This window comes from Acidobacteriota bacterium, from assembly GCA_012729555.1.
Classification (GTDB): domain Bacteria; phylum Acidobacteriota; class UBA6911; order UBA6911; family UBA6911; genus UBA6911.
The window spans coordinates 1-56,486 of the sequence record JAAYCX010000089.1 but is presented as its reverse complement, the minus strand read 5'-3'; the positions used below and the strand labels follow the sequence as shown (position 1 = coordinate 56,486).

The window sequence follows — 56,486 nt, the reverse complement described above, 5'->3', positions numbered from 1 at the left end:
GAGCCCGTCCACCAGGCAGGCGTAGTCCTCCAGGCAGCCGTCGAAGCGCGCGCGGCCGTCCTTGTAGCTGCGCCGCACCCCTCCGGGCCCGCACAGGGCGGAGAGGAGGAAGCGCGCGTTCTGCACCGCGACCCGCCCGTAATCCTCTCGGCCGAGGGCGCTCGAAGCCTCCGCGAAGGTCCCGAGCATCAGCCCGTTCCAGGCGGTGAGGACCTTCTCGTCCCGCCCCGGCTTCACCCGCTCCTCCCGCGCGGCCGCGAGCAGCCGCCGTCCGGCGCCGACCGCCTCCTCCAGCCGCGCCTCCGGGACCCCGGCGGCCCGGGCCGCCTCCGCCGCGGGCCGGGGGACATGGAGGATGTTCTTCCCTTCGAAATTGCCCCCCGGCGTGACCCCGTAATAGAGGCCCAAAAGCCGGGCGTCCTCCGCCCCGAGCAGCGACCGGATCTCCTCCTCCGTCCAGGTGAAGAAGGCCCCCTCCTCCCCTTCGCTGTCGGCGTCCTGGGAGGAGCAGAACCCCCCCTCCGGCGCCGTCATTTCCCGGACGACGTAGTCGAGGGTCTCCTCGCAGATTTCGCGGAAGAAGGGATCGCCCGTGAGGAGGTGCGCCTCGAGATAGGCCCGGCCGAGCAGGGCGTTGTCGTACAGCATCTTCTCGAAGTGGGGGACCAGCCAGCGGGCGTCCACCGAGTAGCGGTGGAACCCGCCCCCCAGCTGGTCGTAGATGCCGCCCGAGGCCATGCGCCGGAGGGTGTGCGCGACGATGTCCATGTACCGGCGGTCGCGCTCCCTGACCGCCGCGCGCATGAGGAAGCGGAGGCTCATGGATGGGGGGAACTTGGGGGCCCCGCCGAATCCCCCGTCGACCGGATCATGGCCGGCGGCGATCGCCCCGGCCGCCCGCCCGAGGAGCGCGGCGTCGAGAGCGGGAGCGCCCCCCCCCTCCCCGCCGGCCCCCTGGAGCGAGGCGGCCAGCGCCTCGGTGACGGCGTCCGCGTCCCTCAGGATCTTGTGCCGCTTCTCCTCGTAGGCGCTGGCGACGCCGGCCAGCACCCGGCGGAAACCGGGGAGGCCGTGCCGGTCCTCCTTCGGGAAATAGGTGCCGCAGAAAAAGGGCTTCTGGGCCGGCGTCAGGAATACCGTCATGGGCCAGCCGCCACGCCCCGTCATCAGCTGAACCGCCGTCATGTAGATGGCGTCCAGGTCCGGCCGCTCCTCCCGGTCGACCTTGATGTTGACGAAGCAGGCGTTCATCACCCTGGCGGTCTCCTCGTCCTCGAAGGACTCCCGCTCCATCACGTGGCACCAGTGGCAGGCGGAGTAGCCGATGCTCAGGAGAATGGGCTTGTCCTCTTCCCTGGCCCTCCGGAGGGCCTCCGGCCCCCACGGATACCAGTCCACGGGGTTGTGGGCGTGCTGGAGAAGGTATGGGCTGGTCTCGTGAATCAGGGCGTTGGCGTGTCGGGGCTCGCTCATGAATCCAGAGTATGCCGCCCCGCCGCGCCCGTCAACGCTTTTGCCCGGAGCGGTCCCCGGCCTCCCCCCCTGCCCCGTTTCGCGAGGGGTGGTAGAGCGGTTCGCCGTATTGCCCGACGCCGAAGCGGGCGATCACGCGCTGCCCCTCATCCCCGGTGAGAAACTCGTAGAAGGCTTCGGCCAGCCCCCGGTTGTAGGAGAGGTGGGGGTGTTTCTCCGCGCTCACCAGGCAGATCTCGTAGCGGTTGGGCGGGCCCAGGACGAAGAGCCTGAGGTTTTTCGTCTCCGCCTTGTGCGTGGCCCAGGTCGAGGAATCGAGCATGTGGTATTGCCCGCGCGCGTCGGCATCGTGGAGCGAATCGAGCATGAACCGGCGGCTGGTCGCGTACCAGCCGGTTCCGGCGGGGTCCAGGCCCAGCGATTCCCAGGTCTTCCGTTCCAGGAGGTGCATGCCGCCGCCGTCCCCCCGGGACAGGTAGGGGGCCCCGGCGCGGAAGATCCTCCGGTGCGCCTCCCCGAGATCCCGGACTCCGTCGATCCCAGCCGGGTCGCCGCGCGGCCCGACGATGACGGTGTAGTTGTGCATCAGGTCGGTCCTGCGGGCCGCGTGTCCCTCGGCGGCGAAGCGGGCCGTGGCCTCCCTCTCGTGGCCGATCGTGATATGGGCCAGCCCGTTCCGGCCCAGGTCGAGACCCGGTCCGGTCGGGGTCTTGATGCAGCGGACCGCCCCCCCGTGCCCGGCCGTAAAAGCCCGGGCGAGTTCGTCGACCAGCCCCAGTTCGTAGGGGCTTCCCGTGGCCACCACGATCTGCCCGTACTCCGGCGCCGGCGCTGCCGCTCGCTCGTGGGCCGGGAGCGCCTCCCCCCAGGCGAGGAGCGGGTAGGGCCGGGGCTCGCCGAAGAGGCGTTCGAGGGAGAGGGCGGGGAAACGGAGGATCATCCCCTTGATATAACCATGGAGCACCTCCCATTCGGCGGGGGTGAGCGTGCCGTCGGACTGCTTCTTCTTGTAGGCGAAGAAATCCTCCGGGTAATGCTCCGGCTTCATCCGGACGTCCACCGCCGTCCGGGTCGATTTCCGGATGAAGGTGAAGGCGATCAGGTCCCGGTCCCGCGCCATCCCCTCCGGGGGGCGCGTCGGGGTTTTCCGCCCCTCGCCCGTCATGAGAAGGTCGAGGAGATCGAACCCTCCGGCCAGCGGGGCCCGGGTCAGGACCTGGAGGTCCCTCCGGTCCGGGACCTCTTCCCCGAACAGCAGCCGGATGCCGTACTGCGCCGCCCGGAAGGTGAGGGTCAGCCCGGGGCAGGAGTGGCCGTGGAACCTGTAGGCCTCCCCGAGGGTGATGCTCCGGACCCCCTCGTCCGTCCGGATCCGGATCGGATCGAGATCGGCCACCCGCTCCTGTACGCCGCGGGCCTGGTGGCAGGAGACGCATTCAGCCCCCCACCCTCCCCGGACCGGCAAAAACGCGAGCAGCAGCGCCAGAACCATCCCGGCAGGCATCTGTCCCTTCATCGCTCCCCCTCCAGGCGATAGTCGAGGAAATCCCCTACGAAAACGATGTGCTCGAGCGGCAGGTCCCTGTCCGCCATCAGCGGCACGATGGTCTCGAGGGTGCCCCGCACCACCGACTCCCGACCTTCGTACCCGGCATAGAACACCACGGCGACCGGGGTCGCCGCCGGATACCGGGTCGTGAGCTTGCGCATCATCTCCGGGAATTCCGTTTTGTGGGTGAACAGGACCAGGCTGCAGCGGTGCGCGGCCAGTTCCTCCAGCCTGTCTCCGCTCCGCGCCCGGTCGGTGGTCAGGATGATGGTGTGGGTTTCGGGGGACCAGGTGGGGTCGCGCCGCAGGGCGGCAAGCCCCGCGTTGAAGGAGCTCACGCCCGGCACGACCTCCATGCCGGAGTCCCCGAACTCCCCGAGGAGCCACACCCAGGGGCCGTAGATCAGCGGGTCGCCGCTGTCGACGAAAACGATCTTCTTCCCCTCGCCCAGGGCGCGTTTCACCTCGCGGACGAGACCCCCGCGGGTCTTTTCCCCCGCGGTCGGCGCCGATGCCTTCCCGGCGAGGGCATCGCCGCTGTCGGAGCGGGCGTGATGCCGGGTGACGCCCGAACCTGAAAGGTTCCGAACCTCTTTCCCCTCGAATTCCGCCTCGAAGCGCTCCAGGAGATCGGGGCTCAGGGTATAGACGATATCGGCTTCCCGCACCCGTCCCAGGGCCCTGACGGTGGCCAGGTCGGGATCTCCCGGCCCCATCCCCACCAGCGACAGCCGCCCCTCGCCGCCGAAAACGGGCCCGGGACAGATCCAGGCCGTAAACAGAAAGACCAGGGCCCCTTTCCGGACCGCCCATCGACACATACCCCCTCCTCCCGAAAAGGGGCATTATGTCATTTTTTATCCTTTGATGTAATATCCCGTAACCTTTTTCGGTCTCTCCGGGCTCCCCGGGGCGGGCCCTACTTCCTTCTCAGCCTCGAGGCCGGGACGGGGGCGTCGGCGGGGTAGACGGGGTTGGCCAGGGTCCACCAGCCGGGAACGGGGTCGGCGACGAACTCGATCCGGCGGACATACTTGATGCTCTTGTAGCCTAGATCGGGGGGGGCAACCAGGCGCAGCGGGGCGCCGTGATCGTGCGGCAGCGGTTTGCCGCTGATGGCCAGGGCGAGCAGGCATTCCCGCGCCGGGTCGACGAGGGCCGCTACCGGGAGGCATTCGATGTAGTGGCGCTGCCCCCGGGGGGCGCTCGAGGTCTCGCCGAGGGAGTGAAACACGGCGTACCGGGCCCCGGGGAGCGGGCGCGCGATCCGGACGATTTCGGCGAAGCGGAACCCCTCCCAGACGATGTCCTTCACCGACCACCCTTCGACGCAGTGGAAATCGGAGGTCTGGGAAATCCGGGGGAGGGCGAGCAGTTCCCCGTAGGCCAGGTCCCTGGAGTTCCCCACCATCCCCCCGATGGACAGGCGGAAGGGCTCGCTCCGTTTTTCCTCTTTCCAGAACAGGGAACCGGAGGCGGGATCGAAGAGGAACGTCTCCTTCTCGACCGTCCGGACGGGGAGGCTCCGGACGAAATAGGCCCGCAGGGCGGACGGGAGGGAGGCCAGCAGAGCGGCGACGCCCAGGGCCTTGAGCGCGAGCCGGCGCCCGAAATTCCGGGAGAAGGCAACAACCGGACCGGTCGATTGCGGGATTTGCGTTTTCATCGGCGCCTCGATCCTGCCGGGGGATTCCCGGTCTCTCCATTATACCCGGGCGGCGGAGGATGGTATACTCCTGCCGCCATCGGCGTCGTCGTGCATTCTTTCCCTGCGAGGGCCCTGTGAACGCGTTGGAATCATGGATCGAGGCGGCCAGCGGCATGATCTGGGGCTGGCCCCTGCTCCTGCTGCTGGTCGGGACCGGCGCCTGGCTCACGATCCTGCTCCGGGGACTCCAGTTCCGCCGGCTCGGCCGCTCCCTTCACCTGGCCCTGATCCAGCGGCGGGAAGAGGGCGCCCGGGGGGATATCTCCCACTTCCAGGCACTGATGACGGCCCTGGCGGCCACGGTCGGGACCGGCAACATCGCGGGGGTGGCGACCGCGATCGCGGTGGGGGGGCCGGGGGCCCTCTTCTGGATGTGGATCACGGGGCTCGCGGGAATGGCGACCAAATACGCCGAGGCGCTCCTCGGCGTGCGCTACCGCTTCGCAGACCGGCGCGGCGAGATGAACGGCGGGCCGCAGTGCTACCTGTCCCGGGGGATCGGCGGCCGCCGCGGCCGGTTTCTGGGGGGCGCCTTCGCCTTCTGCGCGGCGGGGGCCGCCTTCGGCATCGGCAACATGGTGCAGTCCAACTCCGTCGCGGACGCCCTGCGCAGCTCCTTCCGCGTCGACCCCTTCTGGACCGGCGTCGTCATCGCGGCGCTGGCGGGGGCCGTGATCCTGGGCGGCATCCGCTCCATCGGGCGGTTCACCGGGTTTTTCGTGCCGCTGATGATCCTGTTCTACATGGCGGGGGCGCTGGTCGTGCTGGCCGTCAACTGGCGCGGGATCCCGGAAATATTCCTGTATGTCGTCGGCGACGCCTTCCGCCCGGCCGCGCCGGTCGGGGGGTTCGCGGGGGCTACGCTGGCGGCCGCGATCCGGATGGGGGTGGCCCGGGGGGTGTTTTCCAACGAATCGGGACTGGGCACGGGCGGCATCGCGGCCGCGGCGGCCCGGACCCGCGAGCCGGTGACCCAGGCCCTGGTGTCGATGACCCAGACCTTCATCGACACCATCGTCGTCTGCTCCCTGACGGGATTCGTCATCATCGCCACGGGAGCCTGGACACGCTCCGATCCCGCCACCGGGCAGGGGTGGACCGGGGCCCCCCTCACCATCGAGGCGTTCAGCACCGGGCTCCCGGGCGCGTGGGGGGGGATGATCGTGGCGGCCGGGCTGGCGCTCTTCGCCTTCTCGACCATCCTGGGATGGGCCTACTACGGGGAGCGCAACATCGAATACCTCCTCGGTCCGAAGGCCGTCTTCCCCTACCGGGTGGCCTTCATCGCGGCCTCTTTCGTGGGCGCATGGGTATTGACGCTCCCGGACATCCGGGGGTTCCAGCTGGTCTGGAATTTCGCCGACCTGATGAACGGGCTGATGGCGCTCCCGAACCTCCTCGGCCTCCTGCTCCTTTCGGGCGTGGTGGCCGCGGAGACGCGCCGGTATTTCGGCGGGGAAGATCCACGAAGGTAAAGGTTTTTTTCTGGACATTCACGGCCCGGCGTCCGATACGTCTCCAGGGAGGTTTCATGAAAAAACTGGTAGTGACGCTCGTACTCGTCCTGTCGGCCGCCCCGCTTCTGACGGCGGGCGAAGCCATATTCTACGGGGGGGCCCAGAAGCCGGGCAAGCTCACCTTCGACGCCGCCGCCGAGGCCCCGGAAGACTTGCTGGAGGGGGACTTCGGAGCCACCATGGGGGCCCGGTTCTCAGCGGGGCGCGTCCTCGGCTTCGAACAGAACATCAGCTTCAGTCCCAGGTTCGCCAAGGAGGGGGTCAAGGCGTTCCAGATGGACACCAACCTGGTCCTGCAAGCCCCGGGGAGGGTCGTCCCCTACGCGACGGCCGGCATCGGGTTCATCCGCACCTGGGGCCCCGATTCCGATCCGGACATGGGCCTCGAAGACCTGGCGGCCGCGGCCTTCGGCTTCGGCACCCGCTTCACGGTCAACTACGGTGGGGGGATCAAGCTGCGGCGCCTCCTGGGGCCCCTGGGCCTGAACATCGACGTGCGCGGCTACCAGGTCCCGGACGCGCAGGACGGCTCCCTCCATTTCATCCAGACCACGGCGGGCGCCGTCATCAGCTGGTAGGCCCCTCTCCCGCCACTCAAGCCTCCGGGCGGGTGTAGCGGGCCTCGATGCGGCTCTGGATCCCGCCCCGGGGGGTGAACTCCCCACGGATTCTCATGGAAACGGGGCGGCACGCCCCGACCAGGTCCCGGAGCATGCGGTTGATGGCGTTTTCGTAGAAGATGCCGAGGTTCCGGTAGGCCGTGACGTATTCCTTGAGCGATTTCAGCTCCAGGCACCACTCGTCGGGAACATAATGTACGGTCACGGTCCCGAAGTCGGGGAGCCCGGTCTTGGGACAGATCGCCGTGTACTCGGGGAGGACGATTTCTATCTCGTAGTCCGGGTACTGGTTCTCCCAGCACTCGATCCCCGGCAGGGGCGCGTCGATCCCCGATTTGGCGTGGTCTTCCGTATAGAGTCTCATGAACACAACCTAACATAAAGCGGCGGTGGATTCGAGCCCCCGCCCGGGCGTTTCAGCCCCGCAGGTCCCGGGCCCGGCGGATCCATTCCCGGTTCCGTTTCCGGACGCCGCGCGGGCCCGAGCACGCCTGGTCGGCGATAAAGTCCAGGTGGAACGTCATCCGCCCCGCGTCCCCCGCCTCCCGCGCCGCCCGCGCCAGCCAGTAATGCGCCTCGAGATCGTCGTTGCTCCCGAGAAGACGGGCCTCGAGGCACTCGATCGCCCCGTCCACCCTCCCCAGGTGGAGGCGCGCCTTGCCCGCTTCCCGCCACGCGGCGCCCTGCCCGTAGCCCGGGTCGAGCCTCAGGACCTCTTCGTACCGGCCGAGGGCCCCTTCCCAGTCCCGCTCTCCCTCCAGGACCCGGCCGAGCAGGTAGTGGGGGCGTGCGTCCTCCGGGGCCAGCGCGACGGCCCGGCCGAAATAACCGCGGGCCCGGACGGGGTCACGCCGCCGGAGGTGGGCGAGCCCCAGCTCGAGGCAGGCGTCCGCGTTTTCGGGATCGGCCGTCAGGGACTCGAGGTTCCGCCTGAAGCGCCCTCGGCCTCCCCGGGCGGCCAGGCGGGTGCGGAGTGCCCCGAGCGCCCTGTCGGCCCACGGCGCGAGCAGGGCGAGGATGAGGGCCGGGGGGTAGGATGAGATCAGGACATACGCGGGCAGGGTCAGGGCCGAAAGGAGGAGGGCCCCGGCCGCCGCGCCGGTCGACAGGCGTCCGAGGTTCAGGATCGCCCAGAAGGTGTAGGCGAGGAGGAGGAGCGAACGGACCAGGATGCCGAAGGAGATTTCCACGTACCCGGCGATCAGAAAATGGGGGACCAGCCACTGGACGGGGGCGGTGACGAGGCAGAGGGCGCCCCAGAGCGGAAGGAGCGCGGAGGCGTGCGCGCGCCATTCCCGCCGGGAGAAGGAGAGGCCGGTCCCGTCCAGCGAAAGCGCGTTCCCGAGGGCGATGACGGCGGGAAGGTAGACCGCGAGGAGGAAGGCCGGGGCCTGGACCAGGTTGAGGTCGAGCAGCAGGCCGATTCCCCCGGAGGGGCGCCCGATCAGCTCCGGCAGGTCGGCGTAGACCGCGCGGCGCACGAGTCCGTACGCCGCAAGCCCGGCGCAGAAAAAGGCCCCCCCCGCCCCGACCGCCCCCCGCTCCCCCAGGGCGCGGAGGGCCCGTCCGCCGAACGCGAGGGAGCCCAGGATATCCGGCAGGAAGGTCATGGGCTCAGCTTGTATCCGACGCCGTAGATGGTCAGGATGTGCCGCGGGTTCCGGTAATCCTCCTCGATCTTCTTCCGCAGCTTCACGATGAAATTGTCCACGGTGCGGTTGGTCGGGAAATTGTCGGTCCCCCACACCCGGTCCAGGATCTCGTCCCGCGACACGGGCTGGTTCGCCCGGGAATAGAGCAGCTTGAACAGCTCCACCTCGTAGTGGGAGAGAGAATGCTCCTTCCTTCCGCGCCGCACGAGAAAGTGCTTCACGTCCACCCTGCTCGGGCCGACCTGCACGACCTCCTCCTCCCGGGCGTACCGCCCCCGGCGCCGCAGCAGGGCCATGACCCGGGCCAGGAGTTCCCCGACGGCGAACGGCTTGGTCAGGTAGTCGTCGGCCCCCGACTTGAAACCGCGGATCTTGTCGTACTCCTGCGCCTTGGCCGTCAGCATCAGGATGGGGGTGCCGAGGCCCCGGGCCCGTATCCGTTCGCAGACCTCGAGCCCCCCGATACCGGGCAGCATCAGGTCGAGAATGACGCAGTCCGGCTCCTTCCGGGCGATCGCCTCGAGCCCCCCCTCTCCCGTTTCCGCCCAGACGACTTCGTACCCTTCGAACTCGAGGATGTCCTTGAGCCCGCGGACCATCTCCTTTTCGTCTTCGATTACGAGGATTCTGTGCATGACGGCGCTAGGACTCACCCGGCATCCGGACGCCCGTCCGCGCCGGGGCGGCATCGTCGGGCACCGGCCGGATGGGGATCCTGAGTGTAAAGACGCTCCCTTCGCCCGGTTCGCTCTCGACCGAAATGCTCCCCCCGTGCATCCGGGCCACATGCCGGGTGATGGCCAGGCCGATCCCGCTGCCGCGCACCCCGCGAACGGAGGGTCCGCTGCCGCGATAGAACTGGTCGAAAATTTTGTCCTGCTCAGAATGGGGGATCCCCGGGCCTTTGTCAATCACGGCAAGGCTGACATCCCCGCCGGTCCGCTCGACCCTCACCTCCAGTTCCTTCCGGTCCCCCGAATACTTGATGGAATTATCCAGGAGATTCAGCAGCGCCATGGTCACGGCGCCGGGGTCCGCACGGGTGTCGGGGATCCCGGGCTCCACATGGAGCTCCATCCTGAAACCGGCCTTTTCGGCCTCGTAACGGTAGGCATCGATCGCGTTGGCGACAAGGTTTCCGATGTCGACCCTCTCGAAATGCTTCTGCTCGACGCCGCGGGAGAGGCCGGCGAAATCGAGGAGGTTGTTGATGAGACGCGACATGCGTTCGCTTTCATTGTGAATGACGCGGGTGTACTCGAGCCGCTTGGACTCCCCATGCACCCGTCCCGACACCAGCATTTCGCTGAACATGCGAATCAGGGAAAGCGGGGTCTTCAGCTCGTGGCTGACGTTGCTGATGAAGTCCTCCTTCAGCTGGCGCAACTGCCGGTCGTGCCTCCACCCGATGGAGATGATGGCCAGGCTGAAGAAAATCAGCAGCATGCTCAGGAGGATGAAAAAGAGGCTCGTACGCCGCTGCTTCCTCACCCCCAGTTCCAGCTCGGTGTAGTTGCGCGGCACGATCTGGAGGATCCATTTGTAGAGCGTCGTCGGGAAACGCCTCTCGAAGAAATATTTGGAGTCGCGGGAGATGGGGTGGCCGTAGATGCCGTTGTTCTCGAAATCGACGATGCTGACGTAGAAGCGATCCTCGAGGTCCCTGAGCCGCCGGTCGAGCAGGCCCAGGATCGCGTCGAAGTTCATCTGGTAGCAGACCAGGATCGGCTTCCCCTCGCGCGTTTCCTTCAGGAAGTAGGAGGCGAAGAAGTAGTTGTTGGGGCGCTCCATATGAAGGTGGTGGGGCTGGTCGGGAACCAGGCGCCCGAGGTCCAGATCCCGCACGTTGAAACTGGCCCGGAAGGCCCCCCACTGGTTCCGGATATCGTGGGAGTAGGGGGGGAAGAGCGGGTAGTTGCTGTCCGGGCTGAGGATATACACCTGGTCCACGTTGAGGTCCGCCGCCTTGACCGCCTCCACCATCTCGGGCCAGCGCGCGGGCTCGTCGACGTCGATCATGTCGTCGAGGATGAGGTCGTTGTCCACTATCCTCTGCTCGATGCGGTCCACGTACTGCTGCGCCAGCTTGATGTTGCTCTGCACCAGGGTGGTCTCGGCCAGGTTTTCGCGCCCGACGGTGTAATGGTAGCTGACGAACGAAAGCGCCGCCGTCGAAACGACGATCAGTCCGATCGCGAGGAAGATCACGGGAGAGTTGTGCGCAAACGGGATTCTCATGGCCGCTGTCCATTCTACCCTGCGGCGGGGCGGCGTGACGGGAAAATCCTCTCCGGACTCCCCTCCTACGGGGCGGCCGAAGGCGGGGAGCCCGACTTTTCCAGCAGGGCGACATCGCCGACCCCCGCCCTCTTGGCGATGTCGAGCAGGATGAAAACGTCGCCGTAGGGGAGGGAGGAATCCCCGCGAATGAACATGTTCTTGGCGGCGCGCCGGGCGAATACCTCCGTCAGGGTCGATTCCAGCTCCGACAGGGTCACGGGCTGCTGGTTCAGCCGGACCGTGTGATCGCTGTCTATTTCGACGATGATGGAATCGGGCTTTACGTTTTTGGGCTGCTCCGCCGGAGCCGGCTGGGGAACCCGCACCGGGTGCTCATGCTGCTTGAGGGGAACGGCGACCATGAAAATGATCAGCAGGACCAGGAGGATATCGATATAGGGGGTGATGTTGATATCGGATTGATACCCTTTTTTCCCCGTGTTCATCGCCATGACATACGCTCCTCGCCGCCCCTCGAGCCGGGCCTCTGCGGCACCGTCAGTACAGGCGGAAAACGACCTCGATGTTCGCCTGGACATCCACCGGGACACCGTTCAGGGTGCCGGGGCGGAAGCGCCATTTGGATGCGATCGTCTTGATGGCCGATTCGTCCAGCCCGTGCCCCAGGCCGCGCAGAACCTTGAAACTGTCGACGCTGCCGTCCCTGCGGATGATGGCCTGGATGAGGACGGCCCCTTCGATCCGGGCCTTGCGCGCCTCTTCGGTGTAGGCGGGGAGAGGCTGCAGCACCGCCACGGGGTCCTTCACGCCGTTACCGGCCACGTAGGGACCCACCCCGCTGCCGATCCCTCCGCCGCTGCCGCCCCCCATCCCGCCGCCGCTGCCGGGCCCCACTCCGGCGCCGCTGCCGGAACCGACCCCGGTCCCGCGCCCCGTGCCGATCCCTCCGCCGCTGCCGCTGCCGGAAGAGCGGGAATAGTTCGGGGGGGCGGAAATGTCCCCGATCGGGAGCGAAAGGTCGCGCGGGAGATCGATCGGCATCTCGACGCTCGCCACCTGGGCCAGCAGGTCCTCCGCGGGGAGCAGCGGCTGCGGGTTGTCCGGGTCGGGCGCCAGCATCTGCACCCGGGTGGTCTCCGGCATTTCCCCCGTCGCCGCCGGTTCCTTCTGATTCTTGCCGCCCCCCCCGCCGCCGCCGCCGTCCCGCCCGTCCCCTTCAAAGGGGAGGTACACCGGGTTGCTGACGTAAACGACGTTTTCGTCGACCGGGGCCGGGGCATCCGTTTCGCTCACCACCACCAGGATGAGACCCAGGACCGCCGCGTGGATGAAGATCGACAGCATCCCCGCTTCCATTTTCCTGGTGCGCCCCCGGGCGCGTTCCTCTTCGAGTCCCTCCGGATCCGCGAAAACCGAGGGGATGAAGCCGGGCCCGCGGGTCCGTGTAAAGAAATCGGCCAGGAAACCCTTCCAGCTGAAGGGGGTTTTGGGAGCGTCGTCCACGGAATGGAACAGGGAGGGTACGGTCCGCGGCGCCCTCCACCATTCCCTGAAGCTCCGGACCGGGTGGGTCAGGAAACTCCAGTCGATGTCCCTGAAGGCGCTCTCCTCGGGCGTTTCCCTGATGTAATGAAACAGCGAGGCCTGTGTCCGGGTCCGGGGGGGAAGTTTGATGCGGATGTTGTTGTCGCCTTCCTTCATTTCCATATCTTCCGTCGGACTGAGGGACCCCTTCCCCATGTCATTTTACTTCCCCGGGCACCGGACGGTTCCAATAAATCGAGCCCTGCCGCCCCACCAGGGATAAGATGCAGCTCCCGGGGGAGGGTCTCATTTTCATGCCCCGTCCCGCTGCCGGAACGGAACCGCCCCCGTGGGCCCTGGAACCATTGTACCATCCGGCGGGGCGCCGGGAGCGCACGCGGCGGGGGGCGTGCGCTCCCGGCCGGTCAGGAGGCGTCCGAACGGATGCGCATCCCGTAGAAGGAGCGCAGCACGAAGATCATCGAAATCACCAGGAACATGGCGGCGATGACGCGGGTGGTGCCCGCGGCCGTCTGCGACATGCTCACGGCCAGCTCCACCGCGAGCAGCCCGAACAGGGTGGTGAACTTGATCACGGGGTTCATGGCGACCGAGGAGGTATCCTTGAAGGGATCCCCGACCGTGTCGCCCACCACCATGGCGGCATGCAGCGGCGTCCCCTTCTCCTTCAGGTCCACCTCGACGATCTTCTTGGCGTTGTCCCACGCCGCACCGGCGTTGGCCATGAAAATGGCCTGGAACAGGCCGAACAGGGCGATGGAGATGAGGTAGCCGATGAAGAAGAAGGGCTCGATGAAGGCGAAGGCCAGCGTCGAGAAGAAGACCGTCAGGAAGATGTTGAACATCCCCTTCTGCGCGTAGCGGGTGCAGATCTCCACCACCTTCTTGCTGTCGCTGACGGAGGCCTTTTCCACCCCTTCCAGCCGGATATTGGCCTTGATGAACTCCACCGCGCGGTAGGCCCCCGTGGTGACGGCCTGGGTCGAGGCGCCCGTAAACCAGTAGATGACGGCCCCCCCCGTAACCAGGCCGAGCAGGAAGGGGGGGTGGAGCAGGGACAGTTTGTCGATGTATTCGAGGGCGAGTCCATGGGTGAGCAGAACGATGATCGAAAAGATCATCGTGGTGGCCCCGACCACGGCCGTGCCGATGAGCACCGGCTTCGCCGTCGCCTTGAAGGTATTGCCGGCGCCGTCGTTCTCCTCGAGCAGGTCCTTGGCCCTTTCGAACTGCGCCTGGAACCCGTACTCCTTCTTGATTTTCTGCTTGATGTCCGGGATCTGTTCGATCAGGGACAGTTCAAAGACCGACTGGGCGTTATCGGTGACGGGGCCGTAGGAATCGACCGCGATGGTCACGGGTCCCATGCCGAGGAAACCGAAAGCCACGAGCCCGAAGGCGAAGACCGCGGGCGCCAGCATCAGGGCGCCGAAACCGAGGGTACTCACCAGGTAGGCCACCGTCATCAGCGCCACGATCGCGATGCCGAGCCAGTAGGCGCTGAAGTTCCCGGCGACGAAACCGGAAAGGATGCCGAGCGAGGCGCCCCCCTCGCGCCCGGAGGCCACCACTTCGCGCACGTGGCGCGATCGGGTGGAGGTGAAGATCTTGACCAGTTCCGGGATAATGGCCCCCGCGAGGGTCCCGCAGGAGATGACGATCGAAAGCTTCCACCAGAGGGTGCCGTCCCCCAGCGACCCGATCAGGAGGCGGGAGACGAGGAAGGTGACCGCGACCGAAACGAGCGAGGTCAGCCAGACCAGGCTCGTCAGCGGCGCCTCGAAATTCATCCTCTCCGCCTTTTTATAGCGTATGCCCGCAATCGCCTCGTTGATCAGGTAGGACAGCCCGCTCGCGAGGATCATCATGATGCGCATGACGAAGATCCACACCAGCAGCTGGACCTGGATGAGCTCGCTCGGGACCGCGAGCAGGATGAAGGAAACCAGCGCCACCCCGGTCACGCCGTAGGTTTCGAACCCGTCCGCCGTCGGCCCCACCGAGTCCCCGGCGTTGTCCCCGGTACAGTCCGCGATCACTCCGGGATTGCGGGCGTCGTCCTCCTTGATATTAAAGACGATCTTCATCAGGTCCGACCCGATGTCGGCGATCTTGGTGAAGATCCCGCCGGCGATGCGCAGGGCGGCCGCACCCAGCGATTCCCCGATGGCGAAGCCGATGAAGCAGGGGCCGGCGTAGTCCCCGGGGACGAAGAGCAGGATGCACAGCATCATGAACAACTCGACGCTGATCAGCGCCATGCCGATGCTCATCCCCGCTTTCAGGGGGATGGCGTAACAGGGGAACGGGCGCCCCTCGAGGCTCGCAAAGGCGGTCCGGGAATTGGCGAAGGTGTTGATGCGGATTCCGAACCAGGCGACCCCGTAGCTTCCGCCGATGCCGATAAGACTGAATATGAGGATGATGGCAACCTTTTCGGCGGCGAAATGCTGCAGGAACCCGAAGTAGACCACCATGATGATGCCGATGAAAACTTCGAGGATGAGGATGAACTTGCCCTGGGTGATGAGGTAGGTCTTGCAGGTTTCGTAGATGAGCTCGGAAATTTCCCGCATCGCCTTGTGGACCGGGAGGTTCCGGAGCTGCGTGAAGATGACCAGGCCGAACAGGAGCCCCAGCACGCAGACGCCCAGCCCCGCTTTCAGGAGCGTTCGGGCGTTCCATCCCTGAAAATCGACCTGGCCCAGATCCGGAAGCACCAGGGACGCTTCCCCGCCGCTGTGAGACACCGGCGCGGCCTCCACCTGCGCCTGCGCGGCCAGGGGCGCCGCAAGGGTGCCGAACAGGAACATCATGAGCATCACCGCCCTCGCGCGGGTGATGGTGCTCCCCGAGTGATTAAAAAGTGTCGCCATCATTCTGGATTCTCCTGAGTAGTAAAGGGTGCGCGAACTCTGCTCTCAACCCAAGGCCGAGTCTTCCAATCGTGACTGAGGGGGGATTATAACCTCCGCCCCCCGATTTTCAAACAGCGGAAAGCCGGTTAAGTGGCGGGGGCCGGCCCGGTCGGAATCAGGCGAAAGCGAGCCGGCAGAAAGTGATGGCCGCGACGATGCTGACCACGTCGGCGACGAGGCCCGCGAAAACCGCGTGCCGGGCCTTCTTGATGCCGACCGCGCCGAAATAGACCGCCAGGACATAGAAGGTGGTCTCCGTGCTCCCGTAGGCGGTGGCGGCCAGCCGGCCGATGAAGGAATCAGGGCCGTGCACCTGGATCAGTTCCGTGACGATGCCGAGCGACCCCCCCCCGGACAGGGGCCGCATGAGGGCCAGCGGGAGAACTTCCACCGGGAAACGGAGCCATGCCAGGAGCGGGCCGAGCCCCCGCGAGAGCATCTCGATCGCCCCCGCCGCCCGCAGCATGCCGACGGCGACCAGGATGGCGACCAGGTAGGGGATGATGCGGACGGCCGTCTGGAAGCCCCCCTTGGCCCCCTCCACGAAGCTCTCGTAGACCTTGACCCCCTTCGCCATGCCGTACAGCGGGATGGCCACCAGGAAGAGCGGGATCGCCCAGGCGGAGATGGTTCCCAGGATCTGCTGCATCATCGCGCCTCCCCCCCGCGGTCGACGGCGAAAAACGGGATCTTTTCCAGGATCTTGACCGTCGTGACCCCCGCGGTCAGGGCGCAGAAAGTGGCCGCGATCGTCGTCCCGATGATGGCCGCGGGGTCTCCGGACCCTGCGGAGGCCATGACCCCGATCATGGTGGCGGGAATCAGCTGGAGGCTGGCCGTATTGATGGTCAGGAAGGTGCACATGGCGTTGGTGGCGACCCCGGGCCTCCGGTTCAGCGTTTCCAGGTCCTCCATGGCTTTTATGCCCAGGGGGGTCGCCGCGTTGCTCAGCCCCAGCATGTTGGCGGCGATGTTCATCGTCATGCTGGCCATGGCCGGGTGCCCCTTCGGGACATCGGGGAACAGCCACTTCAGCACGGGGGCGATGCCGCGGGCCAGGAGCGCCATCAGGCCCGAGTCTTCGGCGATCTTGACGATCCCCAGCCAGAGGGCCATGACGCCGATGAGGCCCAGGGCGATGGTCACCGCACCGGAGGCCGAATCGATGGCGGCCCTGGTGACTTCTTCAATCCTGCCGTTGACTCCGCCCAGGACAACGGCGAGAACAACCATGGCAAGCCATATGTAGTTCAGCATGATCCGGCCTCCTCCAGCCGCCGAGTGTGTCGCGTGCCCCGCATCCTATCACGATGGCGGGCAAAAACGACTTTAAAATAATATGAATAAGGGGCTTTACAGCCGCCGGGACAGTCTGGTACAGTGCATACTCGATGCCTCCCTCATCCATATCATCGGCGGTTTGCCAGTTGCCAGGCGAGAGTGGCCTATGAACCTTCAGGGCTCCATCAACGAAAACCAGAATGTTCTATCCGGGCTATATCTTAAACTGAAGAAAAGGTTTACTGAAAACGCCCTGGTCCTCGATCTCTGGGATTCGATGGAGAGCGACATCGGCCAGCAGATCCGCAGCCTCAAAGCGCTCCCCCCCTCCTTCTGGCGCCAGCTCAAGCAGGCGGCCGATGCCCCGAAGCCCTCCTCGCCCGGGAAGAATAAAGATCATACTCTTGAGAAAGAAGAGGTTATATCCCTGCAGCGTTCCTTCGAAATCGCCCTCGAAGCGGAGGAACCCGTCATCCTCCAGATCTACGTCCCGATCATCCGCAACCTCCGGAAGAACTGGACCAGCGAATCGCTCGATTTCTACATCCTCGTAAAGGCCCACCTTGCCCGGATCGTGCGGGTTACGGAGTCTTTTGCGGGAGACCCGCTCCTGGCCCAGCGTGCCAATATTCTCCTGCAGGCGTTCGAAAAAGAAGTCCAGGAACGTGAAGAAGAGCTCCCCCCCCCGGTGAACCGGGTTTTTGCCGGCCCGTCTGCCCGGAAACAGAAGCCGGCGGCCAAAATCCCGAAGAAGGCGGCGAAAGCGGCCGCTTCCCCCAAATCCCCGGCAAAATCACACCGAAAACCTTCCAAGGCCCCGGCCAAGAAGGTCGAAGTCCCGCGCAGGCGCGCCCGCCGCTAGCAATCCGAAACCCGGGGCCGCAGGTTGCTTTTTGGCGGATGCGAACCCATACTTCATCAGGGAAAAGGTGATCGCCCGGACGGTATGCCGTTCGAGCGCGGTCGGGGAGGATGGAGTGTTTGAATGTAATGGCCCTAAATGGCCGAACCCGGATGAGTTACGCAAGGACATGGAGGAGTTTTTCTCCAGCAAGTACGGCAACCAGATCAGGCTCGGGGTCCTGGGCTCCGAACCGGACGAGGCCCGGACCGCCGAGGAGGGCACCGAAACCAGCGAAGCCCCCCTCGACCTCAAGTTCGACTACCTGCCGAGGGATATAAAGAAATACCTCGACCGCTTCGTAGTCCGGCAGGACGACGCCAAAAAGGTCCTGGCGACGGCCATATGCGACCATTACAACCACATACGGCGCTGCTCGGCGAAGGGCCCCTGCAACGATTACGCCAAGCAGAACATCATCATGCTCGGCCCCACCGGGGTCGGGAAAACCTACCTGGTCCGGACCATCGCCAATCTCATCGGGGTCCCCTTCGTCAAAGGCGACGCCACCAAGTTTTCCGAAACGGGTTATGTCGGGGGGGACGTGGAGGACCTGGTAAGGGAGCTGGTGCAGAAGGCCGACGGAAACGTGCGCCTGGCGGAGTACGGCATCATCTACCTCGACGAAATAGACAAGATCGCCAGCCCCACGAACATCCTGGGACGGGACGTCAGCGGGGGAGGAGTGCAGCGCGGCCTGCTCAAGCTCATGGAGGAAACGGAAGTCAGCCTGCGCACCCCGTTCGACCTGACTTCCCAGCTGCAGGCAGCCATGGAGTTTCAATCCAAGGGGAAGGTATCCCGGTCGGTCATCAACACCCGGCACATTCTTTTCATCGTCAGCGGCGCATTCAACGGGCTCTCGGACATCATCCGCAAACGCCTGGGGGGCAAAGCCATCGGCTTCAACGCCGAGGGGCGCCGGGCGCCCAAGGACGAGGATTATTTCCAGGCGGTCAGAAGCGTCGACTTCATCGAGTACGGATTCGAATCGGAATTCGTGGGCCGGCTCCCGGTGGTGGTCGCCTGCCACGAGCTCGGGGTGGAGGACCTGTTCGAGATCCTCAAGAATTCCGAGGGCTCCATCATGCGCCAGTACATCAACGCGTTTGAAGCCTACGGAATCGAAATGTCCCACACCGATCCGGGCCTCCACCGGATCGCCGAGCGGGCCTACGAGGAGCATACGGGGGCCCGAAGCCTGGTCGGGGTCTGCGAGCGCATTTTTCGCGAGTACAAGTACCATCTCCCCCATTCGGCCGTGGACCGGCTGGAATTGACGGAGAGGCTGGTGGATCACCCGGACGAGGTGCTCGAGGAGATCCTGCAGTCGGCCCGCGCCCTCCGGCTCCGGGAAATGGACGCCGCCCTCGATGGGATAGCCCGGGAGTGGTCGCAGAAGAACGGAGTCGAGATCCACGTTCAACCCGAGGCGGCCCGGATCCTGAGCCGGCGGGCCTATGAGAGCGGCGAAAAGCTGGAGGATGTTTTCGCCGGGATCTTCCGGGACTACGAACACGGCCTGAACCTGATCCGCGGGGCCGAGGGCATCCGCTTCGAAATCACCCCCGAGGTGGTGCGTGACCCGAAGGCCGCCCTGGACGAATGGATCCGTTCCTATTACGTGAGCCGGGGGAAGTGATTCAGCTGCCGGGGGCGGGGGGAGCGCGCCGCATCCCCTGACGGGAGCCGCGGTCGGCAAGGGTGCGTTCGATAGAGCGCCGTATCTCCGCGCGGCCGGCCCCCCAGACGGGGGCGATCAGTTCCCGCTCCGGAGCCGTGCCGAACAGCCGTTCGATATGGATATCCGGGCTCAGCCGCTCCAGGAAATCGGCCACCAGCTCCGCATATTCCCCGAGAGACGGAAGGGGGAAGGGCCTCTCGGCATATTCCCTTGCCAGGGCCGTACCCCGCACCACGTGCAGGTGGTGCAGCTTCAGAAAATTCACCCCCTCCCCGGAAAGGATATCGGCCTCGGCGAGAACCGCCTCCCGGGTTTCCCAGGGAAATCCCAGGATGAGGTGGGCCCCGATCCAGATCCCCCGGCCCCGGGTACCGGCCACCGCCCGCCGCCAGCAATCGAAATCGTGCCCCCGGTTGATGCGCAGGAGCGTTTCATCGTAAACGGATTGGAGGCCGTATTCCACGGTCACGAAACGCGTCCGGGCCAGGGTCTCGAGCCAGGCCAGTTTCGCCTCGTCGATGCAGTCGGGGCGGGTGCCCAGCGCCAGCCCCACCACGTCCGGGTGGTCCATGGCGGCCTCGTAGAGCGGCGCGAGGGTTTCGAGGGGGGCGTAGGTGTTGGTGAAGGGCTGGAAATAGGCTATGAATTTCCGCGCGCCGAACCGGCGCCGCAGGTAGTCCATCCCCTCCCTGAGCTGTTCGGAAACGGGACGAAGGCGCGATGCGTTTTTCGGCCTGAAGGAGTCGTTGTTGCAGTAAGTGCACCCCTCGGCCGACAGGGACCCGTCGCGGTTGGGGCAGGTAAAACCCCCGTCGATGCTGACTTTATAAACCCGGCACCCGAATCTCTCCCGCAGGAAACGCCCATAGGCGTTGTACCGGGGCTGCATGGCGGGGCTAGATCTTGACCCGGCTGTCGTCCTTGGGGCAGACCCAGAACATGCCTCCCGGCATTCCCGCGTACCGGATCACCTTGGTCGCCACCATCGGGGTGCCGCATTTCGGACAGGCGTGCGCATAGGCCTCCGACTTGTTGCCGAGGCTGGCGCGCGCTGTTTTGGATAACTTTTTCTTCTCTGCCATTTAACTGGTTCCTTTCCTGTAACCGCCGGTGACGCGGGGCGGCGTGAAACCGGTAATGTACCGGTCCCGCCGGGACCCGTCAATACATTTTAAGCCGGAGCCCCTGGATTTCAGGGAGCCCGCGCACTCACAGCAGGGCTTGACCGTATTCGTAGCCGCGCTCGTAAGCCCGGAGGTTCATATGCTCCGTCCCGTGGGGCACGGACGCCTTCACGGTCTCCTTCACGGCTTCATAATCGATCAGCCGGGTCACCGCGGTGAAGAACCCGACCATGACGATGTTGAGGATCATCTTGCGCCCCAGTTCCTCGGCCAGCCGGGTGGCGGGAATGCCGAAAACCTTCATCCCCGATTTGAGCCCCTTGGGACGGACCAGTTCCTCCTCGATGATCACGATGGCGTTGTCCCTGGCTTCCGGCAGAAACTTGTTGAAGGCCTCCTGGGACAGCGCCATCAGTATTTCGGGGCGGGTCACGTAGGGGTAGAGGATCTTTTCGTCCGAGAGGATGACCTGGGCGCTGCAGGCGCTGCCGCGCGCTTCCGGCCCGAAGCTCTGCGTGAGCGTCGCGAACTTGTTTTCGTAGATGCTGGCGGCACGGCCGATGATGATCCCGGCCAGGATGACCCCCTGCCCCCCCAATCCCGCGAATTTGATTTCCGTTGCGCTCATTGCACCCCCTCGTAAGGCTCGTAGAAGGGCCCGAACCGTTCCGCCATGGTCGTGTGGTACATATCGAGGAAGGACGGCTTCTCCCGGTCGATGAATTTGCCGCAGACGATCTTCCCCTTGAAATCCAGGCCGACCTCGCGCGTATCCGCCCCGTTGACGATGGCGCTGTTCTCCTTGAACGCCTTCATCATCGCCAGCCCGTCCCCGAGCTTGTTTCTTCTCCCGTAGAGGGTCGGGCAGGGGCTGATGATCTCCACGAAGCTGAGCCCGTTTTTCTGGATCGCTTCCCGGATCGACCTGGCCGCCTGCTTGACGTGATAGGTGGTCCAGCGCGCGACGTAGACGGCGCCGGCCGACTCGGCCAGGAACGGCAGGTTGAAAGGTTCCTCGAAATTGCCGTAGGGGGAGGTGGACGAAATGGCGTCGATCGGGGTGGTCGGCGTCAGCTGCCCCCCCGTCATCCCGTAGGTGAAATTGTTCACGCACACCACCGTCAGGTCCATGTTTCTGCGCGCCGCGTGGATGAAATGATTGCCGCCGATGGCGAAGAGGTCGCCGTCGCCGCTGATCACCACCACCTTGAGTTCCGGGTTGGCCAGCTTGAGGCCGGTGGCGAAGGGGATGGGGCGGCCGTGGGTGGTATGAAAGCTGTCCAGCTTGAGGTAGCCGGCCACCCGGCCCGTGCAGCCGATCCCGGACACGATGGCGATCTGCTCCCGCGGATACCCGCAGTTCTCGATGGCCCGGATGAAGCAGTTGACCGTCGTCCCCAGTCCGCATCCGGAGCACCAGATATGGGGCATGCGGTCCATCCGCAGGTATTGGTTCACGGGGTTTACACGACTCATCGGGCCACCTCCTTCTTGTCTTTCGGGCGCGAGTGCCTGGCCGCATACAGGATCCGCTGGTATATGGCCTCGGGCTCGTGCACCGTCCCCCCGGCGTGGGGGACCGGGTAGCAGGAGGCCTTCCCCTCGATGACGCGCTGCAGCTCCAGGAACATCTGGCCGAAATTGAGTTCCGGCAGGACGAAGGCCTTCACGTGGGCGGCCAGCGTGCGCAGCCGCTTCTCGGGAAAGGGCCAGGCCGTGATCAGGCGCAGGTGGCCGACCTTGAGCCCGTCCGCCCGGGCCATCTGGATCGCCTTCCCCGCCACGCGGGAGGTGATGCCGTAGGAGACGACCACCACCTCGGCGTCCGCGGTGTCGGTCTCCTCTATCCGGATGATGCGCCTCGCGTTGTTCCTGATCTTTTCCACGAGATGGCGCACGCAGCGGTCGTGCGCCTCGGCGTTCATCGCCGGGTAGCCCCTTTCGTCGTGGGTGAGCCCGGTGACGTGAAAGAGGTACCCGTCCCCAGCCTTGACCATGAGAGGGATCTCGTTGCGCCCGGCCTGGTAGGGGAGGTACTTCCCCGGCTTCTGCGTCGTGTAGCGGCGGGGTGTCACCTCGATCTCCTCCGCCCTCGGAATGATGACCTTTTCGGTCATGTGCCCGACGCACTCGTCCATCATCAGCATGACGGGGACGCGGTACTCCTCGGCGAGGTTGAAGGCCGCGATGGTGAGGTCGTAGCACTCCTGGGGGCTGTTCGGGCAGAGGGCGATGATTTCATAATCGCCGTGGCTCCCCCAGCGCGCCTGCATCATGTCCCCCTGCGCGGGCATGGTGGGGAGCCCCGTGGAGGGGCCGCTGCGCTGCACGTCGACGAAAACGCAGGGGGTCTCCAGCATGGCGGCCAGGCCGACATGCTCCATCATCAGGGAAAGACCGGGGCCCGAGGTCACGGTCATCGCCTTGGCCCCCCCCCAGACGGCGCCCTGGATCGCGATGGAGGAAGCGATCTCGTCCTCCATCTGGATGAACATCCCGCCGACGGACGGGAACCGGGCGGCGATCCTCTCGACCACCTCCGTCGAGGGCGTGATGGGGTACCCCGCCACGAAGCGGCATCCGGCCGAGAGCGCGCCCTCGCAACAGGCATGGTCCCCGTCGAGAAAATGGGCCCCGGTCAGGACTCCTTTGGGATCGGCTTTCACTCGTTCTCCTTTCAGGCGACAACCTTCTCTTTCAGCATCCCGAAAATCGCAAAATCCGGACAGTAGGCGCCGCACAGATCACACCCGGTGCATGCTTCGGGCTTGACCGCCTTGGGGGTATGATACCCCTTGTCGTTGAACGTGTCGGAAAATGCAAGCACCCCGGAAGGGCAGAACTCGATGCAGAACCCGCACCCCTTGCAGAGTTCGGGGTTGATGGTCACCACTCCCCGGGGCCCCCGGGCTTTTTTCCCGTCTGACATAAAAGGTTCTCCTTCTTACTTTTCCCATCCTGCCCCTCTAAATCTACCGTCCCGGTATTCCGCTGGCAACCGAAAATCCCCCCCCGGCGAACCCGAATGCCGGCACATTGAAGGAATGAGATTTCATTTTCGATCTTCCCTCTTGGTCCTGGACCGGGTCTCCGGTACCATGGCGGCGGGATCTTTCCCGGGAAACGGAGGTTCAAGGATGTCACTCCCCATGGCCGCCCGCGCAGGCCTGCTCCTCCTGTGCCTGGGCGCCGTCCGCCCGCCGTCCCAGGCCGCGGATCGGAAGGACGGGGCACCGCTGGCGACCATCGAGGGCGCCGCCATCACCGAGGCCGAAGTACACGCCGGGGCCTTGGACGAACTGGAGGCGCTGGAGCTCCGGATCCTGAGGGATACGGCCGCACAGGCGCGCCGGCGGCACGAAATCATGGAGGCGTCGCTCGACCGTCTCCTCGGGGAAAGGCTCCTCGAGGCGGAGGCCGGCAAACAGGGGATCCCGGTGGCGGCGCTGCTCGAGAAGGAACTCCCGGCCGAAGCCATGGAGCCGACGGCGGAGGAAATCGAGGCCTTCTACGGCGAAAACGAGGAACGCATCACCGTATCGAGGGAAGAGGCGCTGCCGCTGGTGGCCGGACACCTCCGGCAGCAGCGGCAGGCGCGCGCGCGGGAAAGGCTGATGGCGAGGCTGGAGCTGGAGCACAAGGCGATACGCCTCCTCCGTCCGCTCCGTTTCGAAGTGCCGTCGTCCGGGCACCCCTCGCTCGGACCCGATTCCGCCCCGGTGGTCCTGGTGATCTTTTCCGATTTCGAGTGCCCCTACTGCCGGCACTACGGCGGGACGCTCAGGAAAGTCGCCGCGCGGTACGACCGGCAGGTGCGCCTGGTCTTCCGCCAGTTTCCGCTCCCGAGCCTCCATCCCGACGCCGAGCGGGCGGCCGAAGCCTCCCTCTGCGCGCACGACCAGGGTCGTTTCTGGGAGATGCACGACCTGCTTTTCGCCGGAACCGAGGGGCTGGGGGAAAAGCAGGTCGAGGCGATGGCCGCCTCCCTCGAGCTGGATGCCGCGGCCTTCGGGGCCTGCCTCCGGTCCGGACGCCACCGCGACCGTATCCGGAGGGACATCCGTGAGGGCTCCGCGGCCGGGACCGAAGGCACGCCGACGCTGTTCGTCAACGGCAGGTATTTCGGCGGGGTCCGGTCCTTCGAGGAGGTCGCCGCCATCGTGGAGGAGGAACTGGCCGCCGGGAAGCAGGGGCCCCTCCCCGGGCCTACAGATAGTGATGACGCAGGGCGTACTGAACGAGCTCGGCCGTCTTCCGGACATTCAGCTTATCCATGATGTTGGCCCGGTGCCGTTCTACGGTCCTGACGCTGATGCAGAGCAGATCGCCGATTTCCTTGTTCGATTTGCCCTCGGCGATCATCTTCAGTATTTCACGCTGCCGCAGGGTGAGGTCCCCCCGGGGCGCGTCGTCCTCCCCGCGGCGCAGGCGCGCCCAGTTCCGCATCGACTGCTCCGCCAGGGCCGGAGAAATATAGATTTTCCCCTCCCTGATGTTTTCGATGGCCGCGAAGAGCTCCCGTTCGGCGTCCTCCTTGAGCAGATACCCGTCGCATCCGGCGGAGATGGCCTGGTAGAGGTATTCCTCCTCCTTGTGCATGGTAAGAATGAGGATTTTCGCCCCGGGCTGAAGATGCCGGATCTCGGGGATGGCCTCGATCCCCCTGAGGTTGGGCATGGAAACATCGAGCATGATCAGGTCGGGTTCCACCCGGTTGAGCGCACTCAGCAGTTCCAGGCCGTCCCCCGCTTCTCCCACGATCTCCACGTGACCATGATCCTCGAGGATCATTTTCAGCCCCCGGCGCACGAGGGCATGGTCATCGGCCAGTATCACACGATATCGCTTCATCATTCAGACAACGGCCCCCGGCGGCGTCGCATTGTTTCCGGTTTGCGGGCCCGGACCGGCCTCCATGTTTCCGGACCCTGTTTTGCGACTACCTTCCCACCGGATATGGGGGATGTCAACCTTTATCCGGCCTCCGGCTCCATTTCAGGGACCCGGACCTGACGGCCCGGGTCCCCGCGCTTTGGCGGCAGGGTGTTGCGGATATCGGGGCGGGAACGGCCCTCGTCGGGCCGTCGTCATGAAGGATCTGTCCTGCTTTCTCCTATCAGTTTTTCTAAACCACTTATAAGATCCCTTTCCCTCCCCCGCAACCTTGCCGGCGCCTCGCGCCGCCCGCCGGAACCACAACCGGTCACCGGGCGCACTTCCGCTCGAGCCGCGCAAGGCGCCGGCGGAGCCGCCCGTGCCATTTCCGGTAACGCTCCTCGGCCGTCCCTCCCGAACCATGCGATTCCCGGAGCCTGACCAGCGCCTCCCGGACCAGGCCCAGGGCCTTTTCCGGACACCGCGCGCGATGCTCGTAATAGATGGCCAGCTGCTCGTAGGCGTCGAATCCTTCGGGGGTCCCGCCCAGGAGCTTTTCCCAGAATTCATTGGACACCCGGAAATCGCGCTCCCGCTTGGCCATCAGGGCCAGTTCACGCTGCGCGCGCAGTTCGGTCCCCCTCGGGAGTCCCTTTTCGAGCGACTTCCGGAACAGGCGCCCGGCAAGTGGAAGTTCCCCCGACTTCTGCAGCATCCGGGATATGCCGAAGAGTTCTCCGCCGCCGCAATCGCTCTGCTCGGGATCTCCCAGCATCCGGTTCAGGCGCAGGGCGAGCACCGCCAGGCCGCAAAGGTCCATCTGGTTGTGGCGGAAGACCTCGGCGATCGGACCCGCCGCCCCCCCCCGGATGAAATCAAAATACCTTTGGGGGATGGAGGCCGAAGGGATGTCCCCTCCCCGGTCGAATCCCAGCACGTGGCGCTCCACTTCCGCCAGGGCGACCGATTCCAGGCTCCACCGCCACAGGCGCCGGGCGGGATAGAGCAGGTCCAGGTGCACCGGCGGCTCCGGGACGGCGCCGAACCGGGCCATCCGGTAACGGGTTTCGAGCAGCGGCCAGTCGAAACTCCTGCCGTTGTAGGTGACCAGCACCCGGAATCGGGCCAGGCGTTCGGAGAGCGCCTCGAGAAGCGACGGCTCCTCCCCGTAGTCGCACATGAAGAACTGCTCCACGCTGAACCCGTCCGCCTCCCACCATCCGACACCCACAAGGAAGGCACAGGTCCCGGTGCCGCCGGACAACCCCGTGGTCTCGGTATCCAGAAAAATCCACTCCGCGGGGTCGCAGGGGGGCGGGGCCGACCCGGGGGACAGCCGGCGCCAGGCCCCGGGAGACAGGGGCTCCGCCGCGGGCCCGGCGAAGCGGCGCCGCACCCGGAAATGGCTCCCGCGCCCGTTCCGCTCCATTCTCCCCCCCAGGAGGGAAGTCAGTTCCTCCGCGTGGGACCGCCCTTCGGTCCCGGGACCGTGCCCGCCGGGCCCCGCGTTCGGCCGCAACGCCGCCACCCGGGATAACCTGTCCGCGATCGACGTCATGGCTGCCGCCGGAGTTCGGTGGATTGTCCGCCGACCAGCCGCTCGAGGATGGCCAGGGCCGCTTCCTTCGAATGCTCCCCGGTTTCGCCCACCGGCCCCACGCAGGAGGGGCACCCCTTGTCGCACTCGCACCCCGAGATCAACTCCAGCGTCCGTGCGAGCAGCAGGTCGTGGATGCGATACAGCGGCTCGCTCTGGCCGATGCCGCCGGGATAGTTGTCGAAGAGATAGAGCGCCGGCTCGAACCATTCCCCCTCCGGGGAGGCGCCGTCCGGCGCACGGAGGGGCTCCGCGACATCGGGCGCCCCCTCCCCTATCGTGGCGCCCAGGTCGACGCGGTCGCACATCAGCAGCAGGCAGGCCACCGATTCCAGGGCGTAGAGGAGCCCGAAAAGGCCGTCCTGCCGCTCCGAAACGGTATAGGGGAGCGCGTCGATCAGCGCGCGCCTCAGCGTGACCCAGTAGGCCGTCGTGTGCATCTCGTTTTCCGGGAGCTCCAGGTTCCCCGAGCCGACATTTTCGAGGGTGTAGAACTTGATCTTCTTGAAGCCGACCACCTGGGAGCGGATCCGCACGTCCCCGTGCGCTTTCGCCGCGGGCCCGGCGACCGACGCGCTCTCGTCCACCTTGAGGCGTTCGACCTCCGTGTAAACGATGGCCTGCGTGAAATAGTCCGCATCGACCTGCTTCACGTAGGCCTTGCGCCCGGGGAAGTCCATCCGCTCCACCTGGTACTGGATGGCGCCGTGGAGATAGATCGCCTTGGGATGGACCGTGGAGAGCGCGCTGGTGAAATCCACCTCCCCGATGATTTTCGGCGGGCCGGTCTCGTCGACGATCACGAAATTGTCCGAGGTCACCGAGCGGAGGCTGATGGCGTCGGCGGGATACGATTCCTGGGTCCAGTACCAGAACCCGCCGTTCGCGTGCAGGTACCCCGATTCGGCCAGCCGCTCGCCGAGGAGCTGCAGGTCCGCTTCCCCGAACGATTCCCCCGCCTGGAGCGGAAGCTCGAAGGCGGCGCACTTGAGGTGGTTCACCAGGATTTCGAGGTTGTCGGGTTGGATATAGGCGTGCTCCGGCGACCCGGAAAAGAAATATTCGGGGTGCCGGACGATGAACTGGTCGAGCGGGCGCGAGGAGGCCACCAGCACGGCGCACGCCCCCCCCTTGCGCCGCCCCGCGCGTCCCGCCCTCTGCCAGGTGGAAGCGATGGTGCCGGGATAGCCCGCCATCACGGCGACATCAAGGGACCCGATATCGATTCCGAGCTCCAGCGCGCTGGTGGAGACCACCGCCCGGATCCTCCCCTCGCGCAGCCCCTTTTCGATCTCGCGCCGCTCCGTGGGAAGATAGCCCCCGCGGTATCCCCTCACGATCTCGGGTTCTCCCGGGGGCTGCGGGTTGTCCCGTTTGAGGTAGGTCAGGAGCACCTCGGCGTGGAGCCGGCTGTTGGCGAACACCATCGTCTGCAGGCCGTGATGCACGAACGCGCGCGCGATCCGCCAGGTCTCGTTGATGCAGCTGCGCCGGATGCCCAGGAAGCGGTTCACCATCGGGGGGTTGTAGAACAGGAAGACCTTCTCCCCGGAAGGGGCCCCGCTCCGGTCCACGATCCCGACCTCCTCCCCGATGAGGCGGCGGGCCAGTTCCCCGGGATTGGCGATGGTGGCGGAGGAGAAGATGAACCGGGGGTCCCGGCCGTAAAACCGGGTGATGCGCCGGAGCCGGCGCAGCACGTTCGCCAGGTGGCTGCCGAAAACCCCGCGATAGGTGTGCAGTTCGTCGATGACGATGTACTCGAGGTTTTCGAACAGCCGAGTCCATTTCGTGTGATGCGGCAGGATCCCCGCGTGCAGCATGTCCGGGTTGGTCAGCACGATGTGAGCCCGCTGCCGGATGGCCCGCCGGGCGTCCGCGGGGGTGTCCCCGTCGTAGGTGAACACCCCGAACGCGTCCCCGAGGCTCCCTCCCAGCTCCTGGAGCTCCGCGAGCTGATCCTGGGCCAGCGCCTTGGTCGGGAAAAGATAGAGGGCGCGGGTATCGGGGTTTTCCAGGATGGCGTCGAGGACCGGGAGGTTGTAGCAGAGGGTCTTCCCGCTGGCGGTGGGGGTCACCACCACCACGTTCTCCCCGCGATGGATCCTCTCGACCGCTTCGGCTTGGTGGGAGTAGAGCTCGTGGATCCCCCGGCCGCGATAGGCCGCGGCCAGTTCGGGCCGGACCCAGGCCGGCATCGGCGCCCATTCGGCCTCCCGCGCGCCGAAGCGCTCGATGGCCGTGACCACCTCGTTGGGGGCGCCGTCCGGCACCAACTGGCGCACGATGTCGCCCACTTCCATCAATCCCCTGCTGGACCGGACCGGCCGCATCTCCATGATTTCACCTTTCCTTCACCTTGGCGCCCAGTCTAGCACATGGCCGGGAGATTCGGAAAGAGCGAATTACGCCCGGGACGGAGGAAGCGCGGGATGAAGGGGGGGCGGGTCAATGCCGCGGTTGCGCGCGCCCCTTCCTGGCCTTTTTCTGCCGGTACAGGGCCCGGTCCGCGGTCTCCAGGAGAAGGTCGAGGCTGACCGCGTCGCTGTGGACGGCGATGCCGTAGCTGACCCGGATGCGGATCTCGCCGGAAGTCGTGGCGATCGGGTCCTCCGCCAGCCGCGCTACGATTTCGCGCGCCCTCCGATCCGTGGTCTCCCGGTCGCAGCCCGGCAGCCCGATCAGGAACTCGTCGCCGCCGAAGCGGCCGACGCTGCCGTTGCGCACCGCCTCCTCGAGCCTCTGCCCGACCGATTCGAGGATCTGGTCCCCGACGAGGTGGCCGTGGGTGTCATTGATCTCCTTGAAATCATCGATATCGAGCAGCACGATCCCCATCGGGCCCTGGTCTCCCGTGCCGGAGCGCCGCCCCAGGCGGTCGATGATCTCCCGCTTGACCAGTACCCCGCTCGGATCCTTCTGCAGGGACGCGATGGTCCTGCGCAGTTCCGCCTCCTCCACGATCCGGGCCCGGACCGAGTCGAGCTTCGCTTCGAGCTCCTTCCGGGATCCCTTGACGATGTACCCGTCCGCGCCCGCCTCGAAGGCGAGGGTCTCGCTTTCGGTCCCTTCCCTGACCGTGAGAAAGAGGACATAGAGGTGTGGCCCCGTCCGGTATTCGTCGATGGCCTTGATACGCCTGCAGAGGCTGATGCCGTCGAGCCCCGGCATGTGCCAGTCCACCAGCAGGATGTTCGGCCGGGCGGCCGAGGCGGCCGAACGGCGCAATCGCTCGAGGGCTTCGAGGCCGTCCGCCGCCTCGCGCACCTCGTACCCCCACTCCCGGAGCTGGGCGGCGATCATTCTGCGCACGGCCGCGTTGTCGTCGGCGAGAAGCACCCGCAGCTTGGTGGCGGCCTCATTCCCGTTTCCCATGGCGCAATCTCCCGGGCCGAAAGAGGTATTGTGGGATTATAGGCCTTCCCGCGCCCGCTTTGCATCCCATAAACGGGGTGAGCGATCGGGGCCCGAATCCCACTGGAGCCCGCGACCCGAAAAATGCCATACTGAAGGGCCACGGGTGCCGGTCACGGCGGAGGGGAGGAAGGCCTAAAACATGAACGCGGACGGAGCGGCAAAGAGGGTGGTCCTGGGGGTCGACATCGGCGGCACCAGCGCCAAGTTCGGACTCGTGGACCGCGGGGGCCGCTGCCTCTCGGGCGGGGCCATCCCCACCGGGGCGCGCCGCCCCCCCGAGGCCTTCTTCGAGGACCTCTGCGCGGCCGCCCGGCGGCTGCTGGAGGGGCAGGAGGGCCGCCTCGCGGGGGTGGGGATCGGTGCGGCCAACGCGAACTTCTATACGGGCACCATCGAGCGCTCCCCGAACCTCGGATGGGAGTACGTGGAGGTGCGCGCGGAGATCGGGAAGCATTTCGATGTCCCCGTCGCCGTCACCAACGACGCCAACGCCGCCGCGCTGGGGGAGATGCTGTTCGGCGCGGCCCGGGGAATGAGGGATTTCATCGTCATCACCCTGGGAACCGGCCTGGGGAGCGGGATCGTGGCGAACGGGTCGCTGGTCTACGGGGCCGACGGGTTTGCGGGCGAAATCGGTCACACCATCGTCGACCCGGCGGGGAGGGCGTGTGCGTGCGGGAGGCGCGGGTGCCTCGAAACCTACTGCAGCGCCACCGGCCTGTGCCGGACCGTGCAGGAACTGATCTGCGACACCATGCTGGAGAGCGAACTCCGCTCTTCGAGCTACCGGGACCTGACCGCCCGGAAGGTGTCCGAAGCCGCCGGGCGGGGGGACCCGCTTGCGCTCGCGGCTTTTGAATCGTGCGGGGACACGCTCGGGCTGAAACTCGCCGACGCCGTCGCGCACCTCGGCCCCGAGGCCGTCATCCTGTGCGGCGGGATGGCGGCCGCGGGCGAACTGATCCTCCGGCCGACCAGGCGGTCGATGGAGAAGCACCTGTTCCCGATCTACCGGGACAAGGTGAAGATCCTCCCCTCCGGGTTGGGCGAAACCAATACGGCCGTGCTCGGCGCGGGGGCGCTGATATGGAACGCGCTGGGGGAAGCCTGATGCGCACCAGCTATCACAACCACACCCTTTGGAGCGACGGCAAGGCCACGACCGGGGAGATGATCGAGGCCGCCCGGCGTGCGGGAGTGCAGGAACTCGGGATCTCGGACCATTTCGCGCTCACCGCCGACGGCCGGCGCTTCCCCTGGTCCCTCCCCCCCGAATCCCTGGACGCCTACGTCGAGGAGATCGTGCGGGCCGGGCGAAACAGCGGGGACATCACCATCCGGCTGGGGCTGGAAATAGATTATTTTCCCGGCATGGCGGGCCGGGTCGGGGAGCTGCTCAGGCCCTACCCCTTCGATTTTCTCATCCACTCGGTCCACTTCGTCGACGACTTCGCGATCGACCTGAACGCCGGGCCGTGGGACGATTTCCCGGTGGACGAACGGGACCGCATTTGGCGCGCCTACTGGGAGAATCTGCGAGCGGCGGCCGCAACGGGGCTGGGGGACATCATCGGGCACTTCGACCTGCCGAAGAAGTTCAACTACCACCCTTCGGTCGATCTGACCGCCGAAGCCCTGGGGGCGCTCGACGCCATCGCCGGCGCCGGCATGGCCATCGAAATCAACTGCGCCGGGTGGGACAAGCCGGTGCGGGAAGCGTACCCCGCCCCCTTCTACGTCAGGGAAGCGCGCCGGCGCGGGATCCCCCTCATCATCAACGCCGACGCGCACGAAGCCGGGGACGTGACGCGCCATTTCGACCGGGCCCGGCGACTGGCGGCCGACGCCGGGTACACCGAGCAGGTCCGGTTCGAGCGCCGGACCCGCATCCCCTACCCTCTCTGAGCGCCTCCCCTTCACCCTGACCGGCGCCCCGGTTCCCCGCCCGCGCACCCGCGCCCCGTCCCGTTCGCCCACAGCGCCAGGGCGAACAGGAAGCAGCCGGCCCCGAGCCGGGCATGATCGGTCGTCTCCCCGAGCACCACCAGGCTGGCGACGATACCCACCGGGATCTTGAGGTTGTTCATCACGGCCAGGGTCCCCTCACGGACCCTTCGCGCTCCCAGGTTCCAGAGGAAAAATCCGAGGCCCGAGGCGACCAGGCCCAGGTAGGCCAGGGCCGTCCACTGGCCGGGGCCCACCCGCAGGTTCCCCCAGTCGGTGGTCGCGGCCGAAAAGATCCCGGTCACCAGGGCGGCGCCGCAGTACATGAGCCCGACGGCGTCCCGGTCGCGCAGCTCCGGGCGTCCACGCATCCGGCTGCGGTAGGCGATCTGGCCGAAGGCGAAGGCGGCGTTGGACAGCTGCAGCAGCAGGACGCCGTAAAGGCTCGCCGAAAGGGCCTGGTCCGGAAATTTCATGACCGCGCCCCCGGCAACGGCCAGCAGCGCGGCCGCGACCAGCCCGCCGCGGAGCCTCCCGCGCCTGCCGTCGGCGATGAGGGCCACGAACAGGGGGGTGGTCGTGGTCAGCAGCGCGATCATGTGGGCCGGGAGGTAGCGGAAGGACGCGATGTAGGCGACGTACATCAGGCCGAACTGGATCGACCCGATCCACATGAAGAACATGCGGTCGCGCTTCCCGATTCCCGACACCCGCATGAAGGGGAGCAGGAGCGCGAGCGAAAACAGCATCCGGGCCATGGAGATGAAACCGGAGTCGAGGTCGGCCAGGGCCCCCTTGATGATGACGAACGAAAAGCCCCAGATGACCGAAACCAGAACCAGATACGCCAATGCCGTGCCCCCCGGCCGGAAATGAACAGCGGTGCCGCGCTCCATTATGCCCGGGACGGGGCCGCAATGAAAGCGGCCGGAACGGTGCCCCTCCCGGCCGCCGGTTGGGGTAGCCAGGCCCCCGCGGATTGTGGGATAGTACGGTCGCCGGAAAGGAGGAGGCATGGCGAAGGAATCGGTTCTCGTCATCGACGATGAAAAGGACCTGATCGAACTGCTCCGCTACAACCTCGAAAAGGAGGGGTTCCGGGTCGAGGGGGCGCCCGACGGGGAGTCGGGGCTGGCTGCGGCCGCCCGCCGGCGCCCCGACATCCTGATCGTGGACCTGATGCTTCCCGGGATGGACGGGCTGGAGGTGTGCCGGCGCCTGCGCGCCGATGCCGGGACCGCCTCGGTCCCCATCATCATGCTGACGGCGAAATCGGCCGAGGCCGACCGCGTCGTGGGCCTGGAGCTGGGGGCGGACGATTACGTCACCAAGCCGTTCAGCCCGCGCGAACTGGCGGCGAGGATCCGGGCGGTGTTGCGGCGTGCCGGGGCGCGCACGGCGGAGAGGGGCGCGGAAACCCTCCGGCGCGGCGACCTGGTGATCGACCCGGGGCGCCGGGAGGCACGCCTGGGGGGGAAGATCTTCGGGCTGACTGCAACGGAATTCCGGCTGCTGCACCTGCTCGCGGCCCACCCCGGGCGGGTATATTCCCGGGCGGAGCTCGTGGATGCGGTCCTGGGCCGCGAGGCGGCCGTGATCGACCGGACCATCGACGTCCACATCACCGGGTTGCGCAGGAAAATGGGCGGAAGCGGAGACCGGATCGAGACGGTCCGGGGATTCGGTTACCGTTTCAGGGAGCCGGAGGACTGACCCCCCCTCCCTCCGGCGTCGTCCCGGACGCCGGACCGAGCGGCAGCGACACCGTGAAGGTGGAGCCCCTTCCCAGTTCGCTCTCCACCCGGATGCGGCCGCCGTGGGCTTCCACCAGGTGCTTGGCGATGGCCAGCCCCAGCCCCGTCCCCCCCGATTCCCTCGAACGCGCGGCGTCCGCCCGGTAGAACCTCTCGAACACCCTCTGCTGGTCGGCGCGGGGGATCCCGACCCCGGTGTCGGAGACCGAGAGGAGCACCTCTCCCCGCACGGCCTCGGCGTGGACGCGGATGCGCCCGCCGGGGGGGGTGTAGCGAACGGCGTTGTCCAGGAGGTTCTGGACCGCCTCCTGAAGCAGGCGGACGTCCCCGGGGACCGGGGGGAGATCCGGGGCGTAGTCGGCCTCCAGCACAAGCCCCTTCCGGTCCGCTTCCATGCGGGTCGTTTCCAGGGAGGGATCGAGGATGCGCGAGACGGCGACCGGGCTGGTTTCCAGCGACAACCGCTCCGCCTCGATGCGGGCCAGCTTGAGCAGGTCCCCGGTCAGGCGGCCCAGCCGCAGGGCGTGAGCGTGAATGATGCGGACGAAGCGCCGGCCGTCTTCCCGGTCCTCGAGCGCGCCTTCGAGCAGGGTCTCGGCGAATCCCTGGATGGCCGCGAGCGGGGTGCGGAACTCGTGGGAGACGTTGGCGACGAAATCGCGGCGTGCCCGCTCCAGCCGGCGGATTTCGGTGATGTCGTGCAGCACCATGACCGCCCCCGTCGTCGACCGCCCCGAGCGCACCGGCGCCGCGGTCGCGGCGTAGGACCGGGTGCGGACCGAACCGGTCACCACTTCGCCCCGGACCGTTTCCCCGCCCGCCAGGGCCTTGCGGAAGAGCGAGAGGAGGTCGGGGTGGTGCAGCACTTCCACGATCGGTCGAGAGCGGCAGCCGGCGTCCCGCGTCCCATCCCCCGCCGCTTCGATACCCGCGGCGCCGATAAAGGCGCGGTTGCAGTACACCACCCTCTGGCCGGAATCGATGACGGCGACCCCTTCCTCCATGCTGGCGAGGATGGCCGAAGACTGGTTGCGCTCTTCCGTCAGGGTCCGGATCGACTGGTCCAGCCGCGCGGCCGTCCGGTTCAGGGACTCCGACAGCTCCGCCAGTTCGTCGTTGCTCCTCTCCACCGGCATGGGGCGGAAATCCCCCTCGGCCACCCTCCGGGAAAACTCCTTCAGCCGCCCGATGCGGTTGCTCACCCTGCGGAAAAGGAGGAGCGACACCCCCCCGATCAGGGCCAGCATCAGGAAAGAGGTCCCCCACAGCCTGCGGCGGAAGTCCCGCACCGCGCCGTCCAGCCGCCCGAGCGGGACCGAAAGCCTCAGGACCAGGGGCCCCTCCCCCGCGGCGGCGAAGCGCACGGCCAGGTACACGAGGTCCTGCCCGAGGGTATCGCTGTACCGCGTCGCCCGTCCGGAGCCGGAGGCGACCGCCTGCCGGATCTCGGGACGGTCCCGGTGATTCTCCATGCCGGAGGCGTCCCCTTCGGTGTCGGCCAGCACCTCACCCCCGGCGCCGATCAGGGTGGCGCGGACGCCGCCGCCCGAGACCCACTCGACCCATTCGCGGGGGGCCGGGGGACGGAGGGAGGGCGGCGGCATCCGCACGGCCATGCCCGCGAGCGCCTCGAGCCGGGAGAAGGCGCCGGCCCGGACCTCGGCCCTGATGCCCCGGACCACGAAGAGGTCGAGGACGAGGAGCATGAGGAGCAGCAGGCAGAGGCAGAGGACCGCCGTTTTCCGGAAGAGGCGGTTCCCGGTCTTCCCCGCCGGAGATTCGGAAACTGTGGCGACGGTCATGGCATTCCCCCGGGTGTGTTTCATAGTATCATGGGACGGGGAGGATGCACCATGCATGCGGTCACGAGGAGAAAACCGGCGGCGCTCGCCCTGCTGACGGCCCTGCTGGGGTCGGTCCCGGGCGGTTCCGACGCGCGTCATCCGGGCGCCGCCCCCCCCGTGCTGTCGTCCCCGTTTTCGTCGATCGCCATCCACGTGGACGGGGTCATGGAAGCGCCCTGGCTTTCGGCCCCGCCGGTCCGCGTGGAGACTGTCGCCCCCCCCGCGGGGGGCGCGCCGGCGGCCGGCCCCTCCGCACGCGGCGAAGTCCGCTCCCTGTGGGACGGCGCCCACCTCTACCTCTGGATCCGGGTGACCGACCACGCCGTCACCGCTTCCGCCCGCAACCCCGTCGACAGGGACGGGGTGGAAATCTACCTCGATTTCTACAACGACAAGATTCCCAAGAACGAGGAGGACGACGCCCTCATCCGCATCAGCAGTTCGGGGGAACTCTCGGGCGCCGGGCCCTACGCCGAACGGCTCGAGGCCTTCGCCGCGGCCCCCATCCCCGGGACGGGCGATGAAACGGGGGGATACGCGGTGGAACTCGCCCTCGCCCTCGGCGGCCTGCCGAAGGAGAACGGGACCGCCCTGGGGATCGATTTCGCGATCAACGACGCGGAGCCGCCCGAAAACAGGCGCCGGTTCCGCATATTCTGGAGCGACGGGAACAACCGGGGACTGGACGACAACTCCCGCTGGGGCGAACTCCGGCTCTCCGGCCGTGATGCGAAGTCCGCCCTGGCGCTCGACACCTACGCGCTCCGGGCGAACATCGAAAAGGCCGAAGCCCTCCCGCGCGGCATATGGCGCGAGGAGGCCGGCCTCGACGAGGCGCTGGCGGCGGCCCGCGACTCTCTCCTGGCCGCGGACCAGGAGGTGATCGACGGGCGGGCGGCCCGGCTGGGGGACGCGCTCGGGGCCCTGCGCCGCGCGGGGAAATTCCCGGACCCCTTCGATCTTCCCGAAACGCTCCATCTTCCCGACCCGTTCAGGTTCAGGGACGGCGGCAGGGTGCGTTCGGCGGGGGACTGGGACCGGCGGCGGGAGGAGATCCTCGAACTCGCCCAGTACTACGAATTCGGCCCCCTGCCGCCGCCGCCCCGTTCGGTGAAAGGAACGGCCGAAGGTGCCGCGGTCGCCGTCACGGTCGAGGACCGCGGCAGAAGCGCCTCCTTCAGCGGCAGGCTCAGCCTCCCCACCGAAAAGGGATCGGGCCGGAAGGCCCCCTACCCCGTGGTCGTGAGCATCGATTTCCGGGCGATGCCCGGGAACAAGCTCCTGCTCGATTCCGGCTACGCGGTATTGAGTGTCCCCTACTCGGCCGTCGCCTCGGACGACGACGCCCGCAACGGGGCGTTCTACACCCTCTACCCCTACGACGTGGCGGCCGGCGCCGACACCGGCGTCCTGATGGCATGGGCGTGGGGCGCCAGCCGCGCCCTGGACGCCCTCGGGGACCTGGCCGCGCGCGACCCCGCGCTGGGACGGCAGCTGGACCTCGAAAAAGCGGCGGTGACCGGCTTCAGCCGCTGCGGCAAGGCCGCCCTGCTGGCCGGGCTGACGGATGACAGATTCGGGGTCGTCAACCCCGGCGCCAGCGGGTGCGGCGGCGCCGCCCCCTACCGTTACGATTCCTTCGGCAACACGCCGTACCGCACCGCCCCCTTCGGCAACGTCTACCCGTGGGGGGTCTCGATCGGGTGCGAGGTCCTCGGGGACCACGTCCGGCACCAGCGGCACAACTCGAACGAAATGCTGGCGCGTTTTTTGAACCCCGGCCGGATCTACAAGACCCGGACCCCCGGTTACGGCGAGCGCCTCCCCTTCGACCACCACGAGCTGATAGCGGCCATAGCGCCGCGCGCCGTGATCCTCACCGCCGCCTTCGACGACTACGCCAACGGGGCGGAAGGGGACTCGATCGGCATGGAGGGAGCCAGGCCCGTATTCGAGTTCCTGGGGGCCTCGCCCCGGCTGGCGTTCAACCTGCGCACGGCGGACTCCGGCCCCTCCACGATGGGGGGTCACTACGTGGATGAGGCCCAGACCCGCCGCCTGGCCGCTTTCATGGACATGGTTCTGAGGGGGATCCCCCTCCCCCGGGACGCCCGGGCCACGCTCTACTCCAACCCCTACCTCCCCGCCTACGACCGCTATTACGGCGGGCTCAGGACCATGATGCCGTGGCTGGACGCCGCCCCGCCCCCCGCCGGGGGCTCTCCCGAATAAACCGGGGCGCGGTGGCCGTACGCCGCGCCGCCGTGCTATGATGGGCCCTTTGGAGGAGACAGGAATGAACTTGAGCCTTACTTTCTGCGGCGCCGCCCGCAACGTCACCGGATCCAGGACCCTCGTCGAAACCCCGAAAGCGCGCTTTCTCGTCGACTGCGGCATGCACCAGGAACGGGATTTTCTCTCCCGCAACTGGGAACCATTCCGCATCCCGCCGCGGGAACTCAAGGCCGTCCTTCTGACCCACGCCCACCTCGATCATTGCGGGCTGCTGCCCAAGCTCGTGGCCGAAGGGTTCCGGGGCGACATCGTCTGCACGCGGGCGACGGCCGAGGTAGCGAAGATCATCCTCCAGGACTCCGCCAAGCTCCAGGAAGAGGACGCGGCCTACAAGAAGAAACGGCACATGAAGGAAGGGCGCCGCGGCCCGCACCCGGAGATCCCCCTGTATACGGGCGAAGACGTCGAAAAAACGCTCCCCCTCTTCAGGACGGTCGAATACGGGGAACCGGTCGCCGTGGCCCAGGGCGTCACCGCGACCTACTACGACGCGGGGCACGTCATCGGGTCGGCCATGATCCGGGTCGTCGTCACGGAGGGAACGGAGGAGCGCCGCCTCGTCTTTTCGGGCGATATCGGCCGCTGGGACCGTCCGATGCTGGAAGACCCCCACACCTTCCTCAGCCCGGACTACGTCGTCATGGAGTCCACCTACGGGGACCGCAACCACGACAAAAACCGCGACATCAAGGAGGAGCTCGCCGCGATCGTCAACAGCGCCGTCGCGGCCGGCGGCCACATCATCGTTCCGAGCTTCGCCCTGCAGCGCTCGCAGGAGATGCTCTACTACCTCAACGAGCTGCTCCTGGCCAAGCGGATTCCGCCCATACCGGTATATCTCGACAGCCCCATGGCCATCCGCGTCACCGAGGTGTTCAAGCGGCACGGGACGCTGTTCGACACGGAGATGCGGGAGTTCCTCGAGAACGGCCGCTCCCCCTTCGACTTCCCCGGCCTGCGCATGGTGCAGACCACCAACGAGTCGAAGCAGCTGAACTACCTGAAGGGGACCGCCATGATCATCGCCGGCTCGGGGATGGTCACCGGGGGCCGCATCAAGCATCACATATCCAACAACATCAGCCGCCCGGAGGCGACCATCCTCTTCATCGGCTACCAGGCCGTCGGCACGCTCGGACGCCACATCGTCGAAGGGGCCGGGAACGTGCGGATTTTCGGCGCGAACCACGCGGTGCGTGCGCGGATCGCCCAGATCCACGGATTTTCGGCCCACGCGGACCGCGACGACCTCATCCGCTGGCTTTCCTCGATCACGAAAGACCCCAGGCGCATCTTCGTCAACCACGGCGAGGAGAGCGCGTCGCGGGCGTTCGCCCGCCTGCTCGAGGAGGAGAAGGGCCTGCCGGTCCTCGTTCCGAAGTACGGGCAGACGGTACCGCTCGACTGATCCCTCCGGGCCCGGGGCTCAGGCGCCCCGGGCCGTCCGGCCGGCCTCGATTTCCGCCTGCATCGATACGACCTGCCCGTCCTCGAGCCGGTAGCCGTAGTAGAAGATCGCCGCGGCCAGGGCGAACCCGGCGGCGGGCCCGAGCGTCATCATGGATTGAATCCCTTCGGCCACCCGGGGGGTGGGGGCCGCGTTGGCCACGAAGCCGATCAGCATCAGCCCGCCCGCCACCACGACGCTGCGGATCAGGATTCCCACCTTGATGGAGACGTTCATGAGGGCCATGGTGAAGGCGCGGATGCTTTTCCCCGTTTTCCACTCCCCGTAGGTCACCGTATCGGCAAACAGCGCCGTGGTCATGGACGTGGCGACGGACATGACGAAAATGGAGACGCAGAAGATGGACAAAAACAGCCAGAGCGCCCCCCCCGCCAGGCGTGCCGATGCGAACCCGGCGGCCGCCAGGGCGCAGAAAGCCCAGTAGGCCGTCCGCTTGCCGACCCTCACTCCGATCCACCGGGCGGCGAGCGCCCCGAGCAGCCGCGAGACGCTTATGGCGAAGATGAAGACCGAAAGGAAGCCCGGCCTCCCGACCGCATAGGCGAAATAATAGGTCGCCATCGACGTGATGAGGATATAGCTCGCGTTGCTGAACACCTGGGCCAGGATCAGCAGCAGGAGCGGCCGGTTGTGAAAGACCAGCCCGACGATTTCGGCCAGCGAGCGGCCCGAACTCTCCGCGGACCCCGCCCCGGAGGTCTCGTCGTAGGGATCGCGGCCCGCGGTGAGCCGATAAACATACCAGTACCCGAGGATCATCAGGAAAGCGTAGACGGAAACGGTCAGGGTGAAGGCGTGGGTCCCGTCGGTCAGGGAGGTGAACAGGGCGATCATGGGCGCCGCGGTGAAGGAGAAGATCAAACCGGCCGCCGACATCCCCTGGGACCGGCTTGCGGACAGGATGGTCCTTTCGTCGGGAAGCGGGCTCAACCGGCCGACCATCGCGCCGTTGGCCGCGAACACCACGTTGAACAGGAGGTGGCTTGCGAGGAAGCCCGACACCACGATGACGGCGGCGACGGCGTCGCTTCCGATCCGGGTGAACTGCAGGACGAAAAGGGGCGCGATCAGGGGGGGGCCCACGAGAAACCAGGACCGGTATTTGCCCCCGTACCGGAGCGTCACCTTCTGAAGAATCAGCCCTCCCGCCAGGGCGCAGAAGATATCGACGAAACTGGTGATTCCCAGGATCTGGCCGGCCAGGGCCAGCGACATCCCGGAATAGTCCGTGAGGAAACGGGCGAAAAAGTAGAGCTCCATGTTCACCATCAGGCTGAAGAAGAGATCGGCCGTCCCGTAGGTGTACAGCAGCGACCTCTGCAGTCTCTGGGGCATGGGAACTCCTTGGAAAGGGCCGCGGCCCGTCGGCCCCCTTTTGTATCAGTATTTGCCCCGGAAAGGAAGCGGGTTGACGGGACAAACGCGCCGGGCGGAAAAAGACCGGCCGTCCCTTACGCTTTGCCCGCTGTCGGGAGTACAATGGAATGTTTGTCCGGGCCCCGGATAATGGAGGGCGGGTTATCGAAATGGAAGAACGGGTCAGGGAACTGGACTGGGTCACCGAGATCCGCCTGGACGCTCGGGCCGCGCCCCCGGGAAAGGTCCAGAGGGTGATGATGTTCGCGGGGTTCGCCAGCAGCCCCGAGGTGCTGCGCGATCTCGGCACCGCCATGCACGAACGCCTGCCGGCGACCGTTCTCATGCACGGCCTGCCGCGGCACAGCGGGGACGAGGGGCAGTTCCTCCGGAGCCGCTCCTGGCATTACTGGCGCGAGGCGGAAACACTCTTCCTCGATTTCTGGAAGGAGGAGAAGCGGCCGGTGGCGCTGGTCGGCTATTCCACGGGCGCCAACGTGGTGCTGACGATCGCGGCGCGCCACCCGAGCAAGGTCGCCGGGATCGTGCTCCTCAGCCCCTACCTGCGCGCCCGGAGCCGCACCACCCGGGCGGCGAGCTACGGGGTCGCGGGGCTGTACTACCTCGGGCTGCCGATGGCGGCCGCCGGCTGCTTCGGCCTCATCCTCTCCCGGTACCTGCGCGGGTCGTGCTCCGGGCGCCGGTCCCTGGCCCTGGCGGCGGGGTCGTTCCTGGGCATCGGCGCCGCCGCCCGGGCGCTGAGCGCCACCACCCTGAGCCTGGGCGAGGCGCCCACCCTGGTCCGCGGCGGCGAGGAGGTGAAGGCGCCGCATTTTGAAAGGGTGTCGCTGGTCGGGGGCTCCACCCTGGTCCCCTTCCAACTCCTCACCCGCTGGATCGCCCGGAAGACGACGGTCCCCGTGACCTATGTCTTCGGGGGGAAAGACAGCGTGGTCGATGTCGAAAACGGGGTGCTCGTCGCGCGGAAGACCCCCCGGGCCGACCTGGTCGTCCTCTCGAACGCGCAGCACCGGGTGGTCGTCGAACCCCGCATCGGCGACATCGTCTACGAAGCGATCCTCAAGGGCTTCCACGAGGTCGCCTCCCGCCAGAGGGAATTCGCCGACGTCGACGTGGCCGCCGGGGATCCCCAGCCGGCCGGGGCGGCGGCCGGGATCTGACGGGCTAGCGGGCGGCGGACGGGTCGCCCGTTGGGGGCGGGGCGAAATCCTCCGCAGCCGGCGGGCCCAGGATCTCGCGGAGGATCGGCCTGAGCGCGTCGGCCCAGACCTGGTACCCCTTGAGGTCGAGATGGAGCCGGTCGGGCGCCGTCATCCCCTCGAAAAGCACCCCGTTCTCATCCGCCAGTTTCCGGTTGATGTCGAGGAAGCGGACGCGGTCACCGTCGGCCATCGCCGCCAGCTTCCGGTTGACCCGGTCGATGACGGGGAGCGCGGCCATATTGTCGTTACGCGGAAAGATCCCCGTCAGGATGACGGTCGCCCCGGGAGCCTTCTCCCTCATGACCTTCAGGATGGCCGCGAGCCCCCGGGCGATCTCCTCCGCCTGCGCCTGGGCCTCCCCGGCCCCGACCCGGTACCCGATGTTGTTGGTCCCCGCCTGGAGCACGATCACCCTGGGGTGCACCCCGTCCAGTTCGCCATTCTGCAGGCGCCAGAGGATGTGCTGCGTGCAGTCCCCCCCCCACGCGAAGTTGGCCGCGTTCCAGCCGAAAAAACTCTTCTTCCAGTGCTCCAGGAACTCGGGATAATCGGTGGCCCCCCAGCGGCGGGTGATGGAATCTCCGGCGAAATAGATGTCGATCCTCCCATTTTTCGCCTTTTCCAGCAACTGCCGGTGGGCGGTCATGGAATTGGGATCGGTCCGGGGCGCCGGCTGGTCCGCCGGCACGCGGGCCGTGCCCTGGGCCGCAACGGCTCCCCCTGCCGGGCCGGCGACCCAGGCCGCCACGAGCAGCGTCAGCAGCAACAGTCTCATCTTCCCCTCCCGCGGGCTATCGACGCGCCGCCCCGGGCTTCAGGAACCCGTCCGCCCAGGGGATGAAGTGTTTCCAGTTCGGGCCGTCGGTGTGCCCCCCGTCGTGCTGCCGCCAGGCCAGCCGGCCCTCGAGCAACCCGGTGTTGACCGGCGGGAGGGTGACGTTTTTGTAGTCGTCGCCGACCCCCAGGTCCTTCGCGCCGAGGAGGCGGAAGACGGGGCCCGCCGCGACGGCGGCCATGAAGCTCCCCTTCTGGTCCAGCCAGTGCGCGTCCCCCTTCTCCGGGATGCCGTAGCTGATGAAGGTGAGGCGCGGGGCGCACAGGGCGATCAGCATGTGGGCGTCCACGGGGATGTCCCCGGCGTTGCGGCTGCCGAAATCGGCCTCGGCCGCGCCGTATTTCAGGAAGTTGCCCGCCATCCAGTGGTACTCGCCCGAACCGGTCAGGTTCTCGACCGCTTCCCCGAAATTCCGGCGGTGGAGCTTGGCCCCCCCCTCGCCCGAGGACCCGACCAGCGCCACGGCGAAGCGGGTGTCCATGGCGAGGGTCACGAGCGCGGCCTTGCCGTAGCGCGAAACCCCCTCGATCCCCACGCGCGCGGCATCGACCTCCCTGTCCGTTTCCAGGTAATCGAGTCCGCGCGAGGCCCCCCAGGCCCAGGCGCGCAGCGCGCCCCAGTCGTCGGGCTTGCGGAATCCGCCCTTGTTCACGAGGCCGATGATGCCCTTGCGCAGGCCGGCGCCGTTGTCGGCCTGGATGCTCCCCGGGTTGACGTAGGCGTAGCCCCAGCCGGCGGCGATCAGCTGCTCGGTGGCGGGCGGGTCGCTGCCGGGGGGGGGTGTGAACATGCGGCCCCAGGGGCCATCGGGGACCGCCTCGCCCGGAAGGGTCCCGAACCCGAACATCATCATGACCGGGACGGGACCCGCGGCCTCGGCGGGGGTGACCAGGATCATGTCGATATCGACGCCGATCGAGGGGAAGGAGGAGTTGTCCACCCGCCCGGTCAGCCGCTTCCCGACGACGGGACGGCCCCCCACCTTGTCGCGCGTCGTCTTGACCACCGTCCACTTCACCGCGGGGACATTCGGGGGAACCCTCCCCAGGACCTCGCGCTCGAAGTCCTCGAGGATTTCGGGCCGCCGGACGTCCCACCACATCTTCGCCGAGGTCACCTTCCGGCCGTCCCTCGTCTCGAGGATTTCGGGAAGGTCGGGGAAGGGATTGGCGAGCGCCTCGTCGTAGTTGGCGTGGTTCGGGTCCTTTTCGTTCCCGCTCGGCCCCGGCCGCAGCTTCCGGACGCCCAGCTGCCGCATCATGTTCTCGTGGTCCTCGCGGGTCTCTTCGGCCAGGCGCTTGGCCTCGGCAGGGTCCATCTTGAACTGCGCCGCTGCCGGCCCGATCCCCGGGACCGCGGCGCACAGGCACAGAAGCATTCCAACGAAAGTCGCTCGCATCGTCACCCCCTCGCGGCCGCCCGGGCGGTCCTGGTCCGCCCGCCGCCGGCACCGGCATTTTATGCCGCCCGCCCCGGAAGAGAAAAGAAAATTCGCCCCTCCCGCATCGGGTCATCTTTTGTCATTTATCGTTAACTTAAGTCTTTTAAAGGATCCTCCCCTTCCCTATAATGCGCCTTCACGCGCAAAGGAAAAGACGATGACCGAACCGAACGCCATACCTTACTGGGCGCAGTACGCCGCCGCGGCCGCCTTCGGCCTCTCGGCCCTCGCCTGCCGGCCCGGCAGGCTGAAGGCCGCAGGCCCCTCCCTTCTCCTGGCGGGATTCCTCCTGCAGGGGTGGTTTCTCCTGGGCCTGGGCCGCTCGAGTGGCATCTTCCTGCCCAACACCATCGTATCGCTCGAGGTGTTCCTCCCCTGGGCGCTTGCCGCGCTGGCGCTCCTGCACCGGTTCTTTTCGGACCGCAAGGATGCCGCGCACACCGCCGTCATCCTCATCTTCGCCGTCGCCCTCCTCACCTCGCTCCAGACCCGGGTGCTGGCCGCCCAGGGATCGCTGGTATACCCGCCGGGGCCGATGCACCCGGTCGGCTGGGTCACGGCCTTCTTCTTCACCGAGAGCGTGGCGTACGCCGCCTTCTTCATGGCCTGCTGGTTCGCACTCGGGCACCTCCGCCGGCGGGACCTGCCGGGCACCTTTCACAACTACCTCATCCTGAGTTTCGTCCTCTTCAGCCTCTCGCAGGTCCTGGGAGCGGTCTGGAGCTACCTGGGGTGGGCCGTCCCCTTCCACCTCTCCTCCGACCGGCATTACAACTCGGCCGCCTTCTGGCTCTTCCTCGCCCTCTACCTCCATCTCAGGTTCCTCCCCGGGTGGCCCGCCCCGCGGCGCGCGCGCCTGGTCGCCATCGCTTTTATCCCTGTCCTTTACTTTCGCTACCTTGCCTATTTCCTGGGCAAGCTGACTTCATAGGAAGACCGCCATGGGGAACAGAATCTGGAAATTCCTGGCCGGGGTCAACCTGACCCTCTGGCTGCTCTGGGCCTCCATAGCCCTCTTTGTGACCGGCGGCCTTTACGTCAAGTCGGGCAAGGCCGTGTTCGACCCCCTCAACCGGATGCTGCTCGAGGACTGGCTGCGGGAGTGGGGGACCGGCAACCTCGACAAGACCTGGTGGCTGCCGCTTCTGGCCCTCGTCCTCTTCCTGCTCGGGGTCAATACGGCCTGCTGCATCCTCGACCGCCTGGCCTATCACTGGAACCGCCGCAGCAGCACGGGGACGCGCACCTTCTTGACCAGGGTCACCCCCTCCCTCATCCACGCCTGCTTCGGCATCATCCTCGCGGGCCATTTCGCCTCCATGTGCGTCGGGTTCCGGAGCCGGAGCATGGAATTCGTCAGCCGCCCGGGGGAAACGGCACACTACACCCTTCCGGGCAACCTGGCGATGGCGGTGGGGGAGCCCCGGTGCGAGTTCTTCCAGGGTCCGTTCGCCGGGAGCATCCGGCAGTGCCGCGCCGAAATCGTTTTCGGCGCCGGGGAGCGCCGGCAGGTCGAGATCGGGCGGCCTCTCCACTCAAACGGGTTTCAGATCCACATGATGCAGGCGGGCGCCCCCGGGAAGGCCGCCCCGTACACCACGCCCGAATTCGAACTCCTGGTCAAGAGCGATCCGGGGCTGGGCCTGATCATGACCTGTTTTTTTATCCTCATTCTGCTGACTCTCTATTATTATGCGGAGGAGAAGGCGGCCGATTAGGGCTCCCGGCGGCCACCCCATCGGGGAAAGGGGGTACGCATGACCTGGTTTGCGGCTCTGTCCCGCGCACAGCGCCTCTGGTTCGCACTCACCCTCCTGGCTGCCGTCACCATCATCGGTGCCGGCTGGATTCTCGAGCCCGGATCCGCCGCCCTCCCCGGGTCCGCGTTCACCGTCGACTCGTCGATCCGGGAGATCGCGCCCGAACTGGGGGTGACGGGCATGGCACTGGCCCGGGAATTGGGGCTCCCGGTCGATGCGCCCAAGGGAAAGCCGCTCAAAGGCCTCGGAGTCGGGCAGGAAGGACTGGACGAGGTGGTCCATCACCTCGCCGGCCACCGCCCCTCGCGGCTGCGCTATTACGTTTACGCGGCCCTGGTGCTCTGGGGCATCGTGTTCCTCTGGCGTCTCGGGCGCCCGGACGGGTCCCCGGTCGAAGGGCGGAGGGGGTGGTACCCGCGCCTCCCCTACATCCTGACGCTCGTGGCGGCCGGGATCGCGAGCGGTTTCGCCCTGGGCAAATCACCGAACCCGATGGAGGGGATCGTCAAGGTCCCGAAGGCCATGGCCGGGCTCTACCCCTCGGTGGCCGCGGAAGCGGCCGCCCTCCTCTTCTTCCTCCTCCTGGCCGTCGTGGGGAACAAGCTGGTCTGCGGCTGGGCCTGTCCGTTCGGCGCCCTGCAGGAACTGATCTACAGCCTCCCCCTGATGCGGCGGCTCAAAAGGAAAAAAGTCCCGTTCGTCTGGTCCAACGGCGTCCGCGCCCTCCTTTTCGTCCTGGCCCTCCTCCTCCTCTTCGGCGTCGTCGGGCGCTCCAAGGGTTTCGTGCTCTACCACTCCCTGAACCCTTTCAACCTCTTCAACCTCGATTTCTCGCCCCTGTCGGTGACCCTGACGATCCTGCTCGCCCTGGGGCTCTCGCTCCTCCTCTACCGCCCCTTCTGCCAGTTCGTCTGCCCTTTCGGCCTGGTCTCCTGGCTGGCCGAGCGGTTCAGCCTCGCCCGCGTCCGAATCGACCGGGCGAAGTGCGACGAGTGCGGCGCCTGCGTCGCCGCGTGTCCCCTCGAGGCGGCCGGGGACCGGGTCGAGGGAAGATCCTTCCCCGCCGACTGCTACAGCTGCGCCCGGTGCCTGAAGGTCTGCCCGCGCGATGCCATGGTCTGGGGCTGGCCCCGGGGAGCGGAAGCCGGTCGCGCAGATGCGGCCTTGAACGCCGGGAAACCGTGACATATAAATATAATCCGCATCCATAGGGGGATTCGGCATTCAACCTTGAGGGGAGGGTTCCCATGCGCAATACCCGTATTTTCAGCTTGTCTGTTTTCTGCCTGTCCTTTCTTATCGCCGCGACCGCGGCCCGGGCGGACCAGGTGGTGCTCAAGAACGGCGACCGCCTGACGGGCAGCATCGTGAAAAAGCAGGACGCCGGCCTCACCATCAAGACGGAACAGATGGGGGCCGTCACCGTTCCCTGGGACCAGGTGGAGTCGGTCGCGGCCGACACCCCGGTCTACGTCGTCCCCGCCGCGGGCCCGACCCTTCACGGCACCTTTACCCTCGAGGGGGACAAGGCCGAGGTGAAGACGGCCGACGCCGTGAGGGAACTGGCGTTCGGAGATATCAGCGCCATCCGCGACGATGCCGAAGAGAAGGCCTATCAGCGGCTTCTCAACCCCGGCTGGCTCCAGTTGTGGACCGGGACCGGGACCGTCGGCTTCGCCGGCACGTCGGGGAACGCCAGGACCCTGACGTTCACCACCGGGATCAACGCCGACCGGAGGACCCGCAGCGACAAGACCTCCATCTACTTCAGCCTCATCAAGGCCTCCGCCCGCATCGACGATGTCAGCGAGGACACGGCCGAGGCCGTCCGCGGGGGGATCAGCTACGGGCGCGACATCACCCCGCGCCTCTTCTTCAGCGCCTTCAACGACTACGAATATGACCGCTTCCAAAACCTGGACCTCCGCTTCGTCCTCGGCGGCGGCATGGGGTACCACGCCATCGCCAACGACCGGGTGCGGCTCGACCTCCTGGCGGGCGGCGCCTACAACCGTTCGAGCTTCAGCACCCCCCTTATCAGGGAATCGGGCGAGATCTACTGGGGGGACGAACTCTCGATCAAGCTCAACTCCGCCGCGAGCCTGGTCCAGAGCTACCGGATGTTCAACGACATGACCAACTCGGGGATGTACCGTGTCAACTTCGACCTCGGGCTCAACACCAAGCTGCTGAAATGGCTGACCTGGAACGTGTCGATCAGCGACCGCTACCTGAGCGACCCGGCCCCCGGCAGGCAGAACAACGATTTCATGTACACCACCGGCCTGGGGATCACCTTCGCCAACTGACCCCCCCGCCCCGAGAACCTCCCCCGGAAGACGGCGCCCGCTGCCGTCGACTCCGGGGGAATCTTGCCTGCAGATAGGCCATTGTTTTTCCTTTTTGTTCATATTTGGGTATTTTTTGTAAGATTTGGTAATATTATTCCCAGATATCGGGTGCGATACTGGGAGGGGCGGGCAGGCGTTCGCCCCCGTGGCGTCGCCTTATCGAAGGAGAAGACCGTTTTATGGCTGAATCGGAAAATGCCGGGACCCAGGGTAAGGTCCCCCGGCGCAAGTTCCTGGTCGGCGGGGGGGCCGCGCTGGCCGCGGGCGCCTTCGCGGCGCAGATCCCCGGACCCGCCGTGGCCGCCGCCCAGCCCGCCGCCGGCAAGGTGTCCTACCCTGCATCGACCGGGTATATCGTCTACGACAGCCGCCTCTGCTGGGGCTGCCAGAGCTGCATGTTCAACTGTTCCATGGCCCATTACGGGGAGGCGAACCCTTCCCTGTCCCGGATCCAGATCATCCGCGACGCCCCGTCCTTCACCAAGTACCCCCTGGATGTAGTTATGTCCCCCTGCCGCCAGTGCGTCGCCCCCCTCTGCGTGCAGAACTGCCCGACCGGGGCCGCCCACATCGACACCGGGCACGGAAACGTGCGGGTGATCGACGAAGAGAAGTGCATCGGCTGCAAGCGGTGCCTCCAGATGTGTCCCCAGAACCCGCGGCGGACCGTCTGGAACCCGTACAAGAAAAAATCGACGAAGTGCGACCTTTGTATCGACACCCCCTTCTGGAGCAGAGAAGGGGGGCCGGACGGCGACCCCGCCTGCGTCACCGGCTGTCCCGCCAAGGCCCTCAAGCTCGTCAGGGAAACCCCGCCCCAGGAGGACGTGGCGGGGTACGACGTCAACCTGGTGCCTCCCCGGCCGAAGATGCCGTTCGGTAAACCACCCACGCCCGCCGCGAAAAAGCCGGCGTCCAAATCGTAAGGGAGAGGAGAGAGAGACATGAGTTACGGATACGCAGGAAAGATCGCGCGCGTCAATCTGTCGACGAACGAGGTCACCGTCATGGAGACCGCCCGGTACGAGGAATTCGGCGGGGGCTATGGCATGGGCGCGGCCATCTTCTGGGACCTCGCCGTCGCCCCGGGTGAGTGGGACCTCAAGGACCCCTTCGATCCCCGGCACGTCCTCCCGATCATGGTCGGCCCTCTGGCCGGCACCGGGGTCCCCGGCGCGGGCCGGACCAGCATCTGCGGGATATCACCCGAAACCTTCCCCACCTGTGAATTCTGGCGGGGCAATTTCGGCGGACGGTTCGGGACCATGATGAAACTGGCCGGCTGGGACGGCGTGGTCGTGGAGGGGAAGGCCGACCGGCCGGTATGGATCAACATCGTCAACGACGCGGTCAGGATCGAAAGCGCCGCGGATCTATGGGGGAGGGACACCTGGGAAACCCAGGACCGCATCGCCTCCATGGTCGGAGGAAGGGCCCGCTTCGGCGAGGAGTGGATGCAACTGGAGGACACCTACACCACCGGGCGCCCGCAGATCCTCTGCATCGGCCCCGTAGGGGAAGCCCGCTCGAGACTGGCCGCGCTGATCACGGGCAGCGGCGTCAGCGCGCGGATCGGCGGTTTCGGCGCCGTCTTCGGCGCCAAGAACCTCAAGGCCGTCAGCGTGCTCGGGTCGGGCACGGTGAGGATGGCCGACGCCAAGGCGGTCATGGACGCCCGGATCTGGCAGATGACGGGCGGCGGCCTCGTGACCGGGAGCTTCGCCCCGGCCAGCGCGGGATCGGGATCGTGCAACCCCTGCCTCCGGGCCGACCGGCGCCGGAACGTCTACCACGCCGGGGAGACCATGTGCGTGGATCAGCACTGGCTTGCCAATCCCGAAAAACAGGCGCTCGGGGGGGCGCAATCGGCCCAGGCGGCCTCCGAGGCGGAACTCGCGTCGGAAGCCCTGATGAAATACGGCGCCAGCGGCTGGTCGGCCCATTTCCTGGGGCTGTTCGTATCCGACATCCCCGGCGCCCCCGATTTCTTCGACAAGAAGGTGCCGGTGGAGACCGGGATCGGGTGGTATATCCGCTACCTCCACCGGATCGGCGAACTGGGACCGGGCAAGAGGATCGATTCCGCCCCGCTGCCGATGGAGCAGTGGGGGGAACTGAGCTTCCGCCTGGCCTTCCTCGACGCGATCTCCAAGCGCGTGGGGATCGGCGACGCCCTTGCCGAAGGGTGCATGCGGGCCGCCGAGAAGTGGGGACGGCTCGAACAGGACCTGGAAAGCGGGGCGCTCCGCTTCCCGGCGTGGGGGGCTACCGGTCACTGGACCCTGCCGAGCGCCGAATGGGCCTACAACTACCTGCTCGGCGCGGGCGACCCGAGCTGGCACGGCCTGGTCACCGCCGTGGGCAAGCCGCGCGGGAAGACGACGGAGGAGGCCCTGGTGGAGCTGGCGAAGAAGATGACGCCCTACGCGGACGACATCTTCATGTTCAACTACGCCTGGAAGGGGGAGGAGGCCTGGAAGACGGGACTCTATTCGCCCCACAAGGCCAAGGAGGTCGCGTGGAGCCGGCATTACGCCTCGTTCTGGAACGAGTCGATGGCGTTCTGCGAGATGTTCCTCCCCAACCTCGAAACGATCAGCCCCGAGATCGAGATGAAGTACTACACGGCGGTGACCGGGAAGAAGGACACCTTCGCCGACACCATGCGCGTCGGGCAGAAGATCTGGACCCTGGAGCGCGCCATCCGCGTCATGCACGGCCGCAACCGGAAGGCGGAGGTCTTCGCGCCCTTCATGTACCGGCCCGGCGCCTCCGGAATGACCTTCTGGGGGGGCGTGCCGATCTATGAAAACGGCAAGTGGCGCCACGACGAGGCCCCGGACATGTACCTGGACAGGAAGGGGGTCGAGGATTTCAAGACCCACTATTACCAACTGGAAGGGTGGGACCGTGATAACGGCTGGCCGACGCGCCGGACCCTGGAGGGCTACGGCCTGAAGCGGGTGGCCGACGTCATGGCCGAACGGGGGAAACTGGGGGCCTGAGACCGGGGCCCCTCATCCCATGCAAACCGGACGGGAGCGGCCCTGCCGCTCCCGTCGTTTTTTGCCCCAAAAGATCGGGAGCTTTCCGCCCGGACCGGGATTATGATAGTCCCCGAAAGACAGGAGTCTGAAAGGGGGGACGACATGCGCTGGAAAACCAGCAGGAGAAGCACCAACGTCGAGGACCGCAGGGGCACCCGCCTCCCACAGGCGGGGGGGATCGGGTGCGTGGGACTGCTCGTGGTCCTGGCCCTGGCCTACCTGACCGGGAACAACCCGCTGGAACTCCTCCAGCAGGTGGGGAACGCCCCTTCCGTTTCGGTCGGGCAACCGGCCGCTGTCCCCGCCGCCGGCGAAGATACCGAACGCGAGTTCGTCGAGGCCGTGCTCGGCAGCATCGAGGACACCTGGGCCGGGATTTTCTCCAGGGCGGGCCGCCGCTACGAGCCGTCGGTCCTGGTCCTTTACGAAGACGCCGTGCAGTCGGCCTGCGGCCTCAACTCGGCCGCGGTCGGGCCGTTTTACTGCCCCCCGGATCGGAATGTGTACCTGGACCTCTCCTTCTTCCGCGAACTCGAGCGGCGCTTCGGGGCCGCGGGGGACTTCGCGCAGGCCTACGTGATCGCACACGAGGTGGGGCACCACGTGCAGAACCTGCTCGGGATCTCCGACCAGGTCGAGCAGCTCCGGCGCCGCTCGGGCGAGAGGGACGCCAACACCCTGTCGGTGCTCGTGGAGCTGCAGGCCGACTGCTTCGCCGGGGTCTGGGCCCGGCACGCCCAGGCCGACAACCTCCTCGAGGAGGGGGATATCGAGGAGGCGATCCGGGCGGCCCAGTCGGTGGGGGACGATTTCATCCAGAAACAGTCGCAGGGGTACGTCAACCCCGATTCCTTCACCCACGGCTCGTCCGAGCAGCGGGCCTCCTGGTTCCACCGCGGCTACGACACGGGGGACGTTGGCGCCTGCGACACCATGGGCGCCCTCCGCCGCTAGGAGCCCGTCATCGCCTCCCGGGATCGACCAGCTTCACCCAGGTGTTGGCCGCGAGCGCCTGGTCCGGCTGCAACCGGTTGAGCCGGGCCAGGTCCTCGATCTTGATCCGGCCCTGGGCGGAGGAACCGGCCAGCCGCCGCAGCGTGTCCCCCCTGCGTGCCCGCACCAGCTTCATCCGGTCCGGCTGCACCGACAGCAAGCGCGAATCGGTCAGTTCGCGGAAACTCCGCAGCGAGGTTTCCATCTGCCGGCGGTAGCCGGAAAACGCCGACTCCGGCGCCAGCCCGGCTAGCTGGTAGACGTTCCCGCCGTGGCTGATGAAGGCGGCCGTGACCCCCAGGATGCCGCTGTCACTCTGCACCCGGTAGAGCCCCGCGAAGGCGGGCTTGCCGTTGATCCGCTCTTCCCTTCCGCTGACCAGCTGGTGCCCCTGCTGGTTCCCCATCGTACGGCCGATCTCGGCAGGGGACCCCCCGGCCTGCGGGGGGACCATGGAAAGCTGGACCACCGCTCCCCCGCGGGGTTCGGAGATGAACACCGCGCTCTTGGTGTTTTCCACCTGCCACCCCGGGGGAACATCGAACTGGAAGCGCAGGTCGGGGTGAATGAACCGGCCGTCCTGTTCGAACCCCTCCCTGGGATTGTCGCCGTAGACCAGCCGGGCCAGCCGGGGCATGAACGCGTCGGCGTCGACCTTGAAGGTGCGTCCGGGGGCGCTCCGCTTCAGGCGGGCGCCTTCGAGCCGGGTATCCCGGAGCCGGTCGGGGGGGGAGGGGTGCGTCGAAAGCCAGTTGGGAACGGCCCCCTCCCGCTCCTCGCTCATGTCGTTGAAGACCTCGAAAAACCGGCTCATCTGTTCCGGGTCGTAACCCGCCCGGGCCATGTATTCGAGCCCCAGCCGGTCCGCCTCGCGCTCGTGGTCCCGGCTGTACTTGAGCATCAGGACCTGGAGCCCCATCTGGGCCAGGCCGCTGAGCTGCTGGAATTGGGACGAGAAGATCGACCCGAGCCCCAGTCCGATATTCATCAGCTGCCCCTGAGACAACTGGGTCACCGAGTGGCGGGCGGTGATGTGGCCGATTTCGTGCCCGAGGACAGAGGCCATTTCCGCCTCGTTGTTCATGTGCTCCAGAATCCCCCGGGTGAGGTAGACATAGCCGCCGGGAACGGCGAAGGCGTTGACCACGGGGGCGTCCACGACGGTGAAATGCCATTCGAGGTTGGGGCGGTGGGACAGCCGTCCCAGTTCCTTTCCGACCTTGGAGAAGTACGCCTGCAGCGCCGCGTCCTCCACCGTCCCGAACTGCGCCAGCACCTCGGGGTGCGATTCCGCCCCCATCGCGATCTCCTGGCCTTCGGTCAGCATGACGAACTGGCGCTTCCCCGTCACCGGGTTTTTCACGCACCCCGTGAAACAGAGTGTCGCAATCAGGACGGAAAGCAGGATGATCCGGACCTGCGGCGGCGTCTTCATGGTTGTACCCTCCATCGGATTTGACATGATTCTACTACGAAAAGTTGCACGGCCGGATAAAATCCCCCCCCGCGCCGGGGATCCGCATATAATTCGCTCATTCCGGCGGGCCGCAGGGCCGATGAGTACCCTGGCACTCCGGAAGGAGACCGGCGCCTGCAATACTCACGGATTCGGGAACCGCCGGTGCCGTAATTGCGCGCGGAGATTCCCACAGCGGGATGGGTCCCGGATCCCCCTTTAATGCGAGGAGAAGAGATGAAAAAAGTCGTGTTCGCAGCTGTTCTGGCCCTGCTGGTATCGGGGGCGGCCGTAGCCCAGGACTTCCCGCGGGCGGAGGTGTTCGCCGGGTACTCCATGCTGAAGCTCGGGGTGAGCGACAGCGATCTCGATTCGATCGTCAGCGGCCTCGAGGATATGGCGCCCGAGGGGGTGAGCGTAAGCACCAGCACCTCGAAGCTCATGAAGAAGGGGTTCAACGGCTCGGTCGCGCTGAACGTCACCCCCGCCTTCGGCATCGTGGCCGATTTCCGCTACAACCAGGACAACATCGTCGATTTCACGGTTTCCGACGAGTTCAACAGCGTCGATGGCAACATCAAGCTCCGGAACCTGTCGCTGATGGCGGGCCCGCGCTTCACCTACCGGGGGAATGAACGGGTCACCCCCTTCGCCCACGCCCTGGTCGGGCTCGACCACATCAGGCTCTCGGGCGAAGCCGACGTCGAGGGCGAGAGTGTCGACCTCGAAATGAGCGATACCAACAACGGTCTCGGGTTCGCCCTCGGCGGCGGGCTCGACGTCAATCTCAGTGAGAGCGTCGCCATCCGCCTGATCCAGGCGGACTACTACCTGACGCGCCACGAGGGGGACAGCATGAACAACGTCAACCTCGCCTTCGGCGTGGTCTTCCGCATCGGGGAGTAGGCCGGCGCGGACCGACATCGGGTAGGAGGGGGCCTCACGGCCCCCGTCCTCCCACACCACCGGACGTACGGTTCCGTATCCGGCGGTTCAGATAATCATAAGGGCTGACGAACCGTTGTCAGCAGTGATAGCAGCCCCAGGTGGTCAAAGAAGCGCTGCGGGAAGGCCTCATTCATATGAGACGATCCCGAGTTCCACCAGCTGCCACGCCCATTCGTCACCGATTTCCAAGCCCGGACCTCGTCCAGTCCGCGAGCTCGCAACCGCTTGAAACGGGGCCAGACGCGCTTCCATTGTCGCCAAAGCATACAACGAAGCCGCCGGCGCAGCCATCCATCCAGTTCCTCGAACGTCCCCCGAACTTCCGACAGATGAAAGTATCGGGCCCAGCCACGAAGGACCGGGTTCAGGTCCTCGCGGATAAACCGTGCGAGATTGCGGCCCCGGCCAGCGCGAAAGAGGCCCTTGAGTTTCAGCCGAAATCGCTGCACCGATTGCGGCGCTACCTTCAGCCGCGCTATCCGGTGAAACGTCAGCGAATACCCCAGGAACTTCCTCTCCCATGGCCGAGCCACCGCGCTCTTGGCCTGGTTCACCTTGAGCCTGAGCTTCCGTTCCAGAAACCATGTCAGGGAGTCCATCACCCGTTCCCCCGCATGCTTCGACCTCACATACACGTTGCAGTCGTCTGCATACCGGCAGAACCGGTGCCCGCGTCTCTCCAGTTCCCTGTCAAGATCGTCGAGCATGATGTTCGACAGCAAGGGAGAAAGGGGTCCGCCCTGCGGCGTTCCTTCCATGCTTGCCACCGCGATCCCTGCCTCCATGACCCCGGCCTGCAGGTAGTTCCGGATCAGTCGCAGTACGCGCCTGTCCTTCACCTTCCTTGCCACCCGAGCCATGAGAATGTCGTGATTGACCCGATCAAAGAACTGCTCCAGATCCAGATCGACTACCCACCGTCGGCCGTCACGCACATATGCCCGCGCTTGCTTCACCGCGTCATGCGCGCTCCGGCCCGGGCGGAACCCATAGCTCGATCCCGAAAACCCTGGATCAAAGATCGGTTGCATCACCTGGTGCAGCGCCTGCTGTATCAGCCGGTCCATTACCGTGGGAATGCCAAGCTTTCGCACTCCCTTCCCGTCGGGCTTCGGTATCTCCACCCGCAGGACCGGTTTCGGCGCGTAGTTGCCGGCCAGCAGACTCTCTCTGACTGTCGGCCATTGCTCCTTCAGGTTCGCCCTAAGGTCCGCAACGGTCATTCCGTCAACACCCGCCGCCCCCTTGTTACGTTCCACCCGGTGCAAAGCCGCCAACATGTTGCCGCGTTCGACCACTGCCTCCATCAGTTGCATTGTCCCCGGTCCGGTTACTTCCTCCCCTGCCGTGATGCTTGACGCTCCCATTGGTTTACCTCGCGGGTTCCGCCCGCCACTTCCACCAGGGGCTTTGGGCTTCTCATCCCTCTGTTCCTGCGTCTCATTCACCATCGAAGCGAAGATACCTTTCCAAGATCATCTGTTCGGGCCTTCGGTCCGTCGAACTGAACCTACTATGCCCTCGGCTGACTTCTGACGGATCATCGGAAAGCCTCTCGACCTCCCTAGCTCTTGGCAATCCGCCAGATCTCCCCGGGTAATGCGCACCCCTTTCACGCTTATGACCGCCGCATCTACGTCCACGCGCTCCGTGTCAGTACCGGGCTTTG

General features: G+C 66.6%; 49 protein-coding genes (1 of these 49 running past the window's edge). 19 read left to right on the top strand and 30 right to left on the bottom strand.

The features are described 5' to 3' along the window. From GXY47_15125 to GXY47_15110, 4 genes are all read right to left on the bottom strand, one after another. Positions 1-1,473, bottom strand: the 5' portion of a protein-coding gene (locus tag GXY47_15125) for a thioredoxin domain-containing protein (protein ID NLV32473.1). Its footprint begins 597 nt before the window's first position; only the first 1,473 of its 2,070 coding nucleotides appear in the window; the start codon lies at positions 1,471-1,473; its stop codon lies beyond the left edge, outside the window. 31 nt (positions 1,474-1,504) lie between these two features. Next, the gene (locus GXY47_15120) at positions 1,505-2,989 is read right to left on the bottom strand and encodes a solute-binding protein (protein NLV32472.1); all 1,485 of its coding nucleotides are present in this window, start codon (positions 2,987-2,989) and stop codon (positions 1,505-1,507) included. Beyond that, complete coding sequence (locus tag GXY47_15115; protein ID NLV32471.1) at positions 2,986-3,843, bottom strand: hypothetical protein; 858 nt, start codon at positions 3,841-3,843, stop codon at positions 2,986-2,988. Before GXY47_15115 ends, GXY47_15120 begins: the two co-directional genes overlap by 4 nt. 98 nt (positions 3,844-3,941) lie before the next feature. After that, positions 3,942-4,688, bottom strand: coding sequence for a molybdopterin-dependent oxidoreductase (locus GXY47_15110; GenBank protein ID NLV32470.1), 747 nt, complete (start codon positions 4,686-4,688; stop codon positions 3,942-3,944). Between the two features lie 59 nt (positions 4,689-4,747). On the opposite strand from GXY47_15110, the gene GXY47_15105 reads away from it, so the two are divergent. Continuing rightward, positions 4,748-6,205 carry a sodium:alanine symporter family protein gene (locus GXY47_15105; GenBank protein NLV32469.1) on the top strand — a complete coding sequence of 486 codons (1,458 nt, stop codon included), beginning with the start codon at positions 4,748-4,750 and terminating at the stop codon, positions 6,203-6,205. Between the two features lie 56 nt (positions 6,206-6,261). Continuing rightward, positions 6,262-6,825, top strand: a complete 564-nt coding sequence (locus tag GXY47_15100; protein NLV32468.1) for a hypothetical protein — start codon at positions 6,262-6,264, stop codon at positions 6,823-6,825. Positions 6,826-6,841: 16 nt separating this feature from the next. On the opposite strand, the gene queF is transcribed toward GXY47_15100, so the two are convergent. From queF to GXY47_15055, 9 genes are all read right to left on the bottom strand, one after another. Next, positions 6,842-7,231, bottom strand: coding sequence for an NADPH-dependent 7-cyano-7-deazaguanine reductase QueF (gene queF, locus GXY47_15095; protein ID NLV32467.1), 390 nt, complete (start codon positions 7,229-7,231; stop codon positions 6,842-6,844). A 52-nt stretch (positions 7,232-7,283) separates the two neighbouring features. Next, a complete protein-coding gene (locus GXY47_15090) occupies positions 7,284-8,477 on the bottom strand; it encodes a tetratricopeptide repeat protein (GenBank protein ID NLV32466.1) in 1,194 nt (397 codons plus the stop codon). Then, positions 8,474-9,154 (bottom strand): response regulator transcription factor, encoded by a 681-nt coding sequence (locus GXY47_15085; protein NLV32465.1) that lies wholly within the window; start codon positions 9,152-9,154, stop codon positions 8,474-8,476. The genes GXY47_15090 and GXY47_15085 overlap by 4 nt, the downstream gene beginning before the upstream one ends. A 7-nt stretch (positions 9,155-9,161) precedes the next feature. Beyond that, positions 9,162-10,757, bottom strand: a complete 1,596-nt coding sequence (locus tag GXY47_15080; GenBank protein NLV32464.1) for a HAMP domain-containing histidine kinase — start codon at positions 10,755-10,757, stop codon at positions 9,162-9,164. A gap of 65 nt (positions 10,758-10,822) precedes the next feature. Further along, positions 10,823-11,251, bottom strand: a complete 429-nt coding sequence (locus GXY47_15075; protein ID NLV32463.1) for a biopolymer transporter ExbD — start codon at positions 11,249-11,251, stop codon at positions 10,823-10,825. Positions 11,252-11,297: 46 nt separating this feature from the next. Further along, the gene (locus GXY47_15070; GenBank protein ID NLV32462.1) at positions 11,298-12,461 is read right to left on the bottom strand and encodes an energy transducer TonB; all 1,164 of its coding nucleotides are present in this window, start codon (positions 12,459-12,461) and stop codon (positions 11,298-11,300) included. Between the two features lie 248 nt (positions 12,462-12,709). Further along, positions 12,710-15,127, bottom strand: coding sequence for a sodium-translocating pyrophosphatase (locus tag GXY47_15065; GenBank protein NLV32461.1), 2,418 nt, complete (start codon positions 15,125-15,127; stop codon positions 12,710-12,712). Between the two features lie 211 nt (positions 15,128-15,338). Beyond that, positions 15,339-15,872 (bottom strand): spore maturation protein, encoded by a 534-nt coding sequence (locus tag GXY47_15060; protein ID NLV32460.1) that lies wholly within the window; start codon positions 15,870-15,872, stop codon positions 15,339-15,341. Continuing rightward, complete coding sequence (locus GXY47_15055; GenBank protein ID NLV32459.1) at positions 15,872-16,480, bottom strand: nucleoside recognition protein; 609 nt, start codon at positions 16,478-16,480, stop codon at positions 15,872-15,874. Before GXY47_15055 ends, GXY47_15060 begins: the two co-directional genes overlap by 1 nt. A 190-nt stretch (positions 16,481-16,670) precedes the next feature. Between GXY47_15055 and GXY47_15050 the strand changes: the two genes are divergently transcribed. Both GXY47_15050 and GXY47_15045 read left to right on the top strand, forming a co-directional pair. Then, positions 16,671-17,366, top strand: coding sequence for a hypothetical protein (locus GXY47_15050; protein NLV32458.1), 696 nt, complete (start codon positions 16,671-16,673; stop codon positions 17,364-17,366). Between the two features lie 169 nt (positions 17,367-17,535). Continuing rightward, the gene (locus GXY47_15045) at positions 17,536-19,047 is read left to right on the top strand and encodes an AAA domain-containing protein (protein ID NLV32457.1); all 1,512 of its coding nucleotides are present in this window, start codon (positions 17,536-17,538) and stop codon (positions 19,045-19,047) included. A gap of 1 nt (position 19,048) precedes the next feature. Here GXY47_15045 and GXY47_15040 read toward each other — a convergent pair whose 3' ends face one another. From GXY47_15040 to GXY47_15015, 6 genes are all read right to left on the bottom strand, one after another. Next, positions 19,049-19,978, bottom strand: a complete 930-nt coding sequence (locus GXY47_15040) for a TIGR01212 family radical SAM protein (GenBank protein NLV32456.1) — start codon at positions 19,976-19,978, stop codon at positions 19,049-19,051. A 7-nt stretch (positions 19,979-19,985) separates the two neighbouring features. After that, positions 19,986-20,171 (bottom strand): hypothetical protein, encoded by a 186-nt coding sequence (locus tag GXY47_15035; protein NLV32455.1) that lies wholly within the window; start codon positions 20,169-20,171, stop codon positions 19,986-19,988. Positions 20,172-20,298: 127 nt separating this feature from the next. Further along, entirely contained in the window at positions 20,299-20,841 is a 543-nt protein-coding gene (locus tag GXY47_15030) for a pyruvate ferredoxin oxidoreductase (protein NLV32454.1), read from the bottom strand. Then, complete coding sequence (locus GXY47_15025) at positions 20,838-21,689, bottom strand: 2-oxoacid:ferredoxin oxidoreductase subunit beta (GenBank protein NLV32453.1); 852 nt, start codon at positions 21,687-21,689, stop codon at positions 20,838-20,840. The genes GXY47_15030 and GXY47_15025 overlap by 4 nt, the downstream gene beginning before the upstream one ends. Beyond that, complete coding sequence (locus tag GXY47_15020; protein NLV32452.1) at positions 21,686-22,879, bottom strand: 2-oxoacid:acceptor oxidoreductase subunit alpha; 1,194 nt, start codon at positions 22,877-22,879, stop codon at positions 21,686-21,688. The genes GXY47_15025 and GXY47_15020 overlap by 4 nt, the downstream gene beginning before the upstream one ends. An 11-nt stretch (positions 22,880-22,890) precedes the next feature. After that, entirely contained in the window at positions 22,891-23,142 is a 252-nt protein-coding gene (locus GXY47_15015; GenBank protein NLV32451.1) for a 4Fe-4S binding protein, read from the bottom strand. Between the two features lie 220 nt (positions 23,143-23,362). On the opposite strand from GXY47_15015, the gene GXY47_15010 reads away from it, so the two are divergent. Then, positions 23,363-24,490 (top strand): thioredoxin domain-containing protein, encoded by a 1,128-nt coding sequence (locus tag GXY47_15010; GenBank protein ID NLV32450.1) that lies wholly within the window; start codon positions 23,363-23,365, stop codon positions 24,488-24,490. Here the strand turns inward: GXY47_15010 and GXY47_15005 are convergent. The 4 genes from GXY47_15005 to GXY47_14990 form a co-directional block, all read right to left on the bottom strand. Further along, positions 24,420-25,064 (bottom strand): response regulator transcription factor, encoded by a 645-nt coding sequence (locus GXY47_15005; protein ID NLV32449.1) that lies wholly within the window; start codon positions 25,062-25,064, stop codon positions 24,420-24,422. The two genes, GXY47_15010 and GXY47_15005, sit on opposite strands and share 71 nt — an antisense overlap. A 352-nt stretch (positions 25,065-25,416) precedes the next feature. Beyond that, positions 25,417-26,646: a ribonuclease H-like domain-containing protein gene (locus tag GXY47_15000; protein ID NLV32448.1), complete on the bottom strand. Its 1,230-nt coding sequence runs from the start codon at positions 26,644-26,646 to the stop codon at positions 25,417-25,419. Continuing rightward, the gene (locus GXY47_14995; protein ID NLV32447.1) at positions 26,643-29,018 is read right to left on the bottom strand and encodes a DEAD/DEAH box helicase; all 2,376 of its coding nucleotides are present in this window, start codon (positions 29,016-29,018) and stop codon (positions 26,643-26,645) included. The genes GXY47_15000 and GXY47_14995 overlap by 4 nt, the downstream gene beginning before the upstream one ends. A 115-nt stretch (positions 29,019-29,133) precedes the next feature. Then, entirely contained in the window at positions 29,134-30,060 is a 927-nt protein-coding gene (locus GXY47_14990; GenBank protein ID NLV32446.1) for a diguanylate cyclase, read from the bottom strand. A 181-nt stretch (positions 30,061-30,241) separates the two neighbouring features. Between GXY47_14990 and GXY47_14985 the strand changes: the two genes are divergently transcribed. Together GXY47_14985 and GXY47_14980 are read left to right on the top strand one after the other, a co-directional pair. Then, positions 30,242-31,213, top strand: coding sequence for an ROK family protein (locus GXY47_14985; GenBank protein NLV32445.1), 972 nt, complete (start codon positions 30,242-30,244; stop codon positions 31,211-31,213). Continuing rightward, positions 31,213-32,007 (top strand): histidinol-phosphatase HisJ family protein, encoded by a 795-nt coding sequence (locus GXY47_14980; GenBank protein NLV32444.1) that lies wholly within the window; start codon positions 31,213-31,215, stop codon positions 32,005-32,007. Before GXY47_14985 ends, GXY47_14980 begins: the two co-directional genes overlap by 1 nt. Positions 32,008-32,018: 11 nt before the next feature. On the opposite strand, the gene GXY47_14975 is transcribed toward GXY47_14980, so the two are convergent. Next, positions 32,019-32,897, bottom strand: a complete 879-nt coding sequence (locus GXY47_14975; GenBank protein NLV32443.1) for an EamA family transporter — start codon at positions 32,895-32,897, stop codon at positions 32,019-32,021. A gap of 163 nt (positions 32,898-33,060) precedes the next feature. Between GXY47_14975 and GXY47_14970 the strand changes: the two genes are divergently transcribed. Further along, entirely contained in the window at positions 33,061-33,759 is a 699-nt protein-coding gene (locus GXY47_14970; GenBank protein NLV32442.1) for a response regulator transcription factor, read from the top strand. Here GXY47_14970 and GXY47_14965 read toward each other — a convergent pair. Further along, on the bottom strand, positions 33,740-35,602 hold the full coding sequence (locus tag GXY47_14965; protein NLV32441.1) for a PAS domain-containing protein: 1,863 nt from the start codon (positions 35,600-35,602) through the stop codon (positions 33,740-33,742). The two genes, GXY47_14970 and GXY47_14965, sit on opposite strands and share 20 nt — an antisense overlap. A gap of 51 nt (positions 35,603-35,653) precedes the next feature. Here GXY47_14965 and GXY47_14960 point away from each other — a divergent pair, with 51 nt between their 5' ends. Together GXY47_14960 and GXY47_14955 are read left to right on the top strand one after the other, a co-directional pair. Next, complete coding sequence (locus GXY47_14960; protein NLV32440.1) at positions 35,654-37,876, top strand: hypothetical protein; 2,223 nt, start codon at positions 35,654-35,656, stop codon at positions 37,874-37,876. 70 nt (positions 37,877-37,946) lie between these two features. Then, positions 37,947-39,347 carry an MBL fold metallo-hydrolase gene (locus GXY47_14955; GenBank protein ID NLV32439.1) on the top strand — a complete coding sequence of 467 codons (1,401 nt, stop codon included), beginning with the start codon at positions 37,947-37,949 and terminating at the stop codon, positions 39,345-39,347. Between the two features lie 18 nt (positions 39,348-39,365). On the opposite strand, the gene GXY47_14950 is transcribed toward GXY47_14955, so the two are convergent. Then, positions 39,366-40,742, bottom strand: a complete 1,377-nt coding sequence (locus GXY47_14950) for a hypothetical protein (protein NLV32438.1) — start codon at positions 40,740-40,742, stop codon at positions 39,366-39,368. A gap of 191 nt (positions 40,743-40,933) precedes the next feature. On the opposite strand from GXY47_14950, the gene GXY47_14945 reads away from it, so the two are divergent. Then, positions 40,934-41,944: an alpha/beta fold hydrolase gene (locus GXY47_14945; GenBank protein NLV32437.1), complete on the top strand. Its 1,011-nt coding sequence runs from the start codon at positions 40,934-40,936 to the stop codon at positions 41,942-41,944. A gap of 4 nt (positions 41,945-41,948) precedes the next feature. Here GXY47_14945 and GXY47_14940 read toward each other — a convergent pair whose 3' ends face one another. Then, positions 41,949-42,761, bottom strand: coding sequence for a hypothetical protein (locus GXY47_14940; protein ID NLV32436.1), 813 nt, complete (start codon positions 42,759-42,761; stop codon positions 41,949-41,951). Positions 42,762-42,777: 16 nt separating this feature from the next. Next, positions 42,778-44,220 (bottom strand): acetylxylan esterase, encoded by a 1,443-nt coding sequence (locus tag GXY47_14935; protein NLV32435.1) that lies wholly within the window; start codon positions 44,218-44,220, stop codon positions 42,778-42,780. A gap of 199 nt (positions 44,221-44,419) precedes the next feature. On the opposite strand from GXY47_14935, the gene GXY47_14930 reads away from it, so the two are divergent. The 7 genes from GXY47_14930 to GXY47_14900 all read left to right on the top strand — a co-directional run bounded on the left by GXY47_14930 (position 44,420) and on the right by GXY47_14900 (position 52,374). Continuing rightward, on the top strand, positions 44,420-45,193 hold the full coding sequence (locus GXY47_14930; protein ID NLV32434.1) for a hypothetical protein: 774 nt from the start codon (positions 44,420-44,422) through the stop codon (positions 45,191-45,193). 10 nt (positions 45,194-45,203) lie between these two features. Continuing rightward, on the top strand, positions 45,204-45,980 hold the full coding sequence (locus GXY47_14925) for a hypothetical protein (protein NLV32433.1): 777 nt from the start codon (positions 45,204-45,206) through the stop codon (positions 45,978-45,980). 39 nt (positions 45,981-46,019) lie between these two features. Beyond that, positions 46,020-47,207: a 4Fe-4S binding protein gene (locus GXY47_14920; GenBank protein ID NLV32432.1), complete on the top strand. Its 1,188-nt coding sequence runs from the start codon at positions 46,020-46,022 to the stop codon at positions 47,205-47,207. 62 nt (positions 47,208-47,269) lie between these two features. Continuing rightward, positions 47,270-48,331, top strand: coding sequence for a DUF481 domain-containing protein (locus GXY47_14915; protein NLV32431.1), 1,062 nt, complete (start codon positions 47,270-47,272; stop codon positions 48,329-48,331). A gap of 221 nt (positions 48,332-48,552) precedes the next feature. Continuing rightward, positions 48,553-49,299: a 4Fe-4S dicluster domain-containing protein gene (locus tag GXY47_14910; protein ID NLV32430.1), complete on the top strand. Its 747-nt coding sequence runs from the start codon at positions 48,553-48,555 to the stop codon at positions 49,297-49,299. A gap of 18 nt (positions 49,300-49,317) precedes the next feature. Further along, on the top strand, positions 49,318-51,378 hold the full coding sequence (locus GXY47_14905; protein ID NLV32429.1) for a hypothetical protein: 2,061 nt from the start codon (positions 49,318-49,320) through the stop codon (positions 51,376-51,378). Positions 51,379-51,522: 144 nt separating this feature from the next. Further along, positions 51,523-52,374, top strand: coding sequence for a zinc metallopeptidase (locus GXY47_14900; GenBank protein NLV32428.1), 852 nt, complete (start codon positions 51,523-51,525; stop codon positions 52,372-52,374). 7 nt (positions 52,375-52,381) lie between these two features. Here GXY47_14900 and GXY47_14895 read toward each other — a convergent pair whose 3' ends face one another. Beyond that, entirely contained in the window at positions 52,382-53,848 is a 1,467-nt protein-coding gene (locus tag GXY47_14895; protein ID NLV32427.1) for a M48 family metalloprotease, read from the bottom strand. A 258-nt stretch (positions 53,849-54,106) separates the two neighbouring features. On the opposite strand from GXY47_14895, the gene GXY47_14890 reads away from it, so the two are divergent. After that, the gene (locus tag GXY47_14890; GenBank protein ID NLV32426.1) at positions 54,107-54,775 is read left to right on the top strand and encodes a porin family protein; all 669 of its coding nucleotides are present in this window, start codon (positions 54,107-54,109) and stop codon (positions 54,773-54,775) included. Between the two features lie 95 nt (positions 54,776-54,870). On the opposite strand, the gene ltrA is transcribed toward GXY47_14890, so the two are convergent. Then, positions 54,871-56,184 (bottom strand): group II intron reverse transcriptase/maturase, encoded by a 1,314-nt coding sequence (gene ltrA / locus GXY47_14885; protein NLV32425.1) that lies wholly within the window; start codon positions 56,182-56,184, stop codon positions 54,871-54,873. Positions 56,185-56,486 lie beyond the last annotated feature (302 nt).

What these genes read in the sequence shown, in the direction of transcription:
- GXY47_14920 (NLV32432.1), top strand. Translation starts at nt 46,020, where the DNA reads ATGACCTGGTTTGCGGCTCTGTCCCGCGCACAGCGCCTCTGGTTCGCA.
- GXY47_14935 (NLV32435.1), bottom strand. Translation starts at nt 44,220, where the DNA reads ATGCGAGCGACTTTCGTTGGAATGCTTCTGTGCCTGTGCGCCGCGGTC.
- GXY47_15005 (NLV32449.1), bottom strand. Translation starts at nt 25,064, where the DNA reads ATGAAGCGATATCGTGTGATACTGGCCGATGACCATGCCCTCGTGCGC.
- GXY47_15000 (NLV32448.1), bottom strand. Translation starts at nt 26,646, where the DNA reads ATGACGTCGATCGCGGACAGGTTATCCCGGGTGGCGGCGTTGCGGCCG.
- GXY47_15105 (NLV32469.1), top strand. Translation starts at nt 4,748, where the DNA reads ATGGTATACTCCTGCCGCCATCGGCGTCGTCGTGCATTCTTTCCCTGC.
- GXY47_15010 (NLV32450.1), top strand. Translation starts at nt 23,363, where the DNA reads ATGGCCGCCCGCGCAGGCCTGCTCCTCCTGTGCCTGGGCGCCGTCCGC.
- GXY47_15045 (NLV32457.1), top strand. Translation starts at nt 17,536, where the DNA reads ATGGAGGAGTTTTTCTCCAGCAAGTACGGCAACCAGATCAGGCTCGGG.
- GXY47_15110 (NLV32470.1), bottom strand. Translation starts at nt 4,688, where the DNA reads ATGAAAACGCAAATCCCGCAATCGACCGGTCCGGTTGTTGCCTTCTCC.
- GXY47_14990 (NLV32446.1), bottom strand. Translation starts at nt 30,060, where the DNA reads ATGGGAAACGGGAATGAGGCCGCCACCAAGCTGCGGGTGCTTCTCGCC.
- GXY47_14970 (NLV32442.1), top strand. Translation starts at nt 33,061, where the DNA reads ATGGCGAAGGAATCGGTTCTCGTCATCGACGATGAAAAGGACCTGATC.
- GXY47_15035 (NLV32455.1), bottom strand. Translation starts at nt 20,171, where the DNA reads ATGGCAGAGAAGAAAAAGTTATCCAAAACAGCGCGCGCCAGCCTCGGC.
- GXY47_14930 (NLV32434.1), top strand. Translation starts at nt 44,420, where the DNA reads ATGACCGAACCGAACGCCATACCTTACTGGGCGCAGTACGCCGCCGCG.
- GXY47_15060 (NLV32460.1), bottom strand. Translation starts at nt 15,872, where the DNA reads ATGCAGCAGATCCTGGGAACCATCTCCGCCTGGGCGATCCCGCTCTTC.
- GXY47_14905 (NLV32429.1), top strand. Translation starts at nt 49,318, where the DNA reads ATGAGTTACGGATACGCAGGAAAGATCGCGCGCGTCAATCTGTCGACG.
- GXY47_15070 (NLV32462.1), bottom strand. Translation starts at nt 12,461, where the DNA reads ATGAAGGAAGGCGACAACAACATCCGCATCAAACTTCCCCCCCGGACC.
- GXY47_15030 (NLV32454.1), bottom strand. Translation starts at nt 20,841, where the DNA reads ATGAGCGCAACGGAAATCAAATTCGCGGGATTGGGGGGGCAGGGGGTC.
- GXY47_14995 (NLV32447.1), bottom strand. Translation starts at nt 29,018, where the DNA reads ATGCGGCCGGTCCGGTCCAGCAGGGGATTGATGGAAGTGGGCGACATC.
- GXY47_15015 (NLV32451.1), bottom strand. Translation starts at nt 23,142, where the DNA reads ATGTCAGACGGGAAAAAAGCCCGGGGGCCCCGGGGAGTGGTGACCATC.
- GXY47_14940 (NLV32436.1), bottom strand. Translation starts at nt 42,761, where the DNA reads ATGAGACTGTTGCTGCTGACGCTGCTCGTGGCGGCCTGGGTCGCCGGC.
- GXY47_15085 (NLV32465.1), bottom strand. Translation starts at nt 9,154, where the DNA reads ATGCACAGAATCCTCGTAATCGAAGACGAAAAGGAGATGGTCCGCGGG.
- GXY47_14965 (NLV32441.1), bottom strand. Translation starts at nt 35,602, where the DNA reads ATGACCGTCGCCACAGTTTCCGAATCTCCGGCGGGGAAGACCGGGAAC.
- GXY47_15120 (NLV32472.1), bottom strand. Translation starts at nt 2,989, where the DNA reads ATGAAGGGACAGATGCCTGCCGGGATGGTTCTGGCGCTGCTGCTCGCG.
- GXY47_15100 (NLV32468.1), top strand. Translation starts at nt 6,262, where the DNA reads ATGAAAAAACTGGTAGTGACGCTCGTACTCGTCCTGTCGGCCGCCCCG.
- ltrA (NLV32425.1), bottom strand. Translation starts at nt 56,184, where the DNA reads ATGGGAGCGTCAAGCATCACGGCAGGGGAGGAAGTAACCGGACCGGGG.
- GXY47_15050 (NLV32458.1), top strand. Translation starts at nt 16,671, where the DNA reads ATGAACCTTCAGGGCTCCATCAACGAAAACCAGAATGTTCTATCCGGG.
- GXY47_14890 (NLV32426.1), top strand. Translation starts at nt 54,107, where the DNA reads ATGAAAAAAGTCGTGTTCGCAGCTGTTCTGGCCCTGCTGGTATCGGGG.
- GXY47_15090 (NLV32466.1), bottom strand. Translation starts at nt 8,477, where the DNA reads ATGACCTTCCTGCCGGATATCCTGGGCTCCCTCGCGTTCGGCGGACGG.
- GXY47_14910 (NLV32430.1), top strand. Translation starts at nt 48,553, where the DNA reads ATGGCTGAATCGGAAAATGCCGGGACCCAGGGTAAGGTCCCCCGGCGC.
- GXY47_14960 (NLV32440.1), top strand. Translation starts at nt 35,654, where the DNA reads ATGCATGCGGTCACGAGGAGAAAACCGGCGGCGCTCGCCCTGCTGACG.
- GXY47_14915 (NLV32431.1), top strand. Translation starts at nt 47,270, where the DNA reads ATGCGCAATACCCGTATTTTCAGCTTGTCTGTTTTCTGCCTGTCCTTT.
- GXY47_15080 (NLV32464.1), bottom strand. Translation starts at nt 10,757, where the DNA reads ATGAGAATCCCGTTTGCGCACAACTCTCCCGTGATCTTCCTCGCGATC.
- GXY47_15065 (NLV32461.1), bottom strand. Translation starts at nt 15,127, where the DNA reads ATGCTCATGATGTTCCTGTTCGGCACCCTTGCGGCGCCCCTGGCCGCG.
- GXY47_14900 (NLV32428.1), top strand. Translation starts at nt 51,523, where the DNA reads ATGCGCTGGAAAACCAGCAGGAGAAGCACCAACGTCGAGGACCGCAGG.
- GXY47_15040 (NLV32456.1), bottom strand. Translation starts at nt 19,978, where the DNA reads ATGCAGCCCCGGTACAACGCCTATGGGCGTTTCCTGCGGGAGAGATTC.
- GXY47_15075 (NLV32463.1), bottom strand. Translation starts at nt 11,251, where the DNA reads ATGGCGATGAACACGGGGAAAAAAGGGTATCAATCCGATATCAACATC.
- GXY47_14945 (NLV32437.1), top strand. Translation starts at nt 40,934, where the DNA reads ATGGAAGAACGGGTCAGGGAACTGGACTGGGTCACCGAGATCCGCCTG.
- GXY47_15055 (NLV32459.1), bottom strand. Translation starts at nt 16,480, where the DNA reads ATGCTGAACTACATATGGCTTGCCATGGTTGTTCTCGCCGTTGTCCTG.
- GXY47_14980 (NLV32444.1), top strand. Translation starts at nt 31,213, where the DNA reads ATGCGCACCAGCTATCACAACCACACCCTTTGGAGCGACGGCAAGGCC.
- GXY47_14985 (NLV32445.1), top strand. Translation starts at nt 30,242, where the DNA reads ATGAACGCGGACGGAGCGGCAAAGAGGGTGGTCCTGGGGGTCGACATC.
- GXY47_14925 (NLV32433.1), top strand. Translation starts at nt 45,204, where the DNA reads ATGGGGAACAGAATCTGGAAATTCCTGGCCGGGGTCAACCTGACCCTC.
- GXY47_14950 (NLV32438.1), bottom strand. Translation starts at nt 40,742, where the DNA reads ATGCCCCAGAGACTGCAGAGGTCGCTGCTGTACACCTACGGGACGGCC.
- GXY47_14895 (NLV32427.1), bottom strand. Translation starts at nt 53,848, where the DNA reads ATGAAGACGCCGCCGCAGGTCCGGATCATCCTGCTTTCCGTCCTGATT.
- queF (NLV32467.1), bottom strand. Translation starts at nt 7,231, where the DNA reads ATGAGACTCTATACGGAAGACCACGCCAAATCGGGGATCGACGCGCCC.
- GXY47_15115 (NLV32471.1), bottom strand. Translation starts at nt 3,843, where the DNA reads ATGTGTCGATGGGCGGTCCGGAAAGGGGCCCTGGTCTTTCTGTTTACG.
- GXY47_15025 (NLV32453.1), bottom strand. Translation starts at nt 21,689, where the DNA reads ATGAGTCGTGTAAACCCCGTGAACCAATACCTGCGGATGGACCGCATG.